35 protein-coding genes are annotated in these 46,698 nt (G+C 73.5%); 11 read left to right on the plus strand and 24 right to left on the minus strand.

Annotation, left to right across the window (positions count from 1 at the left end):
* Positions 1 to 121: 121 nt before the first annotated feature.
* Positions 122 to 658: a DoxX family protein gene (locus KMS84_RS20530; protein WP_256917809.1), complete on the minus strand. Its 537-nt coding sequence runs from the start codon at positions 656 to 658 to the stop codon at positions 122 to 124.
* A 204-nt stretch (positions 659 to 862) separates the two neighbouring features.
* Entirely contained in the window at positions 863 to 2,152 is a 1,290-nt protein-coding gene (locus KMS84_RS20535; protein ID WP_256917810.1) for a hypothetical protein, read from the minus strand.
* A gap of 200 nt (positions 2,153 to 2,352) precedes the next feature.
* On the opposite strand from KMS84_RS20535, the gene KMS84_RS20540 reads away from it, so the two are divergent.
* Entirely contained in the window at positions 2,353 to 3,369 is a 1,017-nt protein-coding gene (locus tag KMS84_RS20540) for a DUF4429 domain-containing protein (RefSeq protein ID WP_256917811.1), read from the plus strand.
* Between the two features lie 18 nt (positions 3,370 to 3,387).
* Here the strand turns inward: KMS84_RS20540 and KMS84_RS20545 are convergent, their stop codons facing one another.
* Positions 3,388 to 4,182, minus strand: coding sequence for a class II aldolase/adducin family protein (locus tag KMS84_RS20545; RefSeq protein WP_256917812.1), 795 nt, complete (start codon positions 4,180 to 4,182; stop codon positions 3,388 to 3,390).
* A 116-nt stretch (positions 4,183 to 4,298) separates the two neighbouring features.
* Between KMS84_RS20545 and KMS84_RS20550 the strand changes: the two genes are divergently transcribed.
* Both KMS84_RS20550 and KMS84_RS20555 read left to right on the plus strand, forming a co-directional pair.
* Positions 4,299 to 5,003, plus strand: coding sequence for a hypothetical protein (locus KMS84_RS20550; RefSeq protein ID WP_256917835.1), 705 nt, complete (start codon positions 4,299 to 4,301; stop codon positions 5,001 to 5,003).
* A 91-nt stretch (positions 5,004 to 5,094) separates the two neighbouring features.
* Positions 5,095 to 5,583, plus strand: a complete 489-nt coding sequence (locus KMS84_RS20555; RefSeq protein ID WP_256917813.1) for a pyridoxamine 5'-phosphate oxidase family protein — start codon at positions 5,095 to 5,097, stop codon at positions 5,581 to 5,583.
* A gap of 51 nt (positions 5,584 to 5,634) precedes the next feature.
* Here the strand turns inward: KMS84_RS20555 and guaA are convergent, their stop codons facing one another.
* The gene (gene guaA / locus KMS84_RS20560; protein ID WP_256917814.1) at positions 5,635 to 7,215 is read right to left on the minus strand and encodes a glutamine-hydrolyzing GMP synthase; all 1,581 of its coding nucleotides are present in this window, start codon (positions 7,213 to 7,215) and stop codon (positions 5,635 to 5,637) included.
* 331 nt (positions 7,216 to 7,546) lie between these two features.
* On the opposite strand from guaA, the gene KMS84_RS20565 reads away from it, so the two are divergent.
* Entirely contained in the window at positions 7,547 to 7,843 is a 297-nt protein-coding gene (locus tag KMS84_RS20565) for a chorismate mutase (RefSeq protein ID WP_285893765.1), read from the plus strand.
* A gap of 750 nt (positions 7,844 to 8,593) precedes the next feature.
* On the plus strand, positions 8,594 to 9,631 hold the full coding sequence (locus KMS84_RS20570; RefSeq protein WP_256917815.1) for an LPXTG cell wall anchor domain-containing protein: 1,038 nt from the start codon (positions 8,594 to 8,596) through the stop codon (positions 9,629 to 9,631).
* A 97-nt stretch (positions 9,632 to 9,728) separates the two neighbouring features.
* Here KMS84_RS20570 and KMS84_RS20575 read toward each other — a convergent pair whose 3' ends face one another.
* From KMS84_RS20575 to KMS84_RS20615, 9 genes are all read right to left on the minus strand, one after another.
* Positions 9,729 to 11,513 carry a GMC family oxidoreductase N-terminal domain-containing protein gene (locus KMS84_RS20575; protein ID WP_256917816.1) on the minus strand — a complete coding sequence of 595 codons (1,785 nt, stop codon included), beginning with the start codon at positions 11,511 to 11,513 and terminating at the stop codon, positions 9,729 to 9,731.
* 47 nt (positions 11,514 to 11,560) lie between these two features.
* Positions 11,561 to 13,186 (minus strand): succinic semialdehyde dehydrogenase, encoded by a 1,626-nt coding sequence (locus tag KMS84_RS20580; protein WP_256917817.1) that lies wholly within the window; start codon positions 13,184 to 13,186, stop codon positions 11,561 to 11,563.
* Positions 13,187 to 13,394: 208 nt separating this feature from the next.
* A complete protein-coding gene (locus KMS84_RS20585) occupies positions 13,395 to 14,336 on the minus strand; it encodes a serine/threonine-protein kinase (protein WP_438818964.1) in 942 nt (313 codons plus the stop codon).
* Between the two features lie 68 nt (positions 14,337 to 14,404).
* Positions 14,405 to 16,093 (minus strand): serine/threonine-protein kinase, encoded by a 1,689-nt coding sequence (locus KMS84_RS20590; protein ID WP_256917818.1) that lies wholly within the window; start codon positions 16,091 to 16,093, stop codon positions 14,405 to 14,407.
* Positions 16,094 to 16,143: 50 nt separating this feature from the next.
* Positions 16,144 to 17,778, minus strand: a complete 1,635-nt coding sequence (locus KMS84_RS20595; RefSeq protein WP_256917819.1) for a serine/threonine-protein kinase — start codon at positions 17,776 to 17,778, stop codon at positions 16,144 to 16,146.
* A gap of 76 nt (positions 17,779 to 17,854) precedes the next feature.
* Positions 17,855 to 19,591, minus strand: coding sequence for a serine/threonine-protein kinase (locus KMS84_RS20600; RefSeq protein WP_256917820.1), 1,737 nt, complete (start codon positions 19,589 to 19,591; stop codon positions 17,855 to 17,857).
* 158 nt (positions 19,592 to 19,749) lie between these two features.
* On the minus strand, positions 19,750 to 22,437 hold the full coding sequence (locus KMS84_RS20605; RefSeq protein WP_256917821.1) for a serine/threonine kinase C-terminal domain-containing protein: 2,688 nt from the start codon (positions 22,435 to 22,437) through the stop codon (positions 19,750 to 19,752).
* Positions 22,438 to 22,611: 174 nt separating this feature from the next.
* Positions 22,612 to 24,750 (minus strand): serine/threonine-protein kinase, encoded by a 2,139-nt coding sequence (locus KMS84_RS20610; protein WP_256917837.1) that lies wholly within the window; start codon positions 24,748 to 24,750, stop codon positions 22,612 to 22,614.
* Positions 24,751 to 25,359: 609 nt separating this feature from the next.
* Entirely contained in the window at positions 25,360 to 27,066 is a 1,707-nt protein-coding gene (locus tag KMS84_RS20615) for a glycerol-3-phosphate dehydrogenase/oxidase (protein WP_256917822.1), read from the minus strand.
* A 422-nt stretch (positions 27,067 to 27,488) separates the two neighbouring features.
* Between KMS84_RS20615 and KMS84_RS20620 the strand changes: the two genes are divergently transcribed.
* A complete protein-coding gene (locus KMS84_RS20620) occupies positions 27,489 to 28,697 on the plus strand; it encodes a nucleotide sugar dehydrogenase (protein ID WP_256917823.1) in 1,209 nt (402 codons plus the stop codon).
* Between the two features lie 97 nt (positions 28,698 to 28,794).
* Here the strand turns inward: KMS84_RS20620 and KMS84_RS20625 are convergent, their stop codons facing one another.
* The 4 genes from KMS84_RS20625 to KMS84_RS20640 all read right to left on the minus strand — a co-directional run bounded on the left by KMS84_RS20625 (position 28,795) and on the right by KMS84_RS20640 (position 33,452).
* Positions 28,795 to 29,919, minus strand: coding sequence for a GuaB3 family IMP dehydrogenase-related protein (locus KMS84_RS20625; RefSeq protein ID WP_256917824.1), 1,125 nt, complete (start codon positions 29,917 to 29,919; stop codon positions 28,795 to 28,797).
* Positions 29,920 to 30,060: 141 nt separating this feature from the next.
* On the minus strand, positions 30,061 to 31,563 hold the full coding sequence (guaB, locus tag KMS84_RS20630; RefSeq protein WP_256917825.1) for an IMP dehydrogenase: 1,503 nt from the start codon (positions 31,561 to 31,563) through the stop codon (positions 30,061 to 30,063).
* Between the two features lie 165 nt (positions 31,564 to 31,728).
* Complete coding sequence (locus KMS84_RS20635) at positions 31,729 to 32,316, minus strand: sigma-70 family RNA polymerase sigma factor (RefSeq protein ID WP_057584634.1); 588 nt, start codon at positions 32,314 to 32,316, stop codon at positions 31,729 to 31,731.
* A gap of 524 nt (positions 32,317 to 32,840) precedes the next feature.
* Positions 32,841 to 33,452 (minus strand): response regulator transcription factor, encoded by a 612-nt coding sequence (locus KMS84_RS20640; RefSeq protein ID WP_003948568.1) that lies wholly within the window; start codon positions 33,450 to 33,452, stop codon positions 32,841 to 32,843.
* 380 nt (positions 33,453 to 33,832) lie between these two features.
* Between KMS84_RS20640 and KMS84_RS20645 the strand changes: the two genes are divergently transcribed.
* Positions 33,833 to 34,162 carry a WhiB family transcriptional regulator gene (locus KMS84_RS20645; protein ID WP_200727482.1) on the plus strand — a complete coding sequence of 110 codons (330 nt, stop codon included), beginning with the start codon at positions 33,833 to 33,835 and terminating at the stop codon, positions 34,160 to 34,162.
* 107 nt (positions 34,163 to 34,269) lie between these two features.
* On the opposite strand, the gene KMS84_RS20650 is transcribed toward KMS84_RS20645, so the two are convergent.
* The gene (locus KMS84_RS20650; RefSeq protein ID WP_256917826.1) at positions 34,270 to 35,190 is read right to left on the minus strand and encodes a LysR family transcriptional regulator; all 921 of its coding nucleotides are present in this window, start codon (positions 35,188 to 35,190) and stop codon (positions 34,270 to 34,272) included.
* Positions 35,191 to 35,270: 80 nt separating this feature from the next.
* Between KMS84_RS20650 and KMS84_RS20655 the strand changes: the two genes are divergently transcribed.
* The 3 genes from KMS84_RS20655 (at position 35,271) to KMS84_RS20665 (ending at position 37,607) form a co-directional block, all read left to right on the plus strand.
* A complete protein-coding gene (locus KMS84_RS20655) occupies positions 35,271 to 35,939 on the plus strand; it encodes an MOSC domain-containing protein (protein WP_256917827.1) in 669 nt (222 codons plus the stop codon).
* A 97-nt stretch (positions 35,940 to 36,036) separates the two neighbouring features.
* Positions 36,037 to 36,810: an SDR family NAD(P)-dependent oxidoreductase gene (locus KMS84_RS20660; protein ID WP_256917828.1), complete on the plus strand. Its 774-nt coding sequence runs from the start codon at positions 36,037 to 36,039 to the stop codon at positions 36,808 to 36,810.
* An 89-nt stretch (positions 36,811 to 36,899) separates the two neighbouring features.
* Positions 36,900 to 37,607 (plus strand): ester cyclase, encoded by a 708-nt coding sequence (locus KMS84_RS20665; RefSeq protein ID WP_256917829.1) that lies wholly within the window; start codon positions 36,900 to 36,902, stop codon positions 37,605 to 37,607.
* Between the two features lie 103 nt (positions 37,608 to 37,710).
* On the opposite strand, the gene groL is transcribed toward KMS84_RS20665, so the two are convergent.
* The 4 genes from groL to KMS84_RS20685 all read right to left on the minus strand — a co-directional run bounded on the left by groL (position 37,711) and on the right by KMS84_RS20685 (position 41,795).
* Positions 37,711 to 39,336 carry a chaperonin GroEL gene (groL, locus tag KMS84_RS20670; RefSeq protein ID WP_256917830.1) on the minus strand — a complete coding sequence of 542 codons (1,626 nt, stop codon included), beginning with the start codon at positions 39,334 to 39,336 and terminating at the stop codon, positions 37,711 to 37,713.
* A 113-nt stretch (positions 39,337 to 39,449) separates the two neighbouring features.
* Entirely contained in the window at positions 39,450 to 39,758 is a 309-nt protein-coding gene (gene groES / locus KMS84_RS20675) for a co-chaperone GroES (protein ID WP_020132158.1), read from the minus strand.
* Between the two features lie 235 nt (positions 39,759 to 39,993).
* Positions 39,994 to 40,800 (minus strand): polysaccharide deacetylase family protein, encoded by an 807-nt coding sequence (locus tag KMS84_RS20680; protein WP_256917831.1) that lies wholly within the window; start codon positions 40,798 to 40,800, stop codon positions 39,994 to 39,996.
* Complete coding sequence (locus tag KMS84_RS20685) at positions 40,797 to 41,795, minus strand: polysaccharide deacetylase family protein (protein WP_256917832.1); 999 nt, start codon at positions 41,793 to 41,795, stop codon at positions 40,797 to 40,799. Before KMS84_RS20685 ends, KMS84_RS20680 begins: the two co-directional genes overlap by 4 nt.
* Before the next feature lie 179 nt (positions 41,796 to 41,974).
* On the opposite strand from KMS84_RS20685, the gene KMS84_RS20690 reads away from it, so the two are divergent.
* Positions 41,975 to 43,174 (plus strand): THUMP-like domain-containing protein, encoded by a 1,200-nt coding sequence (locus KMS84_RS20690; protein WP_256917833.1) that lies wholly within the window; start codon positions 41,975 to 41,977, stop codon positions 43,172 to 43,174.
* Here the strand turns inward: KMS84_RS20690 and KMS84_RS20695 are convergent.
* Together KMS84_RS20695 and KMS84_RS20700 are read right to left on the minus strand one after the other, a co-directional pair.
* Positions 43,152 to 45,185, minus strand: a complete 2,034-nt coding sequence (locus KMS84_RS20695) for a cell wall-binding repeat-containing protein (protein ID WP_256917834.1) — start codon at positions 45,183 to 45,185, stop codon at positions 43,152 to 43,154. The two genes, KMS84_RS20690 and KMS84_RS20695, sit on opposite strands and share 23 nt — an antisense overlap.
* Before the next feature lie 169 nt (positions 45,186 to 45,354).
* Positions 45,355 to 46,599, minus strand: coding sequence for an RNA polymerase sigma factor (locus tag KMS84_RS20700; protein ID WP_256917838.1), 1,245 nt, complete (start codon positions 46,597 to 46,599; stop codon positions 45,355 to 45,357).
* Between the last annotated feature and the right edge of the window lie 99 nt (positions 46,600 to 46,698).

Below are 46,698 nucleotides of genomic sequence, written 5' to 3' on the forward strand. Positions count from 1 at the left end.
TGGTGCGTGCGATCGCAAGGCGGAGGGTCACCCCGATACTGGTTGTATCGGGGTGACCCCGACAACGCGGCGAGCGTACGTGCCAGGCGTCGCCGGGCAGACGGGACTTTCGAAACACGCCCTAGCCCAGGCTTCCGGCTCCCTGCCGGCGCCGCCGGGATCGCCAGGCGGCGTCCAGGGAGAGGACCGGGGCGCCCGCGAGGACGAACGGCAGCCAGGCCATCAGGTACGGGAGGTCGTTGCCCAGGTAGTACGGGTCCGCGGCCCAGCTCACCGTCAGCCACAGGCTGAGCGAGATCAGGGCGCCCCCCACCGCGGCGAGCCGGGTGAGCAGGCCGAGCAGGACGCCGATGCCGACGGCGAGTTCGCCGAAGGCCATGGCGTAGCCGAAGCCGACGGGGCTCTTCAGGGCCAGGTCGACCATGGCGGGGATGGCCGAGGAGTCGCGGACGGCGCGCATGGTCTCGCCGATCGAACCGGCGCCGCTCGCCTTCAGGAAGGCGGGGTCGGTGAGCTTGTCCAGTCCGGCGTAGACGAAGGTCACGCCGAGGAAGATCCGCAGAGGGAGGAGGGCGTATCGGGCGGCGGTGTCCCGCAGTCCCCGGCCGCCGCCGTCGGGATATCGGGAATAGGTGTCGGTCCGCATACTGTGAGTCATCGCCCGCAGCCGCCTCTCGCCCGGAGTGGTGGGTCCCCTCGACAGACCATACGTACGGCATGGCGGGGTGCACTCAAAAGGTGAGCACGGGCTCGGCCCGACGCCGGTTCACACCCTCGTCCCGGCACCGACGGGACCGGCCGGGCGGCCGGGCGGCCGGTCCGTCGGTCCTCCCGTCCGTCTGTCCGTCCGTCGGCCCGTCCGTCAGTCGGTGACGTCGATCGTGTAGCGGTTCGTCTCCACACCGGCCGCGGTGACGACCTGCACCTCGACGCGCCCGGGCTCGACGTCCGCCGGCACGGGCACGGTGAGGACGTCGTCGCCGGGGTTGCTGAAGCCTCCCGTGACGGGGACGAGCGGGACGTGCACATGGACCGGGCCGATGCGGACGACCATGCGGGAGAGACGGTCGGCGGTCTGGGCGCCGGGCGGGACGAAGCCGGCGCCGCGGATCTCGATGTCGTCGCCGGTGCGGATGGGGGCGTCGAGGTCGCCCGCCTCGCGGGAGCGGACGACGGAGAGGATGACGGGCCGGCCGCCCTCGGCGTACTTGCCGGCCAGATAGGTGGCGGCCGAGACGAGGACGACGACCGCCAGGCCCCAGGGCAGGTCGGGCAGTTGATCGGGGCGGCGGGCCAGGCGCACCGCGGCGAAGGCGAGGGCGACGGCGCCGATCACGGCGTACTGGATGTCGGCGAAGGCGCCGCGGCCGGCGTCGTCGGTGAGCAGGTCGGCCGCCCGGGGGCGGTGGGCGCGCACCTTCTGGAGGCGCTGGCCGAGGACGCGCAGGCCGACCACGCGGCGCACCAGGACGGCGATGCCGCAGACCACGGCGAGGACGGTCACCGTGCCGGCGCCGCGGGCGAGGTCCAGTCCGGCGATCAGCGCGTCGCGCTCGGCGGGGCCGGAGGCGGCGGCCAGCCGGCCGACCAGGACCAGCACCGCGTAGGCCACGAACAGCACCCAGGCGGCGGCGACCGCGCGGGAGGTGGACAGCCGGTTGTCCTCGCCGATCACGGGCGCGAGCGCCCCGCCGCGTGCCCGGTGGAACCAGGAGGCGGCGGTCAGCGCGCCGGCGACGACGAGCGCGGCGAGGAGTCCGGCGGTGCGGGCCGCCGTCCAGCCCGCGCCGACGGCGGTCAGGGACTGCGCCAGCAGCAGCGTGACGACGGCCGCCCACACGGTGAGCGCCGTGCGCAGCCACAGGCGGCCGAGCCAGGCCTCGCCCTCGGCACGGCCGCGTTCGGCGACGTGCTCCGCGGACTGGGTCAGCTCCTCGGAGACCCACTGGCGCGATGCCGAGAAGGAGTGGGCGACGGCGGCCGGCAGGCCCTGTCCGGCCGCGAACCCGTCGCGTTGCAGCAGGAACGCGGCGACCGCGCGCCGGTGTCCCTCACGCGCGCCGTGGGGACAGTCCCCGCAGGCGCAGCCGCCCTCGTGCGCGCCCGGCCCCGGGCCGGGGCCCGCGCCCTGTCTCGCCTCCTGCACCGCCACGTCCGACGACCGCCTTCCCCGCGACCCGATCGGATGGCGGTCCCGGAGAGCCCGCTGAAGGCCCCGGTCGCCACCCTGTGAACAACTCCCCTGCGATGTCGACGAATTGTGCCCTACGACACACCCTGTGTGTCCGGCAGGTCTGGTCAGGGCGGGTGAAGCCGGGGAGGCCGTGTTGACCCGGCTGCGAGAATTCCCCCATGGCCGAGATCATCCAGCGCCACGGGACCTGGGCCTTCGACGGCACGACGGTCAGGATCACGCCGGGACTGCATCGCCGCGTGCCGCTGTTCCGGCAGACGTACGGGGAGATCGCGGTGCCGCTGGAGGCGGTCGCCGGGATCGTCTACGAGAGCGAACGCAGGCGCGGGCGGCTGCGGATGCGGCTGCGCGAGGGGGCCGACCCGCTGCTCCAGGCGACCGGCGGACGGCTGCCGGACGCGGCCGACCCCTACCGGCTCACCGTGGACTCGGACCACTCGGGGATCGCCGAGTACCTCGCCGAGGAGATCCGGCACGCACTCCTGTTGGAGAGGATCACCGACGAGCCGACCACGACGTATCTGCTGCCGGGTCCGCCGGTGCCGGTGTCGGTGCGGTCCTCCGACGGCACCGTCTCCTTCGACGGCGTCCAGGTGCGGATCGACTGGGCGGACACCTCGGACCGGGTGAAGCGCGCGACCGGGCCCCGCGTGCTCGACGTCGGCGACGTGCTGCGGGTCGAGTGGCTGCCCAACTCCGGTCTGGACGACGGTTTCCTGCGCTTCGTGACCCGCGAGACGCGGTTCTCCGGGCTGCCTGCCGAGAAGGATCCCTATGCCCTGGACCTGTGGGGCAACGTGAGCCGCGACCTGCTGACGGCCCTGGTGGCGACGGCCGTCACGGCCCGTCTCCCGCACCCCTCGGCCCGCCCGCACCCCGGCCTCGCGGACGGCCCCGGCCTCGGGGCCGGGAGCGCGGACGCAGACGTCGCCGAGAGCGCGAACGCGTCCGAGCGGGCGGTCCGCGCCATGCCCCGGGGACGGCGGCCCCGGGGCGCGCTCCCGCCCCCGGCCGCCCCGTCCTCGCCCGGCCCGTCCTCGCCCGGCCCGCCCCCGGCCGACCATCACGACGTGCTGCTGCGCCGGCTGCGCGAGTTGGGCGAACTGCACCGGGACGGCGTGCTGACAGACGAGGAGTTCGCGCGAACGAAGGCAGTCGTGCTGCGCGGCTTCTGACCGGAGGAACCGACCCGGTCAGCTCAGCAGGTCCGGCTCGCTGCGGCTGACGTCCTGCCACAGCGGCTGGTAGTTGATCCACGCCACCAGGTCGCCGCCCAGCTGCTCACGGGTCGCGACCGCCGCGCGGTGGTCGATCAGCACGGGTCTGCCCGCCGCCCGCGCGGTCAGCTGGACCTGGCTGGAGCGCTCCATGGAGACGAACCACCAGGCGGCCGCGTCGACGGAGTCCCCCACGGTCAGCAGCCCGTGGTTGCGCAGCACGAGCGCCTTGCGCGAGCCGAGCGCGGCCGCGATGCGCCGCCCCTCCTCCGCGTCGACGGCCACGCCGGTGTAGGCGTCGTAGAGGGCGTGGTCCTCGTAGAACGCGCAGCTCTCCTGGGTGAGGGGGTCGAGCAGTTCGCCGAGCGCGGCGAGGGCGCGGCCGTGCACGGAGTGGCAGTGCGCGACGGCGACGACGTCGGGGCGCGCGGCGTGCACCTGGGCGTGCACGGTGAAGGCGGCCTGGTTGACGTGGTAGCGGCCCTCCACGACCTGCCCGTCGGCGTTGGCCAGCACCAGGTCGCTGACGGTGACGTGCCTGAAGGACATGCCGAACGGGTTGACCCAGAAGCAGTCGCTGTACTCGGGGTCGCGGGCGGTGATGTGCCCCGAGACGCCGTCCTCGAAGCCGAGCCGGCCGAAGATCCGTACCGCGCCGGCCAGCCGTTCCTTTCGGTGCCGGCGCTCGTCCTCCACCGACTCGTGCATCGGCGGCATCGCGAACTGCAGCCGGTCGGTGGGCAGCGGGGCAGGCGGCGTGGGCCCGTGCATCGGTCCTCCAGCACTGGGTTGCTTGACCAGGCGGAAGTTACCGTCGGCCCGCGCAAAAGGGCAGAGTCGTTATGCAAAGATGATGATTTCCGTCACCTCCGGAGCACGTCTTGAGCATGGCAGCCCGCCACATCACCGCCCTCATGCGTCAGATCGCGACGCGCGACGCCATCGAGCTGGTTCACCCCTTCGCGGAGTTCCCGACGCTCGGCGCGCTGGCCTACGTGGCCGAGTGCTACGGCTTCCGCTACGCGAGCGTGCGTCTCGTGGGCAAGCACCGGGTCCTCCACGTCCACCTGGTCCGCGACCCCGACCCGGCGGCGCGGCAGCGGGCCGCGGCGAACTCGGCCGCCTTCCCCGACCCCGGCCCCGACCGGCCCGTGCCGGGCATGTACCTGGGCTCGCTGACCCCGGTCCCCGAGGCGCGCGCGGACGTCGACCTGATCACCGCGCTCATCCGCTACGACGCGCTGACGGCGGCCGCCAACCGCAGGCAGTTGCAGTTCATCGGGTGGGGCTCGGGGGCGCTGTTCCTGCTCATGGCCCTGCTGACCGGCGTGTACGCGGTCCTGCTCCCGCTCGCCGTGCTGATGCCGGCCTTCATGCTGGGCGCCCTGCGGGTGAACACGGTGCGGCGCGCGAAGCTGGCCCGGCAGCTCACGGCGGCCGGCTGCGTGCCGGTGCGCGACGGGGCCGGGGTGGAGCGCTACGTGCGACCGGCGCCGCAGCCCTACGGGACACCGCAGGGACAGGCGCAGGGAACGGCTCAGGGACCGGCGCAGGGGCCGGGAACGCCGTACGGCGGCCCGCTGGGATTCTGACCGCGGGGTCCGGGCACGAGGCTCGGGGCACGGGCGAGGGCGCAAGGTAAAGCCGACAGCGGATGTCCGGTATCGCGGTCACACTCGCGGTATGACACCCAGGGACACCCCGTGGAACTGGTCCGCCTTCGCCGAGGCGGAGCCCGAGTTCGCACAGACCGCCGAGGACCGCTTCGGCGCGTTCACCCACCATGTCCTGGCCACCCTGCGCAAGGACGGCTCCCCGCGGACGAGCGGCATCGAGGTCCGCTTCCTCGCCGGTGAGCTGTGGCTCGGCATGATGCCCGGCTCGCTGAAGGCGCTCGACCTGCGCCGCGACCCCCGCTTCTGCCTCCAGGCCAACCCGGGCGAGGGCACCGGGATGGGCGGCGGCGACGTACGGATCGCGGGGCGGGCGATCGAGGTGACGGACGGCGAGGCCCGGGCCGCGTACGTGAAAGAGGTGGAACCGCCGCAGCCGTTCCACCTCTTCCGCACCGAGCTGACGGAGGTCGTACGGACCTACGTCGAGGACGACACGTATCTGGTCGCCCGGGTCTGGCGGCCCGGAGCGCCGGTGCGCGTCCTCAAGCGGACCTGAACCCCACGCGCGGGGCCACGCAGGGGGCCCCGCACGGGGCCCCGGTGCGGGTCACTCCCACTCGATGGTGCCCGGCGGCTTCGAGGTCACGTCGACGACGACGCGGTTGACGTCGCGGACCTCGTTGGTGATGCGGGTGGAGATCTTCGCCAGGACGTCGTACGGCAGCCGCGACCAGTCGGCCGTCATGGCGTCCTCGGAGGAGACGGGGCGCAGCACGATCGGGTGACCGTAGGTGCGGCCGTCGCCCTGGACGCCGACGCTGCGGACGTCCGCGAGGAGGACCACCGGGCACTGCCAGATCTCCCGGTCGAGACCGGCGGCCGTCAGTTCCTCACGGGCGATGGCGTCGGCGTCGCGCAGCAGGTCCAGGCGCTCCTTGGTGACCTCGCCGACGATGCGGATGCCGAGGCCGGGGCCCGGGAACGGCTGGCGCTGGACGATCTCCTCGGGCAGGCCGAGCTCCTGGCCGACCATGCGGACCTCGTCCTTGAACAGCTTGCGCAGCGGCTCGATCAGCTGGAACTCGAGGTCCTCGGGCAGGCCGCCGACGTTGTGGTGCGACTTGATGTTCGCCGTGCCGGTGCCGCCGCCGGACTCGACGACGTCCGGGTAGAGCGTGCCCTGGACCAGGAAGGCGACCTCGGGGCCGTCGTCCGCGATGATCTCCGCCTGGGCCTGCTCGAAGACGCGGATGAACTCGCGGCCGATGATCTTCCGCTTCTCCTCGGGGTCCGAGACGCCCTTGAGCGCGGTGAGGAAGCGCTCCTCGGCGTCCACCACCTTCAGCTGGACGCCGGTCGCGGCCACGAAGTCCTTCTCGACCTGCTCGGTCTCGCCCTTGCGCATCAGGCCGTGGTCGACGTACACGCAGGTCAGCTGGGAGCCGATGGCCTTCTGGACGAGGGCCGCGGCGACCGCCGAGTCGACGCCGCCGGACAGGCCGCAGATCGCGCGCCGGTCGCCGACCTGCTCGCGGATGGCCTCGACCTGCTCCTCGATGACGTTGCCGGTGGTCCAGTCGGGGCTCAGGCCCGCGCCCCGGTACAGGAAGTGCTCCAGGACCTGCTGGCCGTGCGTCGAGTGCATGACCTCGGGGTGGTACTGGACGCCGTAGAGCTTCTTCTCGTCGTTCTCGAAGGCGGCGACCGGGACGACGTCCGTGGAGGCGCTGACGACGAAGCCCTCGGGGGCGGCGGAGCAGGCGTCGCCGTGCGACATCCACACGGCCTGCTCGGCCGGGGTGCCCTCGAAGAGGGTGGAGGAGACGCGGGAGACGTGCAGGTCGGTGCGGCCGTACTCGCGGGCCCCGGTGTTGTCGACGGTGCCGCCGAGGCTCTGCGCCATCAGCTGGAAGCCGTAGCACATGCCGAAGACGGGGACGCCGGCTTCGAAGATCGCGCGGTCGAGGCGGGGGGCGCCCTCCTCGTAGACGGACGAGGGGCCGCCGGAGAGGATGATCGCCGCCGGGTTCTTGGCGAGCATCTCCTCGACGGGCATGGTGCTCGGCACGATCTCGCTGTAGACCCGCGCCTCGCGGACTCGACGGGCGATGAGCTGGGCGTACTGCGCGCCGAAGTCGACGACCAGGACGGTGTCGGGGGCGGCGGCAGCGGGAGTCGCTGTGGACACGGGGGCCTTCCGGCGGTTCGGGCGTGGTCTCTGTGCTGGCCAATTCTACCGAGAGCGGACGTGTCGCCGACCCGGCTCCGCGGCCGGACCGCGTCTCAGGATGCGAACCGGCTTGGAGCGCGTCCGGCGGCCCGGCATACTGGGCCGCATGCTCACGCACACGACGTTCGTCTTTACCTATGGCACCCGGCCCGCCGGCTGCCATGGTCGTGTTGCTTGAGCTGCTGACAAGCGACTTCCCAGGCGCCCCGGGCCGACAAGGCCCGGGGCGCCTGTCGTTTCTCCCGGGTCCTGTCGCTCCGGGGCGGCCCGAACCCACACAGGAGCCCCCATGACCACCACCGACATGACCACCGGCGACGCGACCGGCGCCCGTACCTCCGAGGCCGCCGACCTGATCACCGGCGCCCGTGAGCGCATCGACGCGCTGGACGACCGGATCATCGGCCTGATCCAGGAGCGGACGGCCGTCTCGGCCGTCATCCAGGAGGCGCGGATCACCTCAGGCGGCCGGCGGGTGAACCTCTCCCGCGAGCTGGAGGTCCTCGGCCACTACCGGGACGCGCTGGGCCGGCCCGGCACCGCCCTGGCGATGACGCTGCTCGAACTGTGCCGGGGACGGGTGTGACGTCGCGCCGGGCCGGGGACGGGGGCGGCCTCGGGCGTCAGTTCGGCCGCCGTCTCACCCGTACGGCGCGTGACCGCCGGGCCGGCGGCGTCGTTGGTCCCGGTGTCCGCTCCAGCCAGGGGCGGGTCGGGAAGAACCACGCGTGGCTCGCCGGGGCGATGAGGCGTACGGATCGTGACGTGCGTCGTGGGACCTCGCTCCGAAGGCGACCGGACGGCAGGGGACAGCAGCCCGGTCGCCGAGAGAACGGCCGGTCCCGGGGACGCCCGGGACCGACCGGCGGAAAATGCAAAAATGCACAAGGGCTGGGTCAAACGGTTGCGAGGGCCGCGCTCATCCAGCACGATGCGTAGAAAGCCCCCGAAGGACCTCAGGTCACTCCGCGGACGACGGCCTCACGGCGTCGCCCGCCTCGGCTGCCCCACTTTCCCCGCCAGAGGTCCAGACCAGCGGCGCAACCCCCCGGCGCCGCTCCCAGGCACCGGCGCTGCCCTGACGCCGGTGCTGACGATAGAGAAGGGCCCTGCGGATCCGTCCCGCGGGGCCCTTCGTCATGCCCGACCACGCGTCCGGGGCGTCGCCCCCCGGACGTCACGGCCGGAGCCCGTCGCCCCATGTGATGCGCGCCATATAAAGATCCTGTGAAACAGCACAACTGTTCACCGGTCTCGCCGGTCACACGTAGCGAAAACAGGCCCACTCCCGTACCCCCATAACGGAAGGCCTCCCACTCCATACGCCGAGGTCTTCATGAAGCTTCGCCGCACGATGGTCGCCCTGGCCGCGACCGCCGTCGTCGCCCCGCTGGCCCTGCTGTCCGCCCCCACCGCCTTCGCCGAGGGGGACGAGACGTCCTCCCCGAGCGCGTCCGTGTCGGAGAGCAGCTCGTCCAGCCCGTCGGAGTCGGAGGGCCAGAGCGCCTCCGGCACGCCGAGCGACGCCACGTCGGCCTCCTCCTCGACCGGTTCGGACGAGCAGAAGGCGTCGGGCTCGCCATCGGGCAGCCCGAGCGGCTCCGCCTCCGCCTCCGCCTCGGGCTCGTCCTCCGCGAGCCCGTCGGCGAGTGAGAGCACGGACCCGTTCGACCCCTACACGGACTGCAAGTCCTTCGACCTGGACGAGAAGCTCACGGCCGAGATCAAGGGGCTGCCGAGCAAGATCGTCGCCGGTTCGGGCTGGCACGACTTCGAGTTCGTCGTCGACAACGACTCCGACCAGGACCTGAAGAACGTGTACATCGACGCGTTCATGGAGTACGGCGACGAGACCGACAGCCCGCTGTCCGAGGGTCTCGCCGACATCCAGGTCAAGGAGGACGGCAAGTGGACCAGCGGCTACCAGGACTCCTACGAGGACGAGGACGGCAAGAAGGTCGTCACCGGCTCCTTCGTGGGACTGCTGGACTCCCTGGAGAAGAACTCCACGGAATCGCTCGACCTGCGGGTGAAGGTCGCGGCGTCCGCTCCGGCGGGTTCGTCCTTCGCGCTGAGCGAGGCCATCTACGCCGGCAAGGGCTCCGCCTGCTACGGCAACGGTGACTTCTACGACGTCGAGATCGTCGCCGCCGGCGGCAAGGCCGACGGCGCGGGCGACGCCAAGCCGAACGGCGACAAGCCCACCGACGGCGTGCAGGCCCAGGGCGGCGCCAAGCCGATCAGCGGCAGCCTCGCCTCGACCGGCTCCGACTCGGCGCTGCCGATGATCGGTCTGGTCGGCGGCGTCGCCGTCGTCGCCGGTGCGGGCGCGGTGTTCGCCGCCCGCCGCCGCAAGGCCGGCGCGCACGCGTAACACGTCCTGAGGACACGGCGAAGGGACCTGCGCTCGGAGGGGGGCGCAGGTCCCTTCGCCGTGTCCGGACCGTGTGCGGCGCGCGGTCGTTCGCGCATCACTGCTTGGGCGGGACCGCCGGCATCCCCAGGAACGGCAGGCGCAGCGCCCCGAACGCCTCCGCGGGCACGGCGGGACCGACCGGCTCGACCGGCTTCAGCCGCTCGTACGCCGCCCCCTGCGCCGGACGCGGGTCCGTCTCGCCCTTGTTCGGCCAGTACGACATGGCCCGCTCGGCCTGGGCGGTGATGGTGAGCGACGGGTTCACCCCGAGGTTCGCCGAGACCGCGGCGCCGTCGACGACGGAGATGCCGGGGTGGCCGTAGAGCCGGTGGTAGGGGTCGATGACGCCGCTCTCGCGGGAGTCGCCGATCGGGCAGCCGCCGAGGAAGTGCGCGGTGAGCGGGGTGCCCATCAGCTCGCCCACGTTGGAGCCGGCGAAGCCGTTGATGTCGGCGGCGATCACCGAGGCGGCCTGCGAGGCGGCCCTGATCTGCTTGGGGTTGGGGGCGCCGTGCCCCTGCCGGGCGGTCAGCAGGCCCTTGCCGACGCCCGCCGGTTTGAGGTACGTCGTCAGCGAGTTGTCCAGGGACTGCATCACCAGGCCGATGATGGTGCGCTCCGACCAGCGGCGGTTGGAGAGCGAGCGCAGGACGAGGAGCGGGTGGCGGACCGCGTTCGCCAGCCAGCCGGCGACCCTCGACGAGCCCTCCGCGTACGGCACCTGAAGGATCGACAGGCTCCCCATGGAGTTGGAGCCCCGGCCGTAGCGCACCGGCTCGATGTGGGTGTTCTCGTCCGGGTGGATGGACGAGGTGATGGCGACGCCGCGCGTGAAGTCGACCTTGGGCGCGCCGGTCGCCTTGCGGTAGCGGCGGTCGTCGGTCTGGGCGCCCACCAGGGCCTCGGAGTTGGTGCGGGTCAGATGCCCCAGCCGGTCGGACAGGTAGGGGAGCTGACCGCCCGCCTTCATCCGGTGGAGCAGGGTCTGGGTGCCGTAGGTGCCGGCCGCGAGGACGACCCGGCGCGCCTTGAAGACCCTGCCGTGCGCCCTGCCCCTGCGCCGCGCGTCGGTGGGCAGGGTGGCGACGGCGTAGCCGCCCTGGGAGTCGTCCGTGACGGAGACGACCGTCGTCAGCGGGTGGACGACCGCGCCCGCCTTCTCGGCGAGGTGCAGGTAGTTCTCGTTGAGGGTGTTCTTGGCGCCGTGCCGGCAGCCCGTCATGCACTCGCCGCACTCCACGCAGGCCTTGCGGGAGGGCCCCGCGCCCCCGAAGTAGGGGTCGGCGACCTGCTCCCCCGGCGCGGCCTTCGTCGTGCCGTCGGCGTCCTCGCCGTCGCCGAAGAAGACGCCGACCGGCGCAAGGTGGAACGTGTCGCCGACGCCCATCCGCTCCGCGGCCGCCTTCAGGTGGACGTCGGAGGGGGTGGTCGTCGGGTTGAGCCGTACGCCGAGCATGCGGCGCGCCTGGTCGTAGTACGGCTTGAGCTCCTGCTCCCAGTCGGTGATGCCGCGCCACTGGGGGTCGTCGAAGAAGGGCTTCGGCGGGACGTAGAGGGTGTTGGCGTAGTTGAGGGAGCCGCCGCCCACGCCCGCGCCGGCCAGGACCATGACGTTGCCCAGCAGATGGATGCGCTGGATGCCGTACATGCCGAGCCTGGGCGCCCAGAGGTAGTTCTTCAGGTCCCAGGAGTTCCTGGGGAGCGACTCCCTGGTGAAGCGGCGGCCCGCCTCCAGGACGCCCACGGTGTAGCCCTTCTCCGTCAGGCGCAGGGCGGTCACGGAACCGCCGAAGCCGGATCCGACGACGATGACGTCGTAGTCGTAGGCGTCCTGGGACACGTGCTCTCCTCGTCGGGAACGGGAACGGGGGTCGGGCGCGGCGGGGTTCAGCGCAGCCGGAGGGTCTTCATCACCTTCAGGCTGGTGCTCATGAAGCGGGCGTACGTCTCGTCGTCCATGCCGAGGGCGGGCGCCATGGGCAGCAGGCGCTGCTGGGCGACCGTCTGGGCCTCGGTGTACTTGAGGATGCCCTCGGAGCCGTGGCGGCGGCCGAGTCCGGAGTCCTTCATGCCGCCCATCGGGGACTGGACGCTGCCGTAGGCCGAGGCGTAGCCCTCGTTGACGTTGACCGTTCCGGCCCGCACCCGGGAGGCGACCACCCTGCCGCGGCGGCCGTCCTTCGTCCACACCGACGAGTTCAGGCCGTACGGCGTCGAGTTGGCGTGCTCGATCGCCTCGTCGTCGGTCGTGAAGCGGTAGATCGAGACGACGGGGCCGAACGTCTCCTCGGTGCAGACGGACATGGGCTCCGTGACGCCGTCGAGGATGGTCGGCTCGTAGAAGTAGGGGCCGATGTCGGGGCGCGCGACGCCGCCGGCGACGACGGTGGCGCCCTTGGCGACGGCCTCCTCCACGTGGCGGGTGACGGTCTCCAGCTGGCGCTCGCCGACCAGCGAGCCCATGTCGGCGCCGTAGGCGAGGGCGGTGCCCAGGCGCATGGCGCGGGTGCGGGCGGCGAAGCGCTCGACGAAGGCGTCCGCGATCGACTCGTGGACGTACAGCCGCTCGATGGAGATGCACAGCTGGCCGGCCGAGGAGAAGCAGGCGCGGACGGCGCCGGCCGCCGCCTTCTCCACGTCGGCGTCGTCCAGGACGAGCATGGCGTTCTTGCCGCCGAGTTCGAGGGAGACGCCGACGAGCCGGGCGGCGGCGCCCTGGGCGACCTCGCGGCCGGTGCGAGTGGAGCCGGTGAAGGAGACATAGTCGGCGTGCCGGACGACCTCGGGGCCGACGACCGGGCCCTCGCCCAGGACGACCTGGAAGACGTCGGCGGGCAGACCGGCCTCGATGAGCAGGTCACGGGCCCACAGGGCGGTCAGGCAGGTCTCCGTGTCGGGCTTCATGACGACGGCGTTGCCCGCGACGAACGCCGGGAGCGCGTCGCCCACCGACAGCTCCAGCGGGTAGTTCCAGGGGGCGATCTGGCCCACGACCCCGCGCGGGTGGCGCAGCTCGGTGACCTTGGTGAGGGTCGGCATGGCGCCGGCGTGCCGCTTGGGGCGCAGATAGGCGGGCGCCTTGCGGCCGTAGTGGCGGGCGGCCACGGCGACGGCCTGTACCTCCTCGTGGGCGTGCAGGCGCGCCTTGCCGGTCTCCAGCTGGATGAGGTCGAGCACCTCGGCCTGGCGCTCCAGCACCAGGTCGTGGAAACGGAGCAGGACGGCGGCGCGTTCACGGACCGGCGTCCTCGCCCACACCGCCTGGGCGGCGCGGGCCGCCTCGTAGGCCTTGAGGACGTCCTCGGGGGTGGACTCGGGCAGGTCGGCGAGCTTCTCGCCGGTGAACGGCGTGTGGTTGGCCGTCCGGCCGGAGCCGGTGACGCCCTTGGTGAGCTGGGCGACCAGTTCCGGGGTGACCACGTCGGCGGCGGTGCGGACGCCGGTGGGGGTGGGGGCGAGGGGGTTCGTGCCGGTCTGTGCCGGTGCCTTGTCCGGGGCCTGCGAGTCCGTCATGAGGCGCAGGGTATGACGTGCCGGGGACTTTGGGTACCCGCCGGTAATAGGGATTCACGGGCCGCACACACGACGCCAGCGTTCACTGGCAACAAACCTGCTGATCAGGGACTGATCAGGGACTGATCAGGGCTTCGGGGTCGTCCCACGGCCGGTTGCCGAAGTCCGCCGCCCCGGTACGGCCGCCGCGCGGGGTGGTCCCGGGCCGTCACCGCGACTCCGCCGGGCAGGGCGCGGCCGGGAGGCGGTCCCCGTCGGCGCGGGCCGCCTCCAGGGCGGCCGCGGTGTCCTGGGGGGTCGGCCGGTGTTCCGGGTCGCGGTGCAGGAGGCCGCGCAGGAGGGGCGCGAGCGGCCCGGCCCGCCCGGGTCCGGGCGGCTCGGGCGGCTCGCCGGGCAGGAGTGCGGTCGGCGTGGACCGCGGTGACGTCCCGGGGAACGGGGAGCGGCCTTCGACGGCCGTGTACAGCAGCACGCCCAGGGACCACAGGTCGGAGGCCGGTCCCGCGCCGCGCCCGGACATCCGCTCGGGGGCGACGAAGTCCGGGGAGCCGAGGGCCTCGCCGGCCTCGGTCCGAAACTCCTCGCCCGGGACGTGCGCGATGCCGAAGTCCGTGACCACGACACGGCCCTGCGGGCCTCCCCGCCCGGACGGGACCGGGAGCGGGGGGAGGCCGAGCAGCACGTTGGTCGGCTTCAGGTCGCGGTGGACGATGCCGACGGCGTGCGCGGCGCGCAGCGCGCCCAGGACGGCGAGGCCGATCCGGGCCGCCTCGGCGGGTTCGAGGGGACCGCGCCGCAGGGTCTCGCGCAGGGACTCGCCGTGGACCAGTTCCATGACGATCCAGGGGAGTCCGCCCTCGACGTCCGTCCCCTCCTCCACCACCACGTCGTGGACGGTGACGGCGCAGGGGTGGTCGACGCGGGCGGCGGCGCGGGCCTCGCGCTGGAGGCGGTGGGCCGCGCGCCGGTAGGGCTCGTCGCCGGGGCGGCCCGGCAACCAGGGCTTCTTGACGGCGACTTCGCGCCCGGTCAGCTCGTCCCGGCCGCGCCACACGATGCCGGAGCCGCCGGACCCCAGGCGGTCGAGCAGCCGGTAACGGCCGTTCAGCGTCCGGCCTTCGGCGGCCACGGGATCCCCGTCGTTGCTCATGTCTCCATGACTACCACGATCACCGGCCAACTCCCCTCGGATCGGAGGGGGTTCGGTGACGGAACGGGTCAGGGCCGGTCGATCTCCAGGTTGTCGACCGCCGCGCGGGCCACCTCGCGGCCGCGCGCGGTGAAGTCGCCCTTGCCGGGGTAGCCGACCAGGAGCCTGTACATGTCGCCGCCGGTGGACTTGTAGTACAGGATCCGCAGCTCGCGCGGGACCGGGTGCTGGCTGTCGTCGGTGGTGTAGACGACCGTGTTCCCGGCGGCCTTGCGGCCGTGGAAGGCGACCTCGGGGGACGTGCTGGTCCGCGGCCCCTTCGGCATGTTGAGCCGGTAGGCGCCCGACTCCTTGAAGTCGCCGTTGTCGGCGTACATCTCGGCCGCCGCGGAGTCCTTGATCAGGTGGCTTTTGTCCTCCGCGCCGCGCTTCACCTCCAGGACGACGGAGATCGCGCCGCTCGGGTCGCTCCAGCTGACCCAGTGCTCGTCGGCGGGGGCGTCCTTGGCGGGTTCGCCGCGCACATAGCCGCCGGGGACCGCGAGCGTCGCGGTGACCTCCTTGTCGTGCACGGTCTTCCAGCCGTCCGGCAGCGGCCCGGCGAACGGGTCGGCGACCACCAGGTACGCCGCCGCCGCGGCGGCCACGACGGCGGCCCCCAGGCCGAGCCACGCCGAGCGGCCGAACCGGCGCCGCGCCCCGGGGGTCCCGGCCCGCGCGGCGGTGGGGGCGGTCCGCGCGGCGGGCTCCGACGGGGCGGGCGGGTGCGCCGCGGCCTCCAGCAGGGCCCGGACCCGGGCGGCGCCCGGCCGGCGCGCCGGGTCCTGCTCCAGCAGTCCGTCGAGGGCCTCGGCCAGCGGACCCCGCGCGGCGGCGGGCGGCGCGGGGACCGCGTGCAGGACCGACTGGAGGGTGGCCGGGGTGTTGCTGCGGCGGAACGGCGACACGCCCTCGGTCGCCGCGTACAGGACGACGCCCAGGGACCACAGGTCGGCCGCCGGACCCGGCCGCTGCCCCAGCACCCGCTCGGGGGCGATGTACTCGGGCGAGCCGACGATGCCGCCGGTGTCGGTCAGCCGGGTGTCGCCCTCGATCTGGGCGATGCCGAAATCGGTGAGGACGATCCGGCCGTGGCCGCCGAGGAGGATGTTGTCCGGCTTGACGTCCCGGTGCAGGACCCCCGCCGCGTGCGCGGCCTCCAGGGCGCCGAGCACCTCCAGGCCGACGCGGGCCGCCTCGCGCGCGTCGAGCGTGCCCTCCTGGAGGACGTCGCCCAGGGAGCGTCCGCGCACCAGCTCCATCACGATCCACGGCCGTCCGTCCACGACGGCGACGTCGTGCACGCCCACCACCGCCGGATGGTCCAGCCGGGCCGCGGCCCGTGCCTCGCGGCGCATCCGCTCGAACGCGTTGGCGCGTTCGCGTTCCGGAAGATGGTCCGGCACGCGGGGCTCCTTGACGGCGACCTCGCGGTCCACCGTCTCGTCCTTGGCGCGCCACACCGTGCCCATGCCGCCGTGTCCGAGCTTCGCCAGCAGCCGGTAGCGCCCCGCGACGAGCCGGCCGACCCCTGGTTCGCGCTCCGGCCCGGGCTCCTGCTCCTGTCGCGAGGCCGGCGCAGGCGCCTCGGCCTGCGGGGGCACGTCCGGCTGCCGGGGCGCGTCGGCCCGCGGGTTCGGCGGTCGCGGGTCGGGCGGTCGCAGAACGAAACTCGTCGTGTCATCGGACTCGTGGCCGACGCCCCCGTGGTGGCTCATGGTCCATCCATATCGCGCCAGACAGGCCGGTATCCATGGGTGCCGTGCAACTACCGTGTCACGAACGTGTCGACCGCGACGTCGAAGTACTCCCGCGCCTCGCGCACCTTCCCGACCGGAGCGGACACCCACACGTCGTACTGCCGTCCGCCCTCCTCCCAGCACAGGTCGTACGTGTGCCGGGCCCCCTCCGCCGCGCTGAAGCCGTCCCAGGTGAACTGCCAGAGGGCGGCCGGCCGTCCGCCGTGGGTCGTCTCGGTGACCTGGCCGTCGTGGTAGCCCGGGTTGGTGTCCGAGCCCTTGGCGGCCGCCCGCTCCATCACGGCCAGGGGGCCGTCGGCGGCCGCGTCGGACACCTTGACCCCGAGGCGGAAGACCTGCCCCGGCGACATGAAGAACACCCGCTCGCCCTGCGGCACGCGGCTGAAGCTCTCCGGCACGGCGAGCGCGAACCCGGCCGGGTCGTCCGCCACGCGGTAGCCGGAGGGGGCGGACGGCATGTCGGTCGCGGGGCGGGCGGCGGCCGGCGGCGCGGTGGGGGACGTGCCGCGGCTCACCGTCGTCGAGACGGCGGGGCTCGCCGAACGGCTCGGCGCGCCATCGGTGCCCGGCCGGCCCGGCGTGGCGCTCGCCGACGCGCCCGGCGGCGAACTCGTGGGCGGGCGGCCGCGGTCGCCGTCCCCCTTCACAAGCAGCGCCGCCGCCGACACACCCGCCCCGGCCATGGCGGCCACCAGCAGCGCGGCCACCAGCACCCCGCGCGTCGAACGCTCCCGGGCCGGGGCGTCCGGGCGCGGCACGTCGGCCTGGGTCGGGGTGTAGCCGGACGACACCGGCGGCGGGGTGCGTCCGGTGTCCAGAAAGACGCGCAGCAGCCGTTCCGCCTCCGCCGCGCCCAGCCGTCTCTCCGGATCGCGCTCCAGCAGCCCCCGCACGACGGGCAGCAGGGGCGCGGCCTGCGGGGGCGTGCGGATCTCGGCGAACACGACGGCGTGCAGGATCCCGCCCAGCGAGTCGCGCCGGAACGGGGACTCGCCGCTGAGCACCGTGCACAGCAGCGCGCCCAGCGACCACAGGTCGGACTCCGCGCCGGTGCGCGACCCGGACATCCGCTCGGGCGCGGTGTACTCGGGCGAACCGACGAACGAGCCGGTCTCGGTGAGCGTGGTGGCGCCCGCGATCTGCGCGATGCCGAAGTCGGTGAGGACGACGCGGTCGCTGTCGCGTTCCAGCAGGACGTTCGCGGGCTTGATGTCCCGGTGCAGGACCCCGGCCGTATGCGCGGCGCGCAGGGCGCCGAGCAGGGCGACGGCGATCCGTGCCGCCTCCCGCGGCGCGAGCGGGCCCTCGGCGGCGATCCGGTCGGCGAGCGAACCGCCGTTGATCAACTCCATGACGATGCAGGGCCGTTCGCCGTCCTCGACGACGTCGTGCACGACGATGATGTGCGGATGGCTGAGCTGGGCGACCGCGCGCGCCTCGCGCAGGGTGCGGTCACGGCGGCCGCGCGCCTCCTCGGCCGAGAGCGTGTCGTCCTGGATCAGCTCCTTCACGGCGACACGCCGTCCCAGCAGCTCGTCCGTGGCCCGCCACACGATTCCCATGCCGCCGCGCCCGATCCTCGCCTCGAGCCGGTAACGGCCCGCGATGACCCGTGCGGTGTCCCCGCCCCCCTCGGTCCCCATGGGGCCCATCATGCCCCAACGGAGGCCCCGCCTCCGGGGCGCGGTCCGGCCAACTGCCGCGCCACGCCCGCGAACGCTACGAACCCGGCTCGCGCCAGCTCTGAAGCACCGACCTGAACTGCTTGACCGTCGCGGCCCAGTCCTTCGCGGGCGAGGACATGTAGACGACGTACTCCGAGCCGTCACGGGCCACGTACGTCTCCTCGATCGCGCGGCGCGGCCCGGGGAACTCGGTGTCCTTGGCCAGCGCCGTCCACGTGTACTCCCATTCGGAGCCGTGGCGGTCGCGGTAGAGGTTCTTCTCCAGGGTGACCCGCTCGTAGTCCACGAGCCGCTCGAGCTGCTGTTCGAGGTCGATCTGGTGGGCGTAGGGGTCGCTGAAGTCGGGGGACTTGTCGAGGGCGATGCGCACGAAGTGCTCGCCGCCGTCGGGGGTGTAGTCGATCTGCTGGAGATCCCCCTCGTCCTGGTACACCTCCCGCTTCCAGCCCTTGGGCAGCGAGAGTCCGAAGCCCAGCGGGTCGTGGATCTCCTCCCAGGCGTCGGGCGTGTCCTGGCCGCCCCGGGCGCCTGTCGACGAGGGGCTCGGCGAGGGGGACGGCCCGGACCCGTCGGTCTGCGTCCGGCCCGGGTGCCACTGCTGCAACGCGATGGCCGTGCCCCCGCCGACCAGCGCGGCGACGACGACCACGAGCGCCGTCGTGCGCAGCCGGCGACGGCGGCGGGCCGGCCGGCCGTCCGCGGCGGACGGCGTGAACGGCGCCGGCGGCGTGGGCGGCCCCACGGGGCCCGGACCGGGGTGCGCGGGGCCCACGGCGTTCGGACGGGTCAGGGGATGGGCGGCCGTCGGCGTCCGGGGCGCCGACGGCACGTACGAGGTGGGGGGCGTGGCGTGGGACACCGGGTGCGCCCCGGCCGGGGGCCCGGCCGGGTGGCCTCCCGTGGCATGGTCCGGCCCGCCGTACTGGGTGGGCACGAAGGCCTGCGCCGCGTCGGGGCGGCGGCCTTCGGCGGCCTCGGCCAGCAGGTGTTCGGCCGCCGCGGTGGTGGGGCGCGCGGCCGGGTCCTTGCGCAGCAGGGCGGTGATGACGGGGCCGAGCGGGCCGGCGTGCTGCGGGTCGGCGGCCTCCTCCTCGACGACGGCCTGAAGCGTGGTCAGCGGCGAGGTGCGGCGGAACGGCGAGCGCCCCTCCACGGCCGTGTACAGCGTCGCGCCCAGCGCCCACAGGTCGCAGGACGGGCCGGGGTCCTGGCCGCGCACCCGCTCGGGGGCCAGGTAGTCGACGGAGCCGACGACCTCGCCGGTGCGGGTGATGGTGGTGTCGCCGTCGATCTGGGCGATGCCGAAGTCGGTGAGGAGGACCCGGCCGTCGTCGGAGAGGAGGACGTTGCCCGGCTTGACGTCACGGTGCAGTACGCCCGCGGCGTGCGCGGCGCGCAGCGCGCGCAGCACCCACAGGCCGATCCGCGCGGCCTCCCTGGGCTCGACGCGCCCGTCCTCCTTGACCGCGTCGGCCAGCGAGCGGCCCTCGACCAGCTCCATCACGATCCACGGACGGCCGTCGTGTTCGAGGACGTCGTGCACGGTGACCACGGCGGAGTGGTTGATCCGCGCGGCCGCCCTGGCCTCGGCGCGGGTCCGCGCCAGCAGGACCGCCTGATCGCCCTCGGCGGCGTAGAGCGCCGCCGTGAGCTCCTTGATGGCGACCGCCCTGTGCAGCAGCTCATCGTGGGCACGCCACACCCGGCCCATGCCGCCGCTCCCTATGGCGTCGGCGAGCCGGTAGCGCCCCGCGAGAAGCTGGCCCTGCATCTGATTCACGTTGCCCCGCAATGCTCTTGACAGGGTCAGCGTAAAGACCGGACCGCCCGCGCGGAACCAGGGGGGTGCCAAGGAGACAGCACTGTGACGGTTGTCCCTTCCGGTCCCGCGAGGCAACCCCGCAGCCCGCGGACGGGTCCGGGCGTGCGTCAGCCGGTGTACTGGTAGGTGGCCGACGCCTGCTCGAACAGCCGGGACACCTCGTCCCGTTCGGCCTCCGGGCCCCGCACCTGGACGACGTGGTAGCGCCCGGCGATGAGGATGGCGAGGTTGCGGACGTACAGCTCGCGCCCGCCCGCGCCGGTCCAGGTGAACTGGCCCTCGGCCATGGTCCGGGTGCCCACGGTCGTCGTGCGCAGCCCGGAGGCCGTCGCCCAGCTGGAGTCGCGGTAGGGCTGGAGCTCGCTCTCCTTCTCCCGCTGGTAGACCATCGGGTCGCTGCCGCCGGTCGAGGTGCTGTCGCGTCCGGGGACGACGATCAGTTCGAAGGTCCCGTGCGAGTAGACGACCTGACCGCGCCCGTTCTTCGGCGCGCGGCTCCAGCCGTCGGCCACGGCGATCTGGAAACCGGCGGCGTCCTTGCGCAGGGTGAACCCGTCGGCGGCGCCGCCCGATCCGCCGGTCTGCGTCTGGGTGGCCTCCGCCGACGAGGAGGAGGAAGCGGAGGCGTCCGGCGAGGTCTGGTCGGGGCGGGGTTCGCTGCTCGCGTCGGGCGCCTGACCGGCGCTCGCGCCGGCGGCCCCGGTGCGCCGGGGGTCCGCCCCGGCCGCGCCGCCCTCGCCGGCCTTGGGCATGAACAGCACGGCGTACGCGACGGCCGCGGCCAGCACCAGCAGGATCAGCACGAGCAGCGTCCGGCCCAGACTGCGCGGCGAGCCCCCCGGCTCCCGGCCCCGCTTGTGCCGTCCGTGCGTCGCGGGCAGCCCGGCGCGCCGCCTGCGCACCAGTTCGCCCCTGCGGCGCACGATCGGCAGCCGCCGGGGGTCGACGGGCGGGGCGGCCACGACGTGCGCCCCCGCCTCGGGCTCCGGCGCGGACCGCACCAGCGAGCGCAGCCAGCCCCGCAGCTCCTCGAAGTCGAGGCGCTCGGTGGGGTCCTGACGCAGCAGCGACTCCACGACCGGCCTGAGCGGCCCGCACTCCTCGGCGAAGGCGGGCGGTTCGGCGCACACCAGCTGCACCAGCTCGGCCGTCGACTCCTCCGGGTAGGGCGCGTGCCCCTGCACGGCCCGGAAGAGCAGCGCGCCCAGCGCCCACAGGTCGGTCGCCGGGCCGATCGGCGCGGCCAGCTGCCAGTTCTCGTGCACCGGGCCGGCCTGCTCGGGGGCCCACCGTTCGGTGACCGGCCCGACGACGGCCATCCTCGCCTGTCGCGCCCGCTCGGCGGCGAGCGCGGTGCCGGGACCGCGCCGGGGGCCGGCGGACGCCCCGGACGCGAGCTCGTCCCAGCGCGTCCCGGCCCGCTCCTCGCCCGGCGCCGGCCGGGCCTGCCCCGGTCCGGCCTCCTGGCCGGGCACGGGGGCCCGGGAGCCCGGGACGTGGGCGCCGGGGACCTGGGGGCCGGGGACGGGCGTGAGCGAGGCGTGCGACGTCGGGGCCCCGCCCTGCTGCGGGAAACCGGAGCCGTAGGGGGTGCGCGGCGCGGGGGCGTGGGGCGCCGGTCCGGGCGCGCCCTGGACCCCGTAGGGGTCGGCGATCCGGCCGGGCGGAAGGCCTGGCGCGGTCCGGTGGCCGCCGTCGGCCGGCGGGCGGGCCCCGGGCAGCGCCGCGCGCCCGTTCTGCTCCGCCTCCTGGGCCTCCTGCACCCGTGCCGCCGCCCTGGCCCCGGCCCGGTACGCGGCGATCGCGCCGGCCCGCGCGGCACGGACGTCCCCGCCGGTCTCCGCGGGCGCCCTGCGGGCCACGGCCCCCGACGCCCCGCCGACGGACGGCTCGCCCGACGCGGGCACCGGAAACGCCCCCGTGGCCCGCGCCTCTATCGCGGCCCGCCGGGCCGCCTCGGGATCCACCGCCCCCGCCTCGGCCCCGGCGCCGCCCGGGCCGCCCGGGGCGAAGGCGCCCCGGGCCCCCGGGTGCGGTCGCGGCACGGAAGCCGCGGGTGCGCCGCTCCCGGCGGGGCCACCGGGTCCGCCCGGTCCCGTGCCGAAGCCGTCCGCGCCGCTGCCCGCACCGCCCCTGCCCCCGTCGCCCGGCGCGTCGGGCGAGGGGTCCGCGGCCGGCACCGGGTCGTATCCGCACAGGGCCTCTTCGGCCGCGCCGACCGCGAGGCCGGTCAGCACGACCCGCCCGTCGTCGCAGACGAGGACCGTGCGGGCGGTGATGTTGCGGTGGACCCAGCCGTGGGCGTGCAGCACCCGCAGCGCCATGAGCACGTCGGCGGCGACCTCGGCGGCCCGGTACGGCGTCAGCGGCTTCTCGGCGAGCAGTGCCGACAGGGGCCGCGCGGCGACCAGTTCACTCACTATCCACAGCGAGCCGCCCTCGGCGAACACGTCGAAGACCTGGTCGAGCCGGGGATGGTCGGGGATGCTCGCCGTTGCCTGGGCCGCTTCCATGGCCCTGCGCACGACGGGGTCGGCGGGCCGCCGGGTGCCCGCGCCCGCGGCGCGACCGGCGGGCCGCCGTGCTCCGCGCTCACGCGCCGTGAACCCCTCGGGCAGCCCTTCCGCGTCGAGCACCTCCGCCTCGACGACCTCCGGCAACGGCACCTGGCGGACCAGGACTTCCTGCCCGCTGTACGTGTCGAAGGCGCGCGACTCGGTGAGTTCGTACTCGTCCGAGGGCGGCAACGGCAGGCGGTAGCGGTCGACGAGTACCCGACCCGCATAGTCGTCCACTGTGCCTCCCCCGGCCGCCCGGTCGGTCAATTCCGTTCGTCCTGCGAGCCGTTACAGCCGAATCCGGCCGGATAGCTGGATGCGTACGGTCCGCAGGCACTCACGATACGTGCCGGAGGCAACCCGCAAAGAGGGGATGCAGGATCTCACCCGAACCCGGCGGTCCGGCGACGGTCACTTCTTCGGCGTGAACGTGTCCGCGAGCGTCTTCCACGTGGCCGCGCGCAGCTCCGTGTCCCAGGCGGCGGACTTCGCGGTGTACATCAGCGCGTACCCCAGAGCGTCGTTCACGACGAAGCCGCGGTCGACGGTGCGGTAGTCCGTCCCGCCCTCCGCGTAGGTGAACTCCCAGTCGGCCGTGTTCCAGCCGCGGTAGTCCACCTTCGCTATGCGGATCTTCTCGTACTGCGCGCGCACCATGTAGCGCTCCTGGCTGTTCCAGTCGGCCACGGGGTCGCCCTTGGGCGTGGTCGTCCACGCGATGAGCAGCTTCTGACCGTCGGGGCCGGTGAAACGGTCGCCCGCACTGGACGACGTCTTGAACTTCCAGCCCGCGGGCAGCCCGATCGAGTAGCCCTGAGCGCCCTTGTGCGTCGTCGCCGCCGCGCCCTCGCCGCCCGCGACGGCCCCGGCGCCACCGGCCACCGCGGTGTCACCGGTGGAGGAACCGGACGCGGAGGACGCACCGGACGCGGAGGAGGAGTGCGACGGCGATCCGTCCGTGCGGGTCCCGCCGCTCTTGTCCTCCTTGGTGCCGGGGCCCGGGCTCGCGCCTGCGACCGTCGCGCCGCCGCCGTTCGTCCCGCTCGCCTTGTCGTCGTCCCCGCCGAAGGTGAGCGCCAGCACGGTGCCGAGCACCGCGAGCAGCACCACCGCGGCGATGATCACCAGTGTCCGCCGGGGCACCACGTCGGTCAGGGGGGCCCTGGGCACGGGGCGCGGCGGCAGGTCGGGGGGCGTCATGACGGGCCAGCCCGAACTCCGCCCGGCGCCGCCCTGCGCTCCCGCGCCGGAACCGGTACCCACGGCGGCGCCCGGACCGGACCGCGAGGTGGAGAGGGCGTTCGCGCCGTCGCCGGAGCGGGCCGCCGGCACGGACGCGGCCTTGCTCGCGGCCGCCGTACCGGAGTCCGGCTTGGCCGCCGGGCCCGCCCCGGGCCGGGCGGTGGGCGGGGCGGGCGGGGCGACGGGCCCGGACCCGCGGACCGCACCGTCCTTGCGCGCCTCGCCGGAGCTCACCGGAGCGGATGCCGTGGCCCCGCCCGCCGGCTTGGCGCGGGAGGCCGCCGCCGAGGTGGCCGCCCCCGCCGCGACGGCGGCCTTGCGCACGGACCGGAACGCGCCGCGCAGCTTCTCGCCCGCCTCGGCGCCCGCCGAACTCCCCTTGCCCGCGGGCCCGTCCGGCTGGGCGGGCAGCGGCACGACCTTCGTCGCGTCCGCCGGCTCGGCGTGAGAGGGCTCGGGCGCGTGGAGCACGGCGTTGAGCATCGACCGCGCACCGGCGTCGTCGAGCCTGCGCGCGGGGTCCTTGGTGAGCAGGCCGTAGATGACGTCCCTCAGCGGGCCCGCGTTCTTCGGCTCCTCCAGCTGCTCGGTCATCACCGCGGTGAGCGTGGCGATCGCGGAGCCCTTGTCGTAGGGCGGCGACCCCTCGACCGACGCGTACAGCAGACCGCCGAGCGACCACAGGTCGGCCGCCGGCCCGGGCTTGTGCCCGCGGGCCCGCTCCGGGGAGATGTACGAGGGCGCCCCGACGAGCATGCCGGTGGAGGTGATCGACGGGTCGCCCTCCACCTGGGCGATGCCGAAGTCGGTGAGCACCACCCGGCCGTCCTCGGCGATCAGCACGTTCGACGGCTTCACGTCACGGTGCAGGATGCCCTCACGGTGTGCCGAGCGCAGCACGTCGAGGATCGCCAGCCCGACCTCGGCCGCCCGCTTCGGCTTCAGCACGCCGTCCTCGCGGATGACCTCGGCGAGCGACTTGCCCTCGACGAGTTCCATCACGATCCACGGCCGGTCGTCCTCCTCGACCACGTCGAAGACCGTCACCGCGCTGTTGTTGCGGATCCGCGCGATGGCCTTGGCCTCGCGCAGGGTCCGGGTGATCAGCCGGCGTTTCTCGTCCTCGTCGATGTTCCCCGGGAACCGCAGCTCCTTGACGGCGACCGTGCGTCCGAGGGTCTCGTCCTCGGCTCGCCACACCGTCCCCATGCCGCCGCGGCCGAGTACGTCTCCCAGCCGGTACCGCCCGGCGAGGAGACGTGCGCTCTTGTCCTGACGGGGTGTTCCCGCCCGCTCCGCCTCCGACATGCGTCCCCTCATGCAACCCGCCCTGACAGAGCCTCCATTGTCCCTCACCCGACAAGTGCCCGACGCCCAGGGGGCCCCTCATCGCCTCCCGGTCGCACCCCGCGGGTGACGCATTCCGGCCAGAAGGTGCACCACGCTCCGGCCGAAGGGGGCGACGGGGAAGGAGAATCCGGCCCGCCCCGCACCCACGGGCCGGGCGCGCGGGCGGACTCCCCCTCCCCACGGCCCCCGCGGCGGCCGCGGCATCCGGTCCCGAACCGGCCCTGCCCACCGCCGAGTTCCCTCCTCGCACCCCGTACAACGCACCGGCTCCGAACGGAGATCCCGGGTCGCTACACCCGTTCGAGTGAAACGCGCCGCACGGAATTCCGGGGCCGTCCGAGACCGGAACGCCATTGAGACCGAACACCACCGGCACAGCCCGTCGTCGGGCCGGAAAGAGCCGTGCCGGGGGCGCGCCTTCCCGCGGCACGGGACGTGACGGACGGAGCGGGCGGGACGGGGGGACAGGACGGGACGAACGGGACCGGGAACAGGACGGGACAGGACGGAGCCGGGCCGGGCCGTGGCGTCACCGGGACGGCGACGGCACGGTCCGGCCGGGGACGGTCAGAGCGGGACGATGTCCGGGGCTCCCAGCCGCGCCGCGTCCGCCGTGAGGTCGTCGGGCTGGCGCTGGGACTCGCGCTCGGCCTCCACCCGCTTCTCGTAGTGCCCGACCTCGCGCTCGACGCGTTCCTCGTCCCAGCCGAGGACCGGCGCCATCAGCTCGGCCGCCTCACGCGCGCTGCGAGTGCCGCGGTCGAACGTCTCGATGGAGATCCGCGTCCGGCGCGTGAGCACGTCGTCCAGGTGCCGCGCGCCCTCGTGCGAGGCGGCGTAGACGATCTCGGCGCGCAGATAGTCGTCGGCGAACTGGAGCGGCTCGCCCAGCGAGGGGTCCTCGGCGATGAGGTCCAGCACCTCGTCCGCCATCGCCCCGAACCGGTTGAGCAGATGCTCCACCCGCACCACGTGCAGGCCCGTCCGGGCCGCGATCCGCGCCCGCGCGTTCCACAGCGCCCGGTAGCCCTCCGCGCCCAGCAGCGGCACGTCCTCGGTGACGCAGTCGGCCACCCGCTGGTCGAGTCCGCGGACCGCCTCGTCGACGGCGTCCTTCGCCATCACCCGGTAGGTCGTGTACTTGCCGCCCGCCACCACCACCAGCCCGGGCACCGGGTGGGCGACGGTGTGCTCGCGGGACAGCTTGCTGGTGGCGTCGGACTCGCCGGCCAGCAGCGGTCGCAGGCCCGCGTACACACCCTCCACGTCGTCCCTGGTCAGGGGCACCGCGAGCACCGAGTTCACATGCTCCAGGAGGTAGTCGATGTCGGCGCTGGAGGCTGCCGGGTGGGCCTTGTCGAGGTCCCAGTCGGTGTCGGTCGTGCCGACGATCCAGTGCCGGCCCCAGGGGATCACGAACAGCACCGACTTCTCGGTGCGCAGGATGAGCCCCGTGGAGGAGCTGATGCGGTCCCGGGGCACGACGAGATGGATGCCCTTGGAGGCGCGCACGTGGAACTGGCCGCGTTCGCCGACCATCGCCTGGGTGTCGTCGGTCCACACGCCCGTGGCGTTGACGATCTGCCGGGCGCGGACCTCGTACTCCCCGCCCCCCTCGACGTCCTGGACCCGCGCGCCGACGACCCGCTCGCCCTCGCGCAGGAACCCGGTCACCCGCGCGCGGTTGGCCGCCCTGGCCCCGTAGGCCACCGCGGTGCGCACCAAGGTGGTGACGAACCGGGCGTCGTCCATCTGGGCGTCGTAGTACTGCAACGCGCCGACCAGCGCGTCCTTCTTCAAGGCGGGGGCCACGCGCAGGGCGTGGCGACGGCTCAGGTGACGGTGCGTCGGCAGGCCCCGGCCGTGCCCGCGGGCCATGGACATCGCGTCGTAGAGCGCGACGCCCGACCCGGCGTAGAGCCGCTCCCAGCCCTTGTGCTGGAGCGGGTACAGGAAGGGCACCGGCTTGACGAGATGCGGAGCGAGTCGCTCCAGCAGCAGGCCGCGCTCCTTGAGCGCCTCGCGCACGAGGGCGAAGTCCAGCATCTCCAGATAGCGCAGACCGCCGTGGATCAGCTTGCTCGACCTGCTCGACGTGCCCGACGCCCAGTCGCGCGCCTCGACCAGTCCGGTGGACAGGCCGCGCGTCACCGCGTCCAGGGCGGTGCCCGCGCCGACCACGCCGGCGCCCACCACCAGCACGTCCAGTTCGCGCTCGGCCATGGCAGCCAGTGACTCTGCTCGTTGTGCCGGCCCCAGTGTCGCTGTCCTCACCGCTGCCTCCCGCTGTCGGTAGCGCCGGTCGTACCCCGTCAGGGCGCGACCCGGTTCCTATCCCTCATGCCCAAATTCTGACCTTGATGCCCGACATCAGCCACCACACGCCCACAGCCTGTGGACAACCGGGACGGCCGGGACGCCCCGGACGACCCGCGCGGGAACGGGCCTGCCCCCGGCGGGACGGGACGCCGGCAGGGCGCCCACGGGCCCGAACGGGCGGCAACGCGGCGGCCGGGACGACGGAAGCCCAGGTCGCGGGGGATCCTCGGCCCCGGGCGACACGGTCGACCCAACACAGTCGATCAATCCCGCATAACGGTCATATTTACTCCTAGTCTGACATTGCGCTCGCCCATCCTGTCCACCGGGCTTGCGCACCTGTCCCACCTCGGTTACTGGGAAGGACGGCATACGCCATGCCCGCAGATCTCGCCGTCATCGGACTCGGCCCGCTCGGCCTGCCCCTGGCCCAGGCAGCCGTCGCCGCCGGCATCCCCACCATCGGCTACCGCACCGGTCCCGAACCCGGCTCCCTCAGCCCCGCCGAACTGCGCCGGATGCTCTCGGGGGGTTTCCGGCCCGCGACCGACCCGGCCGAACTGGGGCGGGTGCGCACCGCCGTCATCTGCGCCCCGACCCCGCGCGACGCCGACGGCGGACTCGACCTGAGCCAGGTGGAGGCGGCCGCGCGCACCCTCGCCGGACACCTGCGACCGCACACCACCGTGATCCTGGAGTCGCCCGTGCACCCCGGGGCGACGGACGCCTTCCTGCGGCCGCTGCTGGAGGAGACCTCGGGCCTGCGCGCGGGCCGCGACTTCCACCTCGCCTACTCCCCCAGCCGGGTCGACCCCGGCAGCCGCGCCTTCACCCCCGCCAACACCCCGAAGGTCATCGGCGGGCTCACCCCCGCCTGCACCGAGTCCGCCGCCGCCTTCTACAGCCGTCTGACCGACAAGGTCGTACGCGCGCGGGGGCTGCGCGAGGCCGAGACCGTGCAGCTCCTGGAGACCAACTTCCGGCACGTCAACATCGCCCTCGTCAACGAGATGGCCGTCCTGTGCCACGACCTCGGCGTCGACCTCTGGGACGTCGTCCGCTGCGCCGAGACCAAGCCCTTCGGCTTCGAGGCCTTCCGCCCCGGCCCCGGCGTCGGCGGCCACTCCGTCCCCCTGGACCGCGCCGGGCACCCCGGCAGCCCGCTGCGCATGGTGGAACTCGCCCAGCAGGTCAACAGCCGCATGCCCCGCTACGTCGTCCAGCGGGCCGCCGCGCTGCTCAACGAGCACGGCAAGTCGGCCCGGGGCGCGCGCGTGCTGCTGCTCGGCGTCACCTACAAGCCCGACCTCGCCGACCAGCAGAACACCCCGGCCCGCGAGATCGCGATCCGCCTCATGGAGCTGGGCGCGGCCGTCAGCTACCACGACCCGCACGTCCCGTCCTGGAACGTCCTGGACCGCCCGGTCCCCCGCGCCGACTCCCTCTACGAGGCCGCCGCCGACGCCGACCTCACGATCCTCCTCCAGCAGCACCGCACCTACGACCTGCAAGGGCTGTCGGTGAAGGCGCAACTGCTGCTGGACACCCGTGGGGCGACGCCCACGGGAGCGGCGCACCGGTTGTGAACCGGGGCTCGGCGCCGGGCGACGCGAGAGGCCGGTCGTCCCACCCGCGCGCGGGTGGGACGACCGGCCTCTCGCGCGGTTCTCCCGGCTGCCGGCGTCAGCGGCGGTGCACCGAGTCCGCCACCGTGACCTCGACGCGCTGGAACTCCTTGAGCTCGCTGTAGCCGGTGGTGGCCATGGCGCGGCGCAGGGCGCCGAAGAGGTTCATCGAGCCGTCGGGCGTGTGCGAGGGACCCGTGAGGACCTCCTCGAGGGTGCCGACCGTGCCGAGGTCGACCTTCTTGCCGCGCGGCAGCTCCTCGTTGACGGCCTCCATGCCCCAGTGGTGGCCGCGCCCCGGAGCGTCGGTCGCGCGGGCCAGCGGGGAGCCCATCATCACCGAGTCGGCGCCGCAGGCGATCGCCTTGGCCAGGTCGCCGGACCAGCCGACGCCGCCGTCCGCGATCACGTGCACGTACCGGCCGCCCGACTCGTCCATGTAGTCGCGGCGGGCCGCGGCCACGTCGGCGACGGCCGTCGCCATCGGGACCTGGATGCCCAGCACGTTGCGCGTGGTGTGCGCCGCCCCGCCGCCGAAGCCGACCAGGACGCCCGCCGCGCCCGTGCGCATCAGGTGCAGGGCCGCCGTGTAGGTGGCGCAGCCGCCGACGATCACCGGGACGTCGAGCTCGTAGATGAACTGCTTCAGGTTCAGCGGCTCGTGCGAGCCGGAGACGTGCTCCGCCGACACGGTCGTGCCGCGGATGACGAAGATGTCCACGCCCGCGTCGACGACGGCCTTGGAGAACTGGGCCGTGCGCTGCGGGGAGAGCGCGGCGGCGGTGACCACGCCCGAGTCGCGCACCTCCTTGATGCGCTGCCCGATCAGCTCCTCCCTGATGGGGGCCGCGTAGATCTCCTGAAGGCGGCGGGTGGCCGCCTCGACGGGCAGGCCGACGATCTCGTCGAGCAGCGGCTGCGGGTCCTCGTGGCGGGTCCAGAGGCCTTCGAGGTTCAGTACGCCCAGGCCGCCCAGCTCGCCGATGCGGATGGCGGTGGCCGGCGAGACGACCGAGTCCATGGGAGCCGCCAGGAAGGGCAGCTCGAAGCGGTAGGCGTCGATCTGCCAGGCGATCGAGACCTCCTTCGGGTCCCGCGTACGGCGGCTGGGGACGACGGCGATGTCGTCGAAGGCGTACGCCCGGCGGCCGCGCTTGCCGCGCCCGATCTCGATCTCAGTCACGTTTGTGGCCTTTCCCTGATGCGTTCAGCGTCTTCCAGTATCGCCGACGGGTACGACGAGGGCGGCCCCGGATGCCCCGGGACCGCCCTCGTCGCGGTGCTCCCCCGCGCGCGTGAGGCGCGCGGCGGGTGCGCGCCGCCGTTACTTGCTGCTGTAGTTCGGCGCCTCGACCGTCATCTGGATGTCGTGCGGGTGGCTCTCCTTGAGGCCCGCGGAGGTGATCCGCACGAAGCGCCCCTTGCTCTCCATCTCCTCGATGGTGGCCGCGCCCACATAGCCCATCGTCTGGCGCAGACCGCCGACGAGCTGGTGCAGGACGTTGCCGAGCGGGCCGCGGTAGGGCACCTGGCCCTCGATGCCCTCGGGCACGAGCTTGTCGTCGGCCGCGACCTCCGCCTGGAAGTAGCGGTCCTTGGAGTACGACCTGCCCTGGCCGCGCGACTGCATGGCGCCCAGCGAGCCCATGCCGCGGTACGACTTGAACTGCTTGCCGTTGATGAACTGCAACTCGCCCGGCGACTCCTCGCAGCCCGCGAGGAGGCTGCCCAGCATCACCGTGTCGGCGCCGGCGGCGAGCGCCTTGCCGATGTCGCCGGAGTACTGAAGGCCGCCGTCGCCGATCAGCGGGATGCCGGCCGGACGGGCGGCGAGGGAGGCCTCGTAGATGGCGGTGACCTGCGGGACGCCGATGCCGGCGACCACGCGCGTGGTGCAGATCGAGCCGGGGCCGACACCGACCTTGATGCCGTCGACGCCGGCGTCGATCAGGGCCTGGGCGCCGTCACGGGTGGCGACGTTGCCGCCGATCACGTCGACGCGCACGCTCGACTTGATCTTCGACATCCAGCTGAGGGCGTTGCTGTTGTGCCCGTGGGAGGTGTCGACGACGAGGAAGTCCACCCCGGCCTCGGCGAGCGCCTGGGCCCGCTCCAGGGCCTCGGGGCTGGCGCCCACGGCCGCGCCGACGAGCAGCCGGCCCTCCGCGTCCTTGGCGGCCAGGGGGTACTTCTCGGCCTTGACGAAGTCCTTGACCGTGATGAGGCCCTTGAGGGTGCCCGACCCGTCGACCAGCGGGAGCTTCTCGATCTTGTGCCGGCGCAGCAGCTCCATGGCCTCGACGCCGGAGATGCCCACCTTGCCGGTGACCAGCGGCATCGGCGTCATGACCTCGCGCACCTGGCGCGAACGGTCGGTCTCGAAGGCCATGTCGCGGTTGGTGACGATGCCGAGCAGCTTGCCGCCGCCGTCGGTGACCGGCACACCGCTGATGCGGAACTTCGCGCACAGGGCGTCGGCCTCGGCGAGCGTCGCGTCCGGGTGCACCGTGATCGGGTCGGTGACCATGCCGGACTCGGAGCGCTTCACGAGGTCGACCTGGTTGACCTGGTCCTCGACGGACAGGTTGCGGTGCAGCACGCCGACACCGCCCTGGCGGGCCATCGCGATCGCCATGCGGGACTCGGTCACCTTGTCCATGGCGGCCGACAGCAGCGGGATGTTGACCCGGACGTTGCGGGAGATGCGGGACGAGGTGTCGACCGCGTTGGGCAGCACCTCGGATGCGCCCGGCAGCAGCAGCACGTCGTCGTAGGTGAGCCCGAGGGTCGCGAATTTGGCGGGCACTCCGTCGACGTTGGCAGTCATGACACCTTCCCCAAATGGCCTTGATCGGTGCGGATGTCCATGCTAACGGGAAGCGCACCGCCCGAATTCCACGGTCGCGCGGGAGCGCGGGCTTCGTATGTTCGTACGGGAACGGCGGGCGGGCCGTTCAGTGCGGGCGTTCACCGGCGCGGTCGCCGGGATGCCTCACTGCTCGGCGAGTGCCCGCAGTCTGCTGAGCGCCCGGTGCTGGGCCACACGGACCGCTCCGGGTGACATTCCCAACATCTGGCCGGTCTCCTCCGCGGTGAGCCCCACGGCGATGCGCAGCAGGAGCAGTTCGCGCTGGTTCTCGGGCAGGTTGGCCATGAGCTTCTTCGCCCACTCGGCGTCGCTGCTGAGCAGGGCGCGCTCCTCCGGGCCGAGCGAGTCGTCGGGCCGTTCGGGCATCTCGTCGGAGGGCACCGCCGTCGAGCCCGGATGGCGCATCGCGGCCCGTTGCAGGTCGGCGACCTTGTGGGCGGCGATGGCGAAGACGAAGGCCTCGAAGGGTCTGCCGGTGTCCCGGTAGCGGGGCAGGGCGAGCAGGACCGCGACACAGACCTCCTGGGCGAGGTCCTCGACGAAGTGACGGGCGTCGCCGGGCAGCCGGGACAGCCGGGTGCGGCAGTAGCGCAGGGCCAGCGGATGGACGTGGGCCAGCAGGTCGTGGGTGGCCTGCTCGTCGCCGTCCACCGCGCGGTGGACGAGCGCTCCGATCGTCCCCACGGCAGTGACCGCCTCGTCGTCGCGCATCGGTCCATGGTGCACTGCGGCCGGACCGGCCGCGGCACCGTGCCCGTCGTTGTGCACCGAAGCGTTATGAGCAGGTGCGCCGGCACTCATCCCCTGCGCCCTCCCCTTCCGCTCGACCGACTCGTCCCCGAGGAACTCCACACCTCAAGGATGCGGCATCCGCGGCGAAACGAGCAGCGGGCGCCCGCCGGGAACCGGCCTCGCTCCCGTCCGCCGTGCGCCGCCGGGAGCTCGCGGCCGGCCGGGAGACCGCCTCTGAGCAGGGAGGTTCGCCCATGAGCCCGCTCTCCTCGATGAATGACCGATGTCACCCGGAACCGGTGCGATCCGCCGGACGGCCCAGGCCTGCCCCGCTCCGGAAGGGTCCGGAGCCGAGGGCGGCGGCGCGGACCGAGCGCCCGCGCCTCGGGGCCCCACGGGTCCTGCGGCTCGGCCGGTCCCCGCCGGACCGGGCCGCTCGGGGCGTCCCCCGCGGGGAGCGCCGCCAGGGCCCGTGACCTTCGGCGGGGTCCGGAGGGGAGGTCCTAGCGGACGAGTCCCCACCGGAATCCGAGCGCCACCGCGTGGGCACGGTCCGAGGCGCCGAGCTTCTTGAACAGCCGTCGGGCGTGCGTCTTGACGGTGTCCTCGGACAGGAACAGCTCACGGCCGATCTCCGCGTTGGAGCGGCCGTGGCTCATGCCCTCGAGCACCTGGATCTCCCGCGCGGTGAGCGTGGGGGCCGCGCCCATCTCGGCCGACCGCAGCCGGCGCGGGGCGAGCCGCCAGGTCGGGTCGGCGAGCGCCTGGGTGACGGTCGCGCGCAGTTCGGCGCGCGAGGCGTCCTTGTGCAGATAGCCCCGGGCGCCGGCGGCGACCGCGAGGGCGACGCCGTCGAGGTCCTCGGCGACGGTCAGCATGATGATGCGCGCCCCGGGGTCGGCGGACAGCAGTCGCCGTACGGTCTCGACGCCGCCCAGTCCGGGCATGCGCACGTCCATCAGAATCAGGTCCGAGCGGTCGGCGCCCCAGCGGCGGAGCACCTCCTCGCCGTTGGCCGCCGTCGTCACGCGCTCGACGCCGGGCACGGTCGCGACCGCGCGGCGAAGCGCCTCTCGGGCAAGCGGGGAGTCGTCGCAGACGAGGACGGATGTCATGGCCGCCCTCCGCAGCTGATGCGCGTCACCTTGTGCCTCCAGGCTGGTACGAATCGTCACCTGTGCGGTCGACCGTCTCGGACGCCTGCCCGAGCGCTTTGTGTTTCCAACCGCCACCGCACTCTCAACGATGGTCACTCGAAAGAGTTACGGGGCCGCGTGCATTCTTCGGCACTCTACGTGAGGGGCCGGACACAGAGGAGTCAGCCACACGGACCCTCAAGCTTTCATCACAACCCGTGCCCCATTCAGCCCCATTTCTTCCCTTTTGCTGGTGTCTGAGGCTAGATTCGCAATGAGTCATATTTTCATCTCCTTAGATCGTAGTTGTACGGTCGTGGGCACCGTATCCGCTCTGAACGGCTACAAGGGGTCACGCAATGGCAGATTTCTCCCGCCTTCCCGGACCGAACGCGGATCTGTGGGACTGGCAGCTCCTGGCTGCCTGCCGCGGAGTGGACAGCTCGCTCTTCTTCCATCCGGAGGGCGAGCGCGGGGCGGCTCGGAGCGCTCGAGAGAACTCGGCCAAGGAGGTCTGCATGAGGTGCCCGGTCCGCGCGCAGTGCGCGGCGCACGCCCTGGCGGTGCGCGAACCCTACGGCGTGTGGGGCGGGTTGACCGAGGACGAGCGCGAGGAGCTCATGGGGCGGGCGCGCAACCGCCTGGTGTCGGCGTCGTCGGGCGCGGGGGACACCGCTTCGAACACATGAAGGAACGTTTCTGCGCAAGGAGCCGCAACCCTGCCGGCCGCTCGGCGCCCGATCCGGGCGAAAGGGAGGGCACACGCGCGTGCCCTCAGTTCTTCCGCGCCCCCGCGTCAGCGCAGGGCGGCGCGCCCCAGCTGCTCCAGCGTCGCCGTCACCGCCGGCACCTGGGCGAGGTCCGGCAGGGTGAGGGCGACGATCTCGCGCCGCACGGCCGGTTCCAGCGCGACCGCGCGGGCGCCGCGGGGCCGCACGGACTCGATGGCGAGCTCGGGCAGGACGGCGACGCCGAGACCGGAGCCCACGAGGCCGACCACCGCCGGATAGTCGTCGGTCGCGAAGTCGATGCGGGGCGTGAAGCCCGCACGCTCGCACACCTGCACCAACTGGCCGCGGCAGCGCGGGCAGCCGGCGATCCACGGCTCGTCGGCGAGGTCGCCGATGGCGACGGACCACACGCGCGCCAGGGGGTGCCGCTCGGGCACCAGCGCGACGAGGCGGTCCGTCAGCAGCGGGCGCACGACCAGGTCGTCCCACTCGCCCGCGACCGGGCCCGCCGGGGCGCCGTCCCCCGTCGCGCGCTCGTAGCGGAAGGCGAGGGCGATGTCGCAGTCCCCTTCCCGCAGCAGCTCGACCGAGCGCGGCGGCTCGGCCTCCTCCAGGGACACCCGGGTGCCGGGGTGCGCGGCGCGCAGTGCGGCGAGGGCGGTGGGCACGAGCGTGGAGCTGCCGCTGGGGAAGGAGACCAGCCTGACCCGGCCCGCGCGCAGTCCGGCGATGGCGGCGACCTCCTCCTCGGCCGCCGTCAGTCCGGACAGGATCCCGACCGCGTGCCGGACGAGGGCCTCGCCCGCCTGGGTGAGCCGCATCTCGCGGCCGCTGCGGACCAGCAGGGGCGTGCCGACCGACGCCTCCAGGGCCTTCATCTGCTGGCTGACGGCGGGCTGGGTGCAGCCCAGTTCCCGCCCGGCCGCCGAGAAGGAGCCGGTGACGGCGACGGCGCGCAGCACACGCAGATGTCGGGCCTCGATCATCCATCGATCATAAGCGACCCTTGGGTGACGAGGCGAATAATGCGTCGACACTTTGACGTCGGGTCGCCTACCGTGCCGTCATGAGGCTTCTGTCAGTGAACCTGGGCCGCCCCGAGGCGGTCGCGTACACCAGTCAGCCGCAGGGGCTGACCGGCATCGACAAGCGGCCGGTCGACGGGCCCGTACGGGTCTCGGCGCCCGGCCCGAAGGGGGTCGGCGCGAGCGGGCTGGCCGGGGACGCGGTGTGCGAGCTGCGCCATCACGGCGGCGACGACCAGGCGGTGTACGCCTTCGCGCGCGAGGACCTCGACGCGTGGGAGGGCGAGCTGGGGCGCACGCTGGGCAACGGCGCGTTCGGCGAGAACCTCACCACGCGGGGTCTCGACGTCTCGGGCGCGCGCATCGGCGAACGCTGGCGGATCGGCTCCGACGTGGTGCTGGAGGTGAGCGCCGGGCGGATACCGTGCCTGACCTTCCAGGGGCACCTGGGTGAGCGGCAGTGGGTGAAGCGGTTCACGCGCAGGGCGGCGACGGGGGCGTACCTGCGGGTGATCGAGCCGGGCGAGGTCCGCGCGGGGGACGCGGTGGAGATCGTCCACGTGCCGGACCACGACGTGACGGCCCGGATGCAGTTCCAGGCCGGCACCACGCACCGGGAGCTGCTGCCCCGGCTGCTCGCGGCCGGCGCCGCCCTGCACCCGGAGTCGCTGGCCGCGGCGCGGAAGTACGTGGCGGAGCACGGCGGCTGAACGGTCCTCACGGACCGGGGTGCGCACGGGGTCTTCACCTTCGGGAGGCCGCGTGCAGAGGGCGGGTCCCGGCCGCTCGGGTCACTAACCTTGCGCCATGACAACGGCTCTCATCACGGGTTCGACCGCGGGCATCGGCGCCGCGTTCGCGCGCAGACTGGCGGCGGACGGGCACGATCTCGTCCTCGTCGCACGGGACACCAAGCGGCTGCACGAGCAGGCGACCGAGTTGCACGACCGGCACGGCATCGAGGCGGAGGTGCTGACCGCCGACCTCGCCACCGACGAGGGCATCGAGAAGGCGGCCGCCCGTCTCGGGGACCGCAGGAAGCCGGTGGACCTGCTGGTCAACAACGCCGGCTTCGGCAACAAGGGGCGCTACCTCGACGTCTCCATGGCCGACGAGCTCAGGATGCTGAAGGTGCACTGCGAGGCGGTGCTGCGGCTGACGTCGGCGGCGACGGCGGCCATGCGCGGGCGCGGGCGCGGCGGCGTGGTCAACGTGGCGTCCGTGGCGGCCTTCGTGCCGCGCGGGACCTACGGGGCGTCCAAGGCGTGGGTCGTGCAGTTCACGCAGGGCGCCGCGAAGGACCTGGCGGGCAGCGGGGTGCGGCTGATGGCGCTGTGCCCGGGCTTCGTGCGCACCGAGTTCCACGAGCGGGCCGGGATGGGCACGGACAACATCCCGGGCTGGATGTGGCTGGACGCGGACAAGCTGGTCGCGGCGGCGCTGCACGACCTCGCGCGCGGGAAGTCGCTGTCGATCCCGGACCCGCGCTACAAGGCGCTGATGGGTCTGGTGAAGGTGGCGCCCCGGTCGCTGCTGGGCGGGATCAGTTCGAGGACGGGCCGCCGGTACGGGCCGCAGTGACGGGTGCGGCGGCGAACGGGTGACGTGGGCGCTCCGGTGGGAAAATGAGCGGGACGGGACCGGGACCCAGGGGGGCCGGAGGCGGCGTCATGACGTTCGTACAGCTCATCGACTGCAAGACCAGCCGGTTCGACGAGATGGACCGGCTGATGGACACGTGGGTCGAGCAGACCCGGGGGAAGCGGACCGCGACGCACGCGGTCGTCGCCAAGGACCGCTCCGACGGCTCGCACTTCGTCGAGATCGTCGAGTTCCCCTCGTACGAGGAGGCGATGCGCAACTCCAACCTCCCCGAGACCGGCAAGATCTTCCAGGAGCTGGTCGCCCTGTGCGACGAGATGCCGACGTTCACGGATCTCGACGTCGTGCGGGACGAGCAGTTGTACGCGCGGACGGCCCGGCTGTTCTTCGAGACGATCGGCACGCGGGGCGAGCTGCCGCCGCTCGACGGGCTGATCGCCGAGGAGTACCACGACCACGATCCGGCCAATCCGCAGGACGCCCTGGGGATGGACGCGATGCGGCGGCAGATCGAGGGGTGGCGCGCCGGCTTCGACTTCGCCTTCGTGCTCGACGACCAGATCGCCCAGGTCGACCGGGTGTGCAGCCGCTGGTCCTGGCACGGCCGCCACAAGGGCGACTTCATGGGGATCCCGGCCACCGGCAGGGACGTCACCATGACCGGGACGACCGTCTTCCGGTGCCGGGAGGACGGGAAGATCGTCGAGGGCTGGTGGCAGTACGACCGCCTCGGCCTGATGGACCGGCTGGGGGCGTTGGACGCGCTGGAGGGGTAGCCCTCCGGGCCGCCGCGGGAGCGGCGGACGCACGCCGGAGGCCCGGCGCCTCCTGTCCGGAGGGCGCCGGGCCTCGGTTACTGCGGGGGTGAACCGACCTGGGTCAGTGCGAGTGGCCGTGGCCGTGGCCCGCGGCGGCCGGCTCTTCCTCTTCCTTCTTCTCGACGACGAGGGTCTCGGTCGTCAGGAGGAGGGAGGCGATGGAGGCGGCGTTCTCCAGGGCGGAGCGGGTGACCTTGACCGGGTCGATGACGCCGGCCTTGACCAGGTCGCCGTACTCGCCGGTGGCGGCGTTGAAGCCCTGGCCCTTGTCGAGCTCGGCCACCTTGGCGGTGATGACGTAGCCCTCGAGGCCCGCGTTCTCGGCGATCCAGCGCAGCGGCTCGACGACGGCGCGGCGGACGACGGCGACACCGGTGGCCTCGTCGCCGGTCTTGCCCAGGCCGCCCTCCAGCACCTTGGCGGCGTGGACGAGAGCGGAACCGCCACCGGAGACGATGCCCTCCTCGACCGCGGCGCGGGTCGCGGAGATGGCGTCCTCCAGGCGGTGCTTCTTCTCCTTCAGCTCCACCTCGGTGGCGGCGCCGACCTTGATCACGCACACGCCGCCGGCCAGCTTCGCGAGGCGCTCCTGGAGCTTCTCGCGGTCCCAGTCGGAGTCGGTGTTCTCGATCTCGGCCTTGATCTGGGCGATGCGGCCCACGACGTCCTCGGAGTTGCCGCCGCCGTCGACGATGGTGGTGTCGTCCTTGGTGACGGTGACACGGCGCGCGGAGCCGAGCACGTCGATGCCGACCTGGTCGAGCTTGAGGCCGACCTCCTCGGAGATGACGGTGGCGCCGGTGAGGACGGCCATGTCCTGGAGCATCGCCTTGCGGCGGTCGCCGAAGCCCGGGGCCTTGACCGCGACCGCGTTGAAGGTGCCGCGGATCTTGTTGACGACGAGGGTGGAGAGCGCCTCGCCCTCCAGGTCCTCGGCGATGATCAGCAGCGGCTTGGAGGAGTTGGTCTGGATGACCTTCTCCAGCAGCGGCAGCAGGTCGGCGATCGAGGAGATCTTGCCCTGGTTGATGAGGATGTAGGGGTCCTCCAGGACGGCCTCCATGCGCTCCTGGTCCGTCACGAAGTACGGCGACAGGTAGCCCTTGTCGAAGGCCATGCCCTCGGTGAAGTCCAGCTCCAGACCGAAGGTGTTGGACTCCTCGACGGTGATGACGCCGTCCTTGCCGACCTTGTCCATGGCCTCGGCGATGAGCTCGCCGACCTGCTGGTCCTGGGCGGACAGCGCGGCGACGGCCGCGATGTCGGACTTCTCGTCGATCGGGCGGGCGGTGGCCAGCAGGTCCTCGGAGATCGCCTTGACGGCGGCGTCGATGCCCTTCTTCAGGGCGGCCGGGGAGGCGCCGGCGGCGACGTTCTTGAGGCCCTCGCGCACGAGCGCCTGCGCGAGCACGGTGGCGGTGGTCGTACCGTCGCCCGCGATGTCGTTGGTCTTGGTCGCCACCTCCTTCACCAGCTGGGCGCCGAGGTTCTCGTACGGGTCCTCGATCTCCACCTCGCGGGCGATGGTGACGCCGTCGTTGGTGATGGTCGGGGCGCCGAACTTCTTGTCGATGACGACGTTGCGGCCCTTGGGGCCGATCGTCACCTTGACGGTGTCGGCAAGCTTGTTGACGCCGCGCTCAAGGGCGCGACGGGCGTCCTCGTCGAACTTCAGGATCTTCGCCATGGGAGCGGTTCAGCCCTCTCGGAAAGCGTGGGAGAAAACGAACCGCGCCCCCAGCGCCCGGCTGCACAAAGTAGCGGGGGCCAGGGGCGCAGTTCACTGCAGAACTGGGTGAATTACTTCTCGATGATCGCGAGGACGTCGCGAGCCGAGAGGACGAGGTACTCCTCGCCGTTGTACTTCACCTCGGTGCCGCCGTACTTGCTGTACAGGACGACATCGCCGACCTTGACGTCGAGCGGCAGGCGCTCGCCGTTCTCGAAGCGGCCCGGGCCCACCGCGAGGACGGCGCCCTCCTGGGGCTTCTCCTTCGCGGTGTCCGGGATGACCAGGCCAGAGGCGGTGGTCTGCTCGGCGTCGAGCGGCTGGACCACGATGCGGTCCTCGAGCGGCTTGATGGCAACCTTGGAGCTGGTGGTCGTCACGATCCGACCTCCCCCTTCGGAGATCTCACGGGGTTAACTGTCTGAGGTGGCGACCAGGTGGATCCGTCGTCGCGGGTGCCGGACCTGCCCGTCGCTGTGTTGGCACTCTCCAGTGGTGAGTGCCAGAGCCGAGACTATGACCGCGATTAGCACTCGGTCAAGCGGAGTGCCAATGACAGCGGCGCGTCGGCCACGATCCGGCTCGGACGAGCGCCCCGGCGCCCGGTGCGGCGCCCTACAGGTAGTCCTCCAGCCGGCCCACCGTCAGGCCCTCTTCCTGCACCTGCCGCAGCAGCCGGGTGGTGCGCTCGCGCAGGACCGGGCCCGTCGTCTCGTCCGGGGCGACGGCGACGATGTCCCCGGGGCGCAGCCGGTGCGGGCCGCGGGGGCCGTGGGCGGGGGCGAGGCCGTCGGGGCCCATCGCGGCGCGCCACAGGACGAGGGCGGTGATGCCGCAGTCGGCGGCGGCGCGCCGGGTGGTGGCGTCGTAGGCGCCGTAGGGCGGACGGAAGAGGCGGGGGCGCAGGCCGAAGCGGGCGCGGAGCTTGTCCTGCTGGCCGCAGATCTCGGCCCGTTGGCCGGCGTAGGGCAGGCCGCGCAGGACCGGGTGGTCGAGCGTGTGGTTCTGGATGCTCGCGCCGACCGACCGCAGCCGGGCGAAGTGCGCGTACCCCGGGCCGACCACGCTGTCGGTGAGGAACATGCTCACCGGCAGGCGCAGTTCGCGGACCATGTCGACGAAGCGCGGGTCGCGTTCGGCGCCGTCGTCGTAGGTCAGGAAGACGACCTTGTCGGTGGTGGGGACGTGGTCGAGGACCGGCGGGAGGCCGGTTCCCGGGCTGCCGGGCAGGACGCGGGCGGGGTGGGCCGGCGCGGCGGCCGGCGGAGCGGTCAGGCCCCAGCGGCGGTAGGGGGCCGGGGCGGGCTCGTGCCCCCGGGCGGCGGCCTTCCTGCCCAGGCGCTCGATCGGGTCGACGGACTGGGCGCAACCGGTCAGGGTCGCCAGGATCAGCAGAGCGGCCGTCAGCGCGCGGGCCCTCACAGGTAGTCCTCCAGCCGGGCCACCGCGTAGCCCTTCGCCGTGACCTTGTCCAGGAAGCGGCGGACCATGCCGGGCATCGTGCCCTTCCAGTCGCCGCGGCCGCGGAAGTGCGTGAGCACGATGTCGCCGGGATGCAGGTCCTGGTCCGCCTCGCGGTACTCCCAGTGGTCGGCGAAGACCTCCTCGTCCCAGAGCGGGGCGTAGCGCACCCCGCAGGACTTCGCGGCGCGCAGGGTGTCCTGGTCGTAGTTGCCGTAGGGCGGCCGGAAGAGGGCGGGCCGTTCGCCGAAGCGCTCCCGCATCACCTCCTGCATGCCGCAGATCTCGCGCTTCTGGCGGGCGTAGGAGAGGGCGGGCAGGTAGGGGTGGTGCAGGGTGTGGTTGTTCAAGGTCACCCCCAGGTCCCGCATCTTCTTGAAGTAGCCGTAGTCGTCCTTGATCAGGTAGTTGCTGAGGAAGGCGGTGTACGGGACCTTCAGCTCGTTCATCATGCGCAGGAACGCCGGGTCCTTCTCGGCGCCGTCGTCGACGGTGAGGAAGACGACCCTGTCGTCGGTGGGGACCGTGGTGAAGACCGGGGGCAGGCCGAGTTCCTCGTGGTCGTCGACCTCGAAGCCCTTGCGGGTGGTGATCTCCGGCTTGTGCGCGGGCGGCGCCGGGGGCGTCAGGGGGACCCCGCGCAGGCCCCAGCGCCGCGCCGCGGCGACCCTGGCCTGCTGGGCGGCGCGCAGCCGGCCGGCGTACGCGTGCAGGGCGCGGGCGGCCGGCGCCTGCGGCGGCGCGGCCTTGCGGGGCTGCTGGCCCGGAGCGGGGCGGACCGCGCCGCCGCCCCCGCCGCCGCCCGCGCAGCCGGACGCGAGGGCGGACAGCGCGAGGACGAGGAGCGCGCCCCGGATCCCCGTACGGCCGCGGTCGCGCCGGACGCCCGTGCGTCCGCCCCGGCACGACCTCTGAGAACAACCGCGGTTGTCATCATTTTGTACGACAGGTCCCATGGCGCCGGATCCTCGCAGCCGCCGTCCTCGAACCCGGACCGACACCGCCGCCGGACGCCCACCATCCACCGACTGGCCCACACCGATCGCCGACCGGGTCGGGTCCGGCGCCGGGAGGCGGTCCGCCCGGCGCCGGAACCCCGTGACCGGCGGGGCCGCCCGTGGCCGACAATGGCGGGGTGAACGACCTCGCTCCGCTGCTCACCCCCGAGGGCCTCGCCCTCCTCGACGCGGTGCGCGGCACCGCGCCCGCCGACGAACTCGCCGTCGCCACCCGGCTGCGCCGCGAGCATCCCGCCGACCTCGTGTCCGCGGCCATCGGCCAGGCCCGGCTGCGGCAGCGGGCGGCGGTGAAGTTCGGCGCCGAGGACGCGGACCGGATGTTCTTCACGGCGAACGGCGTCGAGCAGTCGACGCGGGCCAGCGTCGCCGGCTACCGGGCCGGCCGGATGCGGGCGCTCGGCGTGACCTCGGTGGCCGACCTGTGCTGCGGGATCGGCGGCGACGCGATCGCGCTCGCCCGCGCCGGGATCCGGGTGCTGGCGGTGGACCGGGACCCGGTCACCGCCCAGGCCGCCCGCGCCAACGCGAAGGCGCTGGGACTGAGCGAGCTGATCGAGGTGCGCGAGGCGGACGTCACCGAGGTGGACACCCGTGGCTACGACGCCGTGTTCGTCGATCCCGCGCGCCGGGGCGGACGCGGACGCGTCTTCGACCCCGAGGCCTACTCGCCGCCGCTGTCCTGGGCGGTCGGCGCCGCCCTGGCGGCGCCCCGCGCGGCGCTGAAGATCGCGCCCGGCGTGCCGCACGAGGCGATCCCGGCCGAGGCCGAGGCCGAGTGGATCTCGGACGGCGGCGACGTGAAGGAGGCGGTGCTGTGGTTCGGCACCGCCGAGCCGGGCGCCGTCCGGGCCACCCTGCTGCCGGGGCCGCGCACCCTGCTCGGCGGCCGCCTGCCCGACCCGCCCGTGCGGCCGGTCGGCAGGTACCTGTACGAGCCCGACGGCGCGGTGGTCCGCGCCCATCTGGTCGCCGACGTGGCCCGGGAGGTCGGCGGCGGGCTGGTCGACGAGACCATCGCCTATGTCACCGCCGACGCCCTGCGCCCCACCACGTACGCCACCGCCTACGAGATCACCGATCAACTCCCCTTCAACGTCAAGAAGTTGAAGGCGCTGCTGCGGGAGCGCGGGGTCGGGATCCTGACCGTCAAGAAGCGGGGCTCGGCGGTCGAGCCGGAGGAGCTGCGCCGGAAGGTGCTCTCCAAGGACCGGGGGCCGCACTCGGCGACCGTCTTCCTGACCCGGGTGGCGGGGGCGCCGACGATGCTCGTCGGCGCCCCCGCCCGCCCGGCCGCTACTGCCGGTGGAGCGTCCTGAGCGAGGCCGCGTTCGGCTGGGCGCCGACCGGACCGGAGCGACGCGCCGTGGCGGCGGGCGCCGCGGCGGGCCCGTCGCCGCCCAGCGCGAAGGCGCTCGGCCGCGCGGGCGCCGGGACGATGCCGTCGTAGTACGGGTGGTACGCGAAGAAACCGCCGCCCGCGCTCTCGGCGGCGCCGGCCGTGTTCAGCTCGGCTCCCGTGACCCCGGCGGTGGGACCGAAGGCGGCCGTGAAGTCCACGCTGGCCGACTCCCGCAGCAGGTAGCTGTTGACCTCGCTCGACAGCGTCGGACGAGCCGTCCACAGCAGGGGCCCGAAGACGTTCGTCGCCGCGGCCGCGGAGACTCCGTCCCGCCAGGCGCCGCTGTAGGCGAGGGCGGTCGACTCCGGCGCGATCCACCAGAACTTCGCGATGCCCACCGAGATCGCCGCGTCCGTACCGCCCGCGATCGGGTAGTACGAGTACGTCGACGGCCACCGCGGGTAGTTTCCGTGGGTCAGCGCGTACGCGGCCGCCGAACCCACGGTGATGATCATGGTCTTGTCGGGGTTCAGGCTGTTGAGGTACGCCTTGACCGACGCGGGGAGCGTCTTGCCGTTGGTGAGCACGACGCCGCCGGCGCTTCCCGCGCCGTCCGCGCCGGCCGCGGTGGCCGCCGAGAGGGCCGCCCGGTACTCGGAGCCGCCGGCCAGGAACACGTACTTCGGGCTCGGGGCGATGGCCTTCGCCACGGCCACCGAGGTCGCGTAGCGGTCCGCGCCGGACACCCGCTTCACCGCGTAGCCGAGCGCCTTCAGCTGGGTGGCGACCGAGCCGTTGAGGACGGCCGTGCCGCCCACCAGGTAGACGGTGGACCCCGGCCGCACCGCGCGCTTCAGCTCCCGCTTGACCGGCGCCGACAGACCCGTCTTCGGGGTCATCAGCACCGGGCCCCGCTTCTTGCCGGCCAGCGCGGGCGCGGTGAGGGCGTACGCCGGGTCGTCGCGGTTGACGAGCACCGCGGACTTGGCGTTCAGCAGGCCCGGCACGCTCTGGCCGACGGTGTTCCAGGTCCAGCGCGAGGACGCGATGTTGGTGTAGTAGGCGTCGGCGCCCCAGACGCGGGCGGTGCCGTTCTTGCGCAGGGGCTGCCAGCTGGGGTTGCTGCCGGTCGCCCGGTCGCCGATCCTGGTGAGCTCGCCGGTGGCCAGGTCGACGTACTCCGTGGTGTGCACGTCGTCGCCGGACCGGGAGGTGTGGGCGTCGAAGACGATCCGCTTGCCGGTGGGCGACCAGGACGGGTTGGCGAACAGCCGGGGCCCGCTGGTGCGCTGGCGGACGTCGGTGCCGTCGGCGTTCGCCGTGAAGATCTGCGGCGCGCCGTCGACGGTGCGCACGAAGGCCAGCTTGGTGCCGTCCGGCGAGTACGCGGGCTGCCCGGCGTCGGTCAGGACGCGCTTGACGGTGTCGGCGTTCGAGTCGAAGACGAAGACGGCCCCGTTGTCGCGGCAGCCGTGGGCGCCGCGCTCGAAGGCGACCTGGCCCTGCGGGTTCACGGTCGGGTCGGTGTCGCAGACGTCGGCCGGTTCCAGGGCGGCCGGCAGCAGCGGGCCGGGCGCGTACGAGCCGTCGGAGGGACCGTAGGCGAGCTGGCCGCCGCTGGAGAAGACGACGTAGCGGCCGCCCCACCAGAACGTCAGGTCCTCGTAGGAAGGCGACGTGCGCATGCCCCGCGCCGGAGGCAGCGCGATCTTGTTGGAGCCGTTGGGGCGGACGCTGCTCCAGGCGGAGACGATGCGGCTGCCGTCCGGCGCCCAGGTGGCGTAGGCACCCACGTTGGGGACGTGCAGCACCCGGCCGGTGGTCGGATTGGTCAGGGCTCCGCCGTCGGTGAGGACGGCGCCCTCGACGCCGGGCCACGGCCCGGCGTCGTCGGCGGCGGCGCCCGGCGCGGTGGTCAGCGAACCCATCGCGGCGAGCACGGCCGTGGTGGCGAGCGCCGCGGCACGGCGGCGCAGGAACGGTCTCAAGTTGTGGACCCCCCGGTCACAAGTCGTCAGAAGTGCCGCGCGCGGGCTGGGTCGACGTCCCCGGAGAGTCCCCCTGTCCGGGGCCGACCGCACAGCCGTCTCACAGCGGCTCGGCCACTGTAATGGCCAACCGGCCCCAGGGAGAACAGAGTTACTAGTGAACAGATGTTCAAATGCCGCTCTCTCCCGCGCGGCACTCCGCCGCCCGGGCCAGCAGGAGGTCGCGCTCCCGCTCGTTGCCCGTCAGCCCGGCCGCCCGCTCGAACTCGGCCCCGGCCTCCGCCGTGCGGCCCAGGCGCAGCAGCAGGTCGCCACGGACGCTGGGCAGGAGGTGGTACGCGCGCAGGGACGGCTCGGCGCAGAGCCCGTCGACGATCTCCAGTGCGGGCTGCGGCCCTTCGGCCATCGACACGGCCACGGCACGGTTGAGTTCGACGACCGGGGACGGGGCCCGGACGGCCAGCAGGCCGTACAGGGTGGCGATGGCCGCCCAGTCGGTGTCCTCGTAGGCCTGGGCGTGCGCGTGGCAGGCGGCCACGGCGGCCTGGAGGGCGTAGGGGCCGGGCGCCCCGGACGCGGTGGCGCCGGCCCGGTCCAGGGCGGCGATGCCCCGGGCGAGGAGCCTCCTGTCCCAGCGGCGGCGGTCCTGGTCGCGCAGCAGGACGGGCGAACCGTCGGGGGCCGTGCGGGCGGGGGTGCGGGAGGCCTGGAACTCCAGGAGCGCGGCCAGCGCGTGGACCTCGGGCTCCTTCGGCATCAGGGCCGCCAGTTGCCGGGCCAGGCGCAGCGCGTCCTCGCACAGCGCCGGGCGCAGCCAGTCGTCGCCGGCGGTCGCCGCGTACCCCTCGTTGAAGATCAGGTAGATCACGTCCAGGACCGAGCCCAGCCGCGCCTCGCGGTCGGGTCCGTACGGCACCTCGAAGGCGACGTTCCTGGCGGCGAGGGTCTTCTTGGCGCGGACGATGCGCTGGGCGACGGTCGGCTCGGGGACCAGGAAGGCGCGGGCGATCTCCGGCGTGCTCAGACCGCCGAGCAGCCGCAGCGTGAGGGCGGTGCGGGCCTCGGCGGACAGCACCGGATGGCAGGCGGTGAAGACGAGCCGGAGCAGGTCGTCGTCGATGTCGTCGGGGCCCGCGGGCTCCTCGGGCGGCGCGGTCTCGGTCTGGAGGTCGCGGCCCATCTCCCGCAGCTTGCGGGCGTAGTTCTCGCGACGGCGGACCAGGTCGACGGCGCGGTGCCGGGCGGCCGCCGTGAGCCAGGCCCCGGGGTTGTCCGGCACGCCGTCACGCGGCCACTGCTCCAGCGCGGCCACCAGCGCGTCCTGGGCCAGCTCCTCCGCGATGCCCACGTCGCGCACGACCCGGGCGACGGTCGCGACGACGCGGGGGTACTCCAGCCGGAAGACGGTCTCGATGGCGGCGCGGGGGTCCGAGGCGGCGCGGCGCTCCCGCCGCGGGCCGCGGTCCGGGACGGCTCCGCCGTCCGGCGCCGGGGCGGGGGTGCCGGCCGGGGC

This window comes from Streptomyces hilarionis (genome assembly GCF_024539675.1).
In the GTDB taxonomy this organism is placed as follows: Bacteria; Actinomycetota; Actinomycetes; order Streptomycetales; family Streptomycetaceae; genus Streptomyces; species Streptomyces hilarionis.

What these genes read in the sequence shown, in the direction of transcription:
- KMS84_RS20550 (WP_256917835.1), top strand. Translation starts at nt 4,299, where the DNA reads ATGGCAGCCCGCCACATCACCGCCCTCATGCGTCAGATCGCGACGCGC.
- groL (WP_256917830.1), bottom strand. Translation starts at nt 39,336, where the DNA reads ATGGCGAAGATCCTGAAGTTCGACGAGGACGCCCGTCGCGCCCTTGAG.
- guaB (WP_256917825.1), bottom strand. Translation starts at nt 31,563, where the DNA reads ATGACTGCCAACGTCGACGGAGTGCCCGCCAAATTCGCGACCCTCGGG.
- KMS84_RS20655 (WP_256917827.1), top strand. Translation starts at nt 35,271, where the DNA reads ATGAGGCTTCTGTCAGTGAACCTGGGCCGCCCCGAGGCGGTCGCGTAC.
- KMS84_RS20645 (WP_200727482.1), top strand. Translation starts at nt 33,833, where the DNA reads ATGGCAGATTTCTCCCGCCTTCCCGGACCGAACGCGGATCTGTGGGAC.
- KMS84_RS20600 (WP_256917820.1), bottom strand. Translation starts at nt 19,591, where the DNA reads ATGCAGGGCCAGCTTCTCGCGGGGCGCTACCGGCTCGCCGACGCCATA.
- KMS84_RS20565 (WP_285893765.1), top strand. Translation starts at nt 7,547, where the DNA reads ATGACCACCACCGACATGACCACCGGCGACGCGACCGGCGCCCGTACC.
- KMS84_RS20580 (WP_256917817.1), bottom strand. Translation starts at nt 13,186, where the DNA reads ATGACGGACTCGCAGGCCCCGGACAAGGCACCGGCACAGACCGGCACG.
- KMS84_RS20530 (WP_256917809.1), bottom strand. Translation starts at nt 658, where the DNA reads ATGACTCACAGTATGCGGACCGACACCTATTCCCGATATCCCGACGGC.
- KMS84_RS20660 (WP_256917828.1), top strand. Translation starts at nt 36,037, where the DNA reads ATGACAACGGCTCTCATCACGGGTTCGACCGCGGGCATCGGCGCCGCG.
- KMS84_RS20595 (WP_256917819.1), bottom strand. Translation starts at nt 17,778, where the DNA reads ATGGGGACCGAGGGGGGCGGGGACACCGCACGGGTCATCGCGGGCCGT.
- KMS84_RS20620 (WP_256917823.1), top strand. Translation starts at nt 27,489, where the DNA reads ATGCCCGCAGATCTCGCCGTCATCGGACTCGGCCCGCTCGGCCTGCCC.
- KMS84_RS20540 (WP_256917811.1), top strand. Translation starts at nt 2,353, where the DNA reads ATGGCCGAGATCATCCAGCGCCACGGGACCTGGGCCTTCGACGGCACG.
- KMS84_RS20555 (WP_256917813.1), top strand. Translation starts at nt 5,095, where the DNA reads ATGACACCCAGGGACACCCCGTGGAACTGGTCCGCCTTCGCCGAGGCG.
- KMS84_RS20570 (WP_256917815.1), top strand. Translation starts at nt 8,594, where the DNA reads ATGAAGCTTCGCCGCACGATGGTCGCCCTGGCCGCGACCGCCGTCGTC.
- KMS84_RS20590 (WP_256917818.1), bottom strand. Translation starts at nt 16,093, where the DNA reads ATGAGCCACCACGGGGGCGTCGGCCACGAGTCCGATGACACGACGAGT.
- KMS84_RS20685 (WP_256917832.1), bottom strand. Translation starts at nt 41,795, where the DNA reads ATGGGACCTGTCGTACAAAATGATGACAACCGCGGTTGTTCTCAGAGG.
- KMS84_RS20635 (WP_057584634.1), bottom strand. Translation starts at nt 32,316, where the DNA reads ATGCGCGACGACGAGGCGGTCACTGCCGTGGGGACGATCGGAGCGCTC.
- KMS84_RS20665 (WP_256917829.1), top strand. Translation starts at nt 36,900, where the DNA reads ATGACGTTCGTACAGCTCATCGACTGCAAGACCAGCCGGTTCGACGAG.
- KMS84_RS20610 (WP_256917837.1), bottom strand. Translation starts at nt 24,750, where the DNA reads ATGTCGGAGGCGGAGCGGGCGGGAACACCCCGTCAGGACAAGAGCGCA.
- KMS84_RS20545 (WP_256917812.1), bottom strand. Translation starts at nt 4,182, where the DNA reads ATGCACGGGCCCACGCCGCCTGCCCCGCTGCCCACCGACCGGCTGCAG.
- KMS84_RS20640 (WP_003948568.1), bottom strand. Translation starts at nt 33,452, where the DNA reads ATGACATCCGTCCTCGTCTGCGACGACTCCCCGCTTGCCCGAGAGGCG.
- KMS84_RS20585 (WP_438818964.1), bottom strand. Translation starts at nt 14,336, where the DNA reads ATGAGCAACGACGGGGATCCCGTGGCCGCCGAAGGCCGGACGCTGAAC.
- KMS84_RS20650 (WP_256917826.1), bottom strand. Translation starts at nt 35,190, where the DNA reads ATGATCGAGGCCCGACATCTGCGTGTGCTGCGCGCCGTCGCCGTCACC.